46 protein-coding genes (2 of these 46 running past the window's edge) are annotated in these 57671 nt (G+C 71.1%); 20 read left to right on the top strand and 26 right to left on the bottom strand.

Annotated features, from left to right (window positions below):
* The 6 genes from ACFZB3_RS31360 to ACFZB3_RS31335 all read left to right on the top strand — a co-directional run.
* On the top strand, positions 1-188 hold the 3' end of the coding sequence (locus tag ACFZB3_RS31360) for an alpha/beta fold hydrolase (RefSeq protein WP_391381190.1). The gene continues 619 nt to the left of window position 1, outside the view; the window shows 188 of its 807 coding nt (coding positions 620-807); its start codon lies beyond the left edge, outside the window; the stop codon is at positions 186-188.
* A 202-nt stretch (positions 189-390) separates the two neighbouring features.
* The gene (locus ACFZB3_RS31355) at positions 391-1314 is read left to right on the top strand and encodes an endonuclease/exonuclease/phosphatase family protein (RefSeq protein WP_391381455.1); all 924 of its coding nucleotides are present in this window, start codon (positions 391-393) and stop codon (positions 1312-1314) included.
* 10 nt (positions 1315-1324) lie between these two features.
* The gene (locus ACFZB3_RS31350) at positions 1325-3280 is read left to right on the top strand and encodes an FUSC family protein (RefSeq protein ID WP_391381187.1); all 1956 of its coding nucleotides are present in this window, start codon (positions 1325-1327) and stop codon (positions 3278-3280) included.
* Between the two features lie 270 nt (positions 3281-3550).
* Complete coding sequence (locus ACFZB3_RS31345) at positions 3551-5257, top strand: VWA domain-containing protein (RefSeq protein WP_391381185.1); 1707 nt, start codon at positions 3551-3553, stop codon at positions 5255-5257.
* A 159-nt stretch (positions 5258-5416) separates the two neighbouring features.
* Complete coding sequence (gene metG, locus ACFZB3_RS31340) at positions 5417-7135, top strand: methionine--tRNA ligase (protein ID WP_391381183.1); 1719 nt, start codon at positions 5417-5419, stop codon at positions 7133-7135.
* A 151-nt stretch (positions 7136-7286) separates the two neighbouring features.
* Positions 7287-8777, top strand: a complete 1491-nt coding sequence (locus ACFZB3_RS31335; protein WP_391381180.1) for a polysaccharide pyruvyl transferase family protein — start codon at positions 7287-7289, stop codon at positions 8775-8777.
* A gap of 170 nt (positions 8778-8947) precedes the next feature.
* Here the strand turns inward: ACFZB3_RS31335 and ACFZB3_RS31330 are convergent, their stop codons facing one another.
* Positions 8948-10300 carry a polysaccharide lyase family 1 protein gene (locus ACFZB3_RS31330; protein WP_391381178.1) on the bottom strand — a complete coding sequence of 451 codons (1353 nt, stop codon included), beginning with the start codon at positions 10298-10300 and terminating at the stop codon, positions 8948-8950.
* A 212-nt stretch (positions 10301-10512) separates the two neighbouring features.
* A complete protein-coding gene (locus ACFZB3_RS31325) occupies positions 10513-11667 on the bottom strand; it encodes an RNA-guided endonuclease TnpB family protein (RefSeq protein ID WP_391381176.1) in 1155 nt (384 codons plus the stop codon).
* A gap of 218 nt (positions 11668-11885) precedes the next feature.
* Between ACFZB3_RS31325 and ACFZB3_RS31320 the strand changes: the two genes are divergently transcribed.
* A complete protein-coding gene (locus tag ACFZB3_RS31320) occupies positions 11886-12362 on the top strand; it encodes a hypothetical protein (RefSeq protein WP_391381174.1) in 477 nt (158 codons plus the stop codon).
* A gap of 150 nt (positions 12363-12512) precedes the next feature.
* Here ACFZB3_RS31320 and ACFZB3_RS31315 read toward each other — a convergent pair whose 3' ends face one another.
* On the bottom strand, positions 12513-13445 hold the full coding sequence (locus ACFZB3_RS31315; protein WP_391381172.1) for an intradiol ring-cleavage dioxygenase: 933 nt from the start codon (positions 13443-13445) through the stop codon (positions 12513-12515).
* 165 nt (positions 13446-13610) lie between these two features.
* Positions 13611-15374 (bottom strand): aspartate--tRNA ligase, encoded by a 1764-nt coding sequence (aspS, locus tag ACFZB3_RS31310; RefSeq protein WP_391381170.1) that lies wholly within the window; start codon positions 15372-15374, stop codon positions 13611-13613.
* Between the two features lie 210 nt (positions 15375-15584).
* On the opposite strand from aspS, the gene ACFZB3_RS31305 reads away from it, so the two are divergent.
* Positions 15585-17696: a SpoIIE family protein phosphatase gene (locus tag ACFZB3_RS31305; protein ID WP_391381168.1), complete on the top strand. Its 2112-nt coding sequence runs from the start codon at positions 15585-15587 to the stop codon at positions 17694-17696.
* On the opposite strand, the gene ACFZB3_RS31300 is transcribed toward ACFZB3_RS31305, so the two are convergent.
* The 4 genes from ACFZB3_RS31300 to ACFZB3_RS31285 form a co-directional block, all read right to left on the bottom strand.
* Positions 17693-18751, bottom strand: coding sequence for an AI-2E family transporter (locus tag ACFZB3_RS31300; RefSeq protein WP_391381166.1), 1059 nt, complete (start codon positions 18749-18751; stop codon positions 17693-17695). The two genes, ACFZB3_RS31305 and ACFZB3_RS31300, sit on opposite strands and share 4 nt — an antisense overlap.
* A gap of 350 nt (positions 18752-19101) precedes the next feature.
* A complete protein-coding gene (locus ACFZB3_RS31295; protein ID WP_391381164.1) occupies positions 19102-20079 on the bottom strand; it encodes a pirin family protein in 978 nt (325 codons plus the stop codon).
* Between the two features lie 124 nt (positions 20080-20203).
* On the bottom strand, positions 20204-22159 hold the full coding sequence (locus tag ACFZB3_RS31290) for an Ig-like domain repeat protein (RefSeq protein WP_391381162.1): 1956 nt from the start codon (positions 22157-22159) through the stop codon (positions 20204-20206).
* Between the two features lie 215 nt (positions 22160-22374).
* Positions 22375-22857 (bottom strand): SseB family protein, encoded by a 483-nt coding sequence (locus ACFZB3_RS31285; protein ID WP_391381160.1) that lies wholly within the window; start codon positions 22855-22857, stop codon positions 22375-22377.
* A 175-nt stretch (positions 22858-23032) separates the two neighbouring features.
* On the opposite strand from ACFZB3_RS31285, the gene ACFZB3_RS31280 reads away from it, so the two are divergent.
* The 4 genes from ACFZB3_RS31280 to ACFZB3_RS31265 all read left to right on the top strand — a co-directional run bounded on the left by ACFZB3_RS31280 (position 23033) and on the right by ACFZB3_RS31265 (position 27749).
* Positions 23033-24859, top strand: a complete 1827-nt coding sequence (locus ACFZB3_RS31280) for an acyl-CoA dehydrogenase C-terminal domain-containing protein (RefSeq protein ID WP_391381158.1) — start codon at positions 23033-23035, stop codon at positions 24857-24859.
* A gap of 75 nt (positions 24860-24934) precedes the next feature.
* Positions 24935-26236, top strand: coding sequence for a M18 family aminopeptidase (locus ACFZB3_RS31275; protein ID WP_391381156.1), 1302 nt, complete (start codon positions 24935-24937; stop codon positions 26234-26236).
* A gap of 228 nt (positions 26237-26464) precedes the next feature.
* Positions 26465-27571: a glycosyltransferase gene (locus tag ACFZB3_RS31270; protein ID WP_391381154.1), complete on the top strand. Its 1107-nt coding sequence runs from the start codon at positions 26465-26467 to the stop codon at positions 27569-27571.
* Between the two features lie 19 nt (positions 27572-27590).
* Positions 27591-27749, top strand: a complete 159-nt coding sequence (locus ACFZB3_RS31265; RefSeq protein WP_294008171.1) for a hypothetical protein — start codon at positions 27591-27593, stop codon at positions 27747-27749.
* A gap of 62 nt (positions 27750-27811) precedes the next feature.
* Here ACFZB3_RS31265 and ACFZB3_RS31260 read toward each other — a convergent pair whose 3' ends face one another.
* Both ACFZB3_RS31260 and ACFZB3_RS31255 read right to left on the bottom strand, forming a co-directional pair.
* A complete protein-coding gene (locus tag ACFZB3_RS31260; protein WP_391381150.1) occupies positions 27812-29680 on the bottom strand; it encodes a thioredoxin-like domain-containing protein in 1869 nt (622 codons plus the stop codon).
* 64 nt (positions 29681-29744) lie between these two features.
* Positions 29745-30605, bottom strand: coding sequence for a calcium-binding protein (locus ACFZB3_RS31255; protein ID WP_391381148.1), 861 nt, complete (start codon positions 30603-30605; stop codon positions 29745-29747).
* Positions 30606-30856: 251 nt separating this feature from the next.
* On the opposite strand from ACFZB3_RS31255, the gene ACFZB3_RS31250 reads away from it, so the two are divergent.
* On the top strand, positions 30857-31351 hold the full coding sequence (locus ACFZB3_RS31250; RefSeq protein ID WP_391381146.1) for an LURP-one-related family protein: 495 nt from the start codon (positions 30857-30859) through the stop codon (positions 31349-31351).
* Here ACFZB3_RS31250 and ACFZB3_RS31245 read toward each other — a convergent pair.
* A complete protein-coding gene (locus tag ACFZB3_RS31245) occupies positions 31348-32157 on the bottom strand; it encodes a nitrilase-related carbon-nitrogen hydrolase (protein ID WP_391381144.1) in 810 nt (269 codons plus the stop codon). The genes ACFZB3_RS31250 and ACFZB3_RS31245 overlap by 4 nt on opposite strands.
* Positions 32158-32339: 182 nt before the next feature.
* Here ACFZB3_RS31245 and ACFZB3_RS31240 point away from each other — a divergent pair, with 182 nt between their 5' ends.
* Complete coding sequence (locus ACFZB3_RS31240; protein ID WP_391381142.1) at positions 32340-33164, top strand: maleylpyruvate isomerase family mycothiol-dependent enzyme; 825 nt, start codon at positions 32340-32342, stop codon at positions 33162-33164.
* 89 nt (positions 33165-33253) lie between these two features.
* Positions 33254-34030: a methyltransferase gene (locus tag ACFZB3_RS31235; RefSeq protein ID WP_391381140.1), complete on the top strand. Its 777-nt coding sequence runs from the start codon at positions 33254-33256 to the stop codon at positions 34028-34030.
* Between the two features lie 370 nt (positions 34031-34400).
* Here ACFZB3_RS31235 and ACFZB3_RS31230 read toward each other — a convergent pair whose 3' ends face one another.
* Both ACFZB3_RS31230 and ACFZB3_RS31225 read right to left on the bottom strand, forming a co-directional pair.
* Complete coding sequence (locus ACFZB3_RS31230) at positions 34401-35702, bottom strand: MFS transporter (RefSeq protein ID WP_391381138.1); 1302 nt, start codon at positions 35700-35702, stop codon at positions 34401-34403.
* Positions 35699-36349 carry an FCD domain-containing protein gene (locus ACFZB3_RS31225; RefSeq protein ID WP_391381135.1) on the bottom strand — a complete coding sequence of 217 codons (651 nt, stop codon included), beginning with the start codon at positions 36347-36349 and terminating at the stop codon, positions 35699-35701. Before ACFZB3_RS31225 ends, ACFZB3_RS31230 begins: the two co-directional genes overlap by 4 nt.
* 197 nt (positions 36350-36546) lie before the next feature.
* Here ACFZB3_RS31225 and ACFZB3_RS31220 point away from each other — a divergent pair, with 197 nt between their 5' ends.
* A complete protein-coding gene (locus ACFZB3_RS31220; protein ID WP_391381133.1) occupies positions 36547-37446 on the top strand; it encodes a D-alanyl-D-alanine carboxypeptidase family protein in 900 nt (299 codons plus the stop codon).
* A gap of 227 nt (positions 37447-37673) precedes the next feature.
* Here ACFZB3_RS31220 and ACFZB3_RS31215 read toward each other — a convergent pair whose 3' ends face one another.
* From ACFZB3_RS31215 to pdhA (ACFZB3_RS31205), 3 genes are read right to left on the bottom strand one after another with little or no spacing between them, the layout of a single operon-like run.
* Positions 37674-39131: a 2-oxo acid dehydrogenase subunit E2 gene (locus ACFZB3_RS31215; RefSeq protein ID WP_391381131.1), complete on the bottom strand. Its 1458-nt coding sequence runs from the start codon at positions 39129-39131 to the stop codon at positions 37674-37676.
* A gap of 10 nt (positions 39132-39141) precedes the next feature.
* Complete coding sequence (locus ACFZB3_RS31210; protein WP_391381128.1) at positions 39142-40122, bottom strand: transketolase C-terminal domain-containing protein; 981 nt, start codon at positions 40120-40122, stop codon at positions 39142-39144.
* Between the two features lie 2 nt (positions 40123-40124).
* Positions 40125-41381 (bottom strand): pyruvate dehydrogenase (acetyl-transferring) E1 component subunit alpha, encoded by a 1257-nt coding sequence (gene pdhA, locus ACFZB3_RS31205; RefSeq protein WP_391381126.1) that lies wholly within the window; start codon positions 41379-41381, stop codon positions 40125-40127.
* Between the two features lie 556 nt (positions 41382-41937).
* Here pdhA (ACFZB3_RS31205) and ACFZB3_RS31200 point away from each other — a divergent pair.
* Complete coding sequence (locus ACFZB3_RS31200) at positions 41938-42954, top strand: phosphotransferase (RefSeq protein ID WP_391381123.1); 1017 nt, start codon at positions 41938-41940, stop codon at positions 42952-42954.
* Between the two features lie 104 nt (positions 42955-43058).
* On the opposite strand, the gene ACFZB3_RS31195 is transcribed toward ACFZB3_RS31200, so the two are convergent.
* Positions 43059-44645, bottom strand: a complete 1587-nt coding sequence (locus tag ACFZB3_RS31195) for a protein kinase (protein WP_391381121.1) — start codon at positions 44643-44645, stop codon at positions 43059-43061.
* Between the two features lie 330 nt (positions 44646-44975).
* Here ACFZB3_RS31195 and ACFZB3_RS31190 point away from each other — a divergent pair, with 330 nt between their 5' ends.
* On the top strand, positions 44976-46661 hold the full coding sequence (locus ACFZB3_RS31190) for a protein kinase (RefSeq protein ID WP_391381118.1): 1686 nt from the start codon (positions 44976-44978) through the stop codon (positions 46659-46661).
* Positions 46662-46822: 161 nt separating this feature from the next.
* On the opposite strand, the gene ACFZB3_RS31185 is transcribed toward ACFZB3_RS31190, so the two are convergent.
* A complete protein-coding gene (locus ACFZB3_RS31185; RefSeq protein WP_391381115.1) occupies positions 46823-47362 on the bottom strand; it encodes a proteasome activator in 540 nt (179 codons plus the stop codon).
* A 188-nt stretch (positions 47363-47550) separates the two neighbouring features.
* On the opposite strand from ACFZB3_RS31185, the gene ACFZB3_RS31180 reads away from it, so the two are divergent.
* Entirely contained in the window at positions 47551-48150 is a 600-nt protein-coding gene (locus ACFZB3_RS31180; protein ID WP_391381113.1) for a hypothetical protein, read from the top strand.
* Between the two features lie 60 nt (positions 48151-48210).
* On the opposite strand, the gene ACFZB3_RS31175 is transcribed toward ACFZB3_RS31180, so the two are convergent.
* The 7 genes from ACFZB3_RS31175 to pdhA (ACFZB3_RS31145) form a co-directional block, all read right to left on the bottom strand.
* Complete coding sequence (locus ACFZB3_RS31175; protein WP_391381111.1) at positions 48211-49191, bottom strand: zinc-binding dehydrogenase; 981 nt, start codon at positions 49189-49191, stop codon at positions 48211-48213.
* Positions 49192-49254: 63 nt separating this feature from the next.
* Positions 49255-50352, bottom strand: a complete 1098-nt coding sequence (locus ACFZB3_RS31170) for an NAD-binding protein (protein ID WP_391381110.1) — start codon at positions 50350-50352, stop codon at positions 49255-49257.
* Positions 50349-51737: a molybdopterin-binding protein gene (locus tag ACFZB3_RS31165; RefSeq protein ID WP_391381108.1), complete on the bottom strand. Its 1389-nt coding sequence runs from the start codon at positions 51735-51737 to the stop codon at positions 50349-50351. Before ACFZB3_RS31165 ends, ACFZB3_RS31170 begins: the two co-directional genes overlap by 4 nt.
* On the bottom strand, positions 51734-52693 hold the full coding sequence (locus ACFZB3_RS31160; RefSeq protein WP_391381106.1) for an NTP transferase domain-containing protein: 960 nt from the start codon (positions 52691-52693) through the stop codon (positions 51734-51736). The genes ACFZB3_RS31165 and ACFZB3_RS31160 overlap by 4 nt, the downstream gene beginning before the upstream one ends.
* A 198-nt stretch (positions 52694-52891) precedes the next feature.
* Positions 52892-54244, bottom strand: coding sequence for a 2-oxo acid dehydrogenase subunit E2 (locus ACFZB3_RS31155; protein WP_391381103.1), 1353 nt, complete (start codon positions 54242-54244; stop codon positions 52892-52894).
* Positions 54244-55248 carry a transketolase C-terminal domain-containing protein gene (locus tag ACFZB3_RS31150; protein ID WP_391381101.1) on the bottom strand — a complete coding sequence of 335 codons (1005 nt, stop codon included), beginning with the start codon at positions 55246-55248 and terminating at the stop codon, positions 54244-54246. The genes ACFZB3_RS31155 and ACFZB3_RS31150 overlap by 1 nt, the downstream gene beginning before the upstream one ends.
* On the bottom strand, positions 55245-56393 hold the full coding sequence (gene pdhA, locus ACFZB3_RS31145; RefSeq protein ID WP_391381099.1) for a pyruvate dehydrogenase (acetyl-transferring) E1 component subunit alpha: 1149 nt from the start codon (positions 56391-56393) through the stop codon (positions 55245-55247). The genes ACFZB3_RS31150 and pdhA (ACFZB3_RS31145) overlap by 4 nt, the downstream gene beginning before the upstream one ends.
* A gap of 175 nt (positions 56394-56568) precedes the next feature.
* Between pdhA (ACFZB3_RS31145) and ACFZB3_RS31140 the strand changes: the two genes are divergently transcribed.
* Positions 56569-57072, top strand: a complete 504-nt coding sequence (locus tag ACFZB3_RS31140; protein ID WP_390045569.1) for an Lrp/AsnC family transcriptional regulator — start codon at positions 56569-56571, stop codon at positions 57070-57072.
* A 22-nt stretch (positions 57073-57094) separates the two neighbouring features.
* Here the strand turns inward: ACFZB3_RS31140 and ACFZB3_RS31135 are convergent, their stop codons facing one another.
* A protein-coding gene (locus ACFZB3_RS31135) for a TetR family transcriptional regulator (RefSeq protein WP_391381095.1) crosses the window boundary here: on the bottom strand, positions 57095-57671 show its 3' portion. It continues 11 nt past the right edge of the window; 577 of the gene's 588 nt are visible here — the last part of the coding sequence; the start codon falls outside the window, past its right edge — the gene reads right to left on this strand; its stop codon occupies positions 57095-57097.

Below are 57671 nucleotides of genomic sequence, written 5' to 3'. Positions count from 1 at the left end.
CCCTGGTCGTGGTCGGCGCGGACGACGAGTACACCCCCGTCTCCGACGCCGAGGCGATGCACGCCCTCCTCCCCGACTCCACGCTCCGGATCATCGACGCGGCGGCCCACATGCCGAACCTGGAACGCCCGGAGGAGTTCAACCGGGCGTTGGGGGAGTTCCTGGCACGGGTGGACGAAGACTCGTAATCTCGGGCAAGTGACACACCCGCAGGCCGGCCGGCAACCGTCCCAGCCCGCCCCGAACCCGGACCCGGCTCCGAACCCGAGCCCCAAGGCCGGACAGCAACCGCGTCAGCCCGTCCGGCGATCGAGGACGAGGCCGTTCAGGCCGAAGCGGGAGGCCGGGGGCGGCAGCCCCCGAGACGGTGCCCGCGGCCTCGCCGCCACCGTGGCGGCCCTGCTCCTCCTCGCGGCAACCACCATCGTCGGCTGCCGGATCGCCGACACCGACGCCGTCACCCCGGTTCCCCAACTCCTCGCCTTCCTCCCCTGGCTGCTGGTCCCCACCTCCCTCGCCCTGCTCCTCACCCTCCTCGCCCGCTGGTGGCCCGGCCTCTTCTGGGGCACCGCCGTGCTCGCGGCGCTCACCTGGTTCGTGGCGCCGCAGGGCGACGGTGGCGGCGCACCGACCGGCACCCCGCTCGCCGGCCTCCGCGTCCTGACCTCGAACGTCGAGTTCGGCAACGGCACCCCCGCCCTCGTCCGGCAGCTCCGCCGCTGGAAACCGGACATCGTGTTCGTGGCGGAGTGCGAGTACACCTGCCAGGCCAGACTGCGGAGGGACACCGACTACCCCTACCGGACAGCCGTCGTCGCCGGAGGCTCCACCGGCTCGCTCCTGCTCTCCCGCTTCCCGCTGCGCGCCACCGACGGCGTCCCCGGCACGATGGGCATGCCCGGCGCCGTCGCCGACGTCGACGGGCATCCCGTACGGCTGCAACTCGCCCACCCCATGCCCCCGCTGCCCGGCCAGGTCGCCCTCTGGCGCCGGGAACTGGGCCGGCTCCGCGACTTCGCCGCCGCCGACACCCGCACCCCGACGATCCTCGCCGGCGACTTCAACGCCTCCCAGGACCACGCGGCCTTCCGCCGCATCCTGGCCGCGGGACACCTCGACGACGGCGCCCGGCTCAGCGGGGCCGCCCGCACCGCCAGCTGGCCGGCGGCCACCGCCGCCGTCTTCGGGACGCAGATCGACCACGTCCTGGTCTCCCGGGACTTCTCGGCGACCGGCGCCCGTTTCCTGCACCTGGCCGACACCGACCACCGGGCCCTGGTCGTCGACATCACGCTCCACCAGCACCGACCCTGATAATGGGCGCATGTCCCGCGAGTTCCCCATCGGCCTCACCCCTCCCGACTGGCTGGTAAGGAACCTCCGGCCCCAGCAGGCCGCCCCCCTCAACTGGGCCGCCCTCGCCCGCGCCGCACTCGCCATGAGCCTCCCGCTCGTCGCCGGGCTCGCGGCCGGACAGCCCACGTACGGGGCGCTCGCCTCGATGGGCGCCCTGTCCGGGGTCATCGGCGACACCGCCGACGCCTACCGGATGCGGATCCTCAACATCGCGGTCCCGCAGCTCTTCGGCGCGGTCGGCGTCACCGCCGGCTCGCTGGTCTACGGCCAGGGCTGGGTCACCGTCGCCGTCATCACCGGCATCGCACTGCTCTCCGGGATGATCTCGACGATCGGCGCGGTGTCCTCCGTCTCCGGCCTGCTGCTCCTGCTCAACTCCGTGATCGGCGCGGGCCTGCCGCTGCCCGGCGCCTGGTGGCTCACCCCGGTGCTGATGACCGGCGGCGGCCTGCTCGTCCTGCTCCTCGCCCTGCTGGCCTGGCCGCTGCGCTCGGGCGTACCGGAACGCGCGGCGGTCGCCGCCACCTACCGCACGGTCGCCGACCTGCTCGCCGTGAGCGACGGCGACGACGGCGAGGCCTACGACCGGGCCCGGCACACCGTCACCCAGTCACTGAACGAGGCCTACGACCTGATCCTGGCCCGGCGCGCCCGGTACCACGGCCGCAACAGCGAACTCACCCGCATGCTCGCCCAGTTGAACGCGATCACCCCGGTGGTCGAGGCCGCCCCCGCCGTCCGGCTCGCCCGCCTCGCCGGAAAGCCGCTGCCGCCCGAGGTCCCGGCGGCGGTCCTGCACATCGCCGACGCCGTCGAGACCGGCTACACCGGCCCGATAGCGCTGGACCTGCCCGCGCCGGTCAACGAGACCGGCCGGGCCGTCGACCACGCCCTGCGGCACGTCGCCGAGGTCGCCACCACCCCCGATGTCGACCCCCGAGGCATCGACGACCGCCTGGGCCGCCCCGCCGCCCTCGGCATCCGCACCGCACGGGCCACCCGCAACGTCGTCCTCTCCGCCAACTCCTGGCGCTACGGCATCCGCCTCGCCCTGTGCATCGGCATCGCGCAGGCCCTGGTCTCCCTGGTCCCGGTCCCGCGCTCCTACTGGGTCGCCCTCACCATCACCTTCGTCCTCAAGCCCGACTTCGGCTCGGTGTTCTCCCGGGCGCTGCTGCGCGCGCTCGGCACGGTGGCGGGCCTGGTGGTGGCGGCGACGGTCCTCACCGTCGTACCGCGCGGCTGGTGGGACGTGCCGGTGATGATGGTCCTGGCCCCGCTGGTCCCCGCCCTGACCCCCCGCGGCTACGGCTTCCAGACCGCCGCCATCACCCCGGTCATCCTGCTTCTCTCCGACAACCTGAACCACCAGGGCACCGCCCTGCTCCTGCCCCGCCTCCTCGACTCCCTGATGGGCTGCGCGATCGCGCTGATCGCCGGGTACTTGCTGTGGCCGGAGAGCTGGCGCACCCGGGTCGGCGACCGGCTGGCCGACGCGGTGGCGGACACCGCGGCCTATGTCGAGCTGGCCTTCGACGCGGGCGTGAACCCCGCCGCCCGCGCCCGGCTGCGCCGCCGCCTCTACCGCGACCTGTCCGTCGTCCGCACCGAGTTCCAGCGCGCCCTGACCGAGCCGCCGCCCACCGGCCGCCGGGCGTCGGCCTGGTGGCCCCTGGTCGTCGCGGTGGAACGGATCGTCGACGCGACGACGGCCGCCCGGGTCCGGGTCCGGCACGGGGCACCGCCCCCGGACCGGGCCGAGGTCGATCAGGTGACCCTGCAACTGCGCGAGCTGGCGGAGGGCGTCCGCCGGTCGGAGACCCTCGTCGCGGTCCGCACGGACCTCACGGGCCCACCGGACAGCGTCCTGGAACCGCTGCGCCAGGAGGTGGCGGCGGCCAGGGCGATCGCCTCCCCGCACTGACCGGCTTTGCCTCTCCGTCACATATCCTTGACACAAGCGTGACATCGGGACCGCGATGGCCCACCCGCCCAACCGCCGCCCAACCGCCGACCGAACGGAAGACGAACTGAGCGCAGCTGAGGGGCGCTTGGGAACAGGCCGGGACTCGACCGCCGCACGTCCGACAGGAGTCATCGACCCTCCCCAAGATCGCAACCTGGGGCCGCTAACCTTACGTGTCCGTCCTGGCCAGCGATTGACGGGTATCAACTCACGCGAAGGGTTGCGCACATGGGCATTCTCACTCTCCTGCGGAACGCATTCGGCAGGTCGCGAAAGCCGCGCCCTGCCGAGGCAGAGGGTGCGGACCAGCTCCCCTCGCAGTCGAAGCAGCAGGCACCGGCGCCGGAACCGGAAGCATCGGCGGCAGTCCCGGAGCCCCGCCCGGCAACGACCGACGAACACGATCTGGTCTCCGCGGCCTTCGACAACGTCACGGTTCCGAAGCAGGCGACCCGCCTGATCGAACCGGAGGTGGAAATCAAGCCGGAGGCGAGCCCGGAGACGGCCACGTCGACCGCGGCCACCCCCGAGCCGACACCGACGGCCGAGGCCGCCCCGGAGGCAACCGAGAAGCCGACCACAGAAGCGCCGGCCACGCCCGAGCCCGCGGCGGAGGCAGCGCCCGAGCCCGAGCCCACGACCGAGGCACCCGAGCCGACACCGGTGATCAAGGTCGAGGCCGAGCTGACGGTCGAGCCGGAGGCGTCGACGGAGCCGGAGGCAGAAACCGAGGTCGAAGCCGAGGCAGAGGCCGAGGTCGAAGCCGAGGCAGAAACCGAGGTCGACGCCGAGGCAGAGGCCGAGGCCAAGGTCGGACCCGAGCCCGAGCCCGAAGCGGCGGCCGAGCCGGAGCAAACGCCGGAGCCAGCCGAAGAGCCGGCCACGGAGCCGACAGCCGCGGCCGAGCCGGAGCCCGAACCGGCGACCGAGCCGGAGCCGGCAGCCGAGACGACCGTCGAACCGCAGGCCGAAGCGGCCGCAACGCCCGAGCCCGAGCGTGAGCCCGAGCCGGCAGCCGAAACCACCCCCGAACCGGTCGAGGCGACAGCCGAGACCACCACCCCGGAACCCGCCGCGACCGCCGACGGCGAATCGGCCCCACAGGGGCCACCCGCACCCGACCACGAAACCGTCACGGGTGGTGCGGGTGGGAACACGACGGCCGAAGGCGAAGCCGAGGCCACGGCCCCCACCGACACCGCGGCCGCCGACGGCGAATCCGCCCCACAGGCGTCACCCGCACCCGACGACGAAACCGTCACGGGTGGTGCGGGCGGGAGCACGACGGCCGAAGGCGAAGCCGAGGCCGCGGCCCCCGCTGCCGCCGCCCTCGCCAAGGCCGGCCTCACCGGCACCCAAGCCGTCACCTACCTCGTCCTCGACCGCTCCGCGAGCATGCGCGCGTACTACAAGGACGGGTCCGCCGCGGCCCTCGCCGACCAGACCCTCGCCCTCGCCACCCGCCTCACCCCGGCCGGCGAGACCCCCTCCGTGCACGTCGTCTTCTTCTCCACCGAGGTCGACGGCACCACCGACCTCACCGCCGACTCCCCCGAGAACGCGATCGACGAGGCGCACGCCGGCCTCGGCCGCATGGGCCGTACCAGCTACCACGCCGCCGTAGAGGCCGTACTCGCGCACTACGACAAGAACGTCGGCGCCACGGCCCCCGGCACCCCCGCCCTGGTCGTCTTCCAGACCGACGGCGCCCCGGACGCGAAGACCCCCGCGACCCAGTCCCTCACGGACGCCGCGAAGTCCCACCCCTCGCTCTTCTTCTCCTTCGTCGCCTTCGGCGAGCACGAGAACAAGGCCTTCGACTACCTCCGCAAGCTGAAGACCGACAACGCGGCCTTCTTCCACGCGGGCCCGACCCCCCTGGAGCTCACGGACGCCGAGCTCTACGACGGCATCCTGATCGACTGGCGCCCGTAGCCCCCACGGCACAGCCCCACCGAGGCAGCCCCACCCCCATGCCGCCCGCTTCTCACCCAATAAAACGGGAAGCGGGCGGCATACACATGTCGGCTACGATTTCAAGGTTCACACCTGTAGGAACCAGCTACAGCAACCGCGACCTGGGAGCAGCCCCCGATGGCTCGACACCTCATCACCAGCGCCCTTCCGTACATCAACGGGATCAAGCACCTGGGCAACATGGTGGGGTCCATGCTCCCGGCGGACGTGTACTCCCGGTACCTCCGCCAGCGCGGCCACGACGTCCTCTACATCTGCGCGACGGACGAGCACGGCACCCCCGCCGAGCTGGCGGCGAAGGAGCAGGGCCTCCCGGTCGACGAGTTCTGCGCCCAGGCGCACGACGCGCAGAAGGCGGTCTACGACGGCTTCGCGCTCGCGTTCGACTACTTCGGCCGTAGCTCCTCCCCCGAGAACCGCGAGATCACCCAGCACTTCGCCCGCCGCCTGAACGAGAACGGCTTCATCGAGGAGCGGTCGATCCGCCAGGTGTACTCCCCGGTCGACGGCCGTTTCCTCCCGGACCGCTACGTCGAGGGCACCTGCCCGCACTGCGGCTACGACAAGGCCCGCGGCGACCAGTGCGAGAACTGCACCCGCGTCCTGGACCCGACCGACCTGATCAACCCGCGCTCGGCGATCTCCGGCTCCACCGACCTGGAGATCCGCGAGACCAAGCACCTCTTCCTGCTCCAGTCCAAGCTGGAGAACGAGGTCCGCGAGTGGGTCTCGAAGCACGACAAGGACTGGCCGCAGCTGGCCTCCTCGATCGCCCACAAGTGGCTGACCGAGGGCCTGCACGACCGTGCGATCACTCGTGACCTGGACTGGGGCGTGCCCGTCCCGGCCGACACCTGGCCGGAGCTGGCGGCCGAGGGCAAGGTCTTCTACGTGTGGTTCGACGCCCCGATCGAGTACATCGGCGCGACAAAGGAGTGGGCGGACCAGGACCCGTCGACCCGCGACTGGAAGTCGTGGTGGTACGACGTGGACAACACCGTCCGCTACACGGAGTTCATGGCGAAGGACAACGTCCCCTTCCACACGGTGATGTTCCCGGCCACCGAGCTCGGTGTCCGGGAGCCGTGGAAGAAGGTCGACTTCGTCAAGGCCTTCAACTGGCTGACGTACTACGGCGGCAAGTTCTCCACCTCGCAGAAGCGCGGCGTCTTCACCGACCAGGCCCTCGACATCCTGCCCGCCGACTACTGGCGCTACTTCCTCATCGCCAACGCCCCCGAGTCGGACGACTCGTCCTTCACCTGGGAGCACTTCACGGCGACGGTGAACAAGGACCTGGCCGACACCCTCGGCAACTTCGTCAACCGCGTCCTGTCCTTCTCGAAGAAGCGCTTCGGCGAGGAGGTCCCGGCCGGCGGCGAGCCCGGTGAGGCGGAGGCGAAGCTCGGCACGGAGATCGCCGCGCTCCTCGCCGAGTACGAGTCCCACATGGAGTCCCTCCAGTTCCGCAAGGCCGCCGCGGCCCTGCGCGCCCTGTGGTCGGCCGGCAACTCCTACCTGGAGGAGAAGGCCCCCTGGCTGGAGATCAAGACCGACAAGGACGGCGCGGCCCTGACCCTGCGCACGGCGATGAACCTGATCCACCTGTACGCGGTGGTCTCGGAGCCCTTCATCCCGGCGACGGCGAAGACGATGCGCGAGGCGTTCGCCCTCGCCGACGACACCGCGGCCTGGGTCACCGCCGACGAGGCGAAGGCACTGGCCGCCGTCCCGGCCGGCACCCCCTTCACCGTGCCCCCGGTCCTGTTCGCGAAGCTCACGGACGAGGACCTGGAGACGTACAAGACCCGCTTCGGCGGCGAGACCGCCGCGTAAGCCACCCACCCGACACCCGCCCCGAAGGGCCGGCCGGAGGACCCCCTCCCGCCGGCCCTTCGGCGTGCGTGAGGTAAATCCCAGGCAAGAGACCGACCAGTCTCTTACTTCACCTTCACTCTGCATTTACCTCCGGGATAGGGTGCCGTTCGTGAAACGAATCCTGATCCGTTCCGGGAAGAGCCCGTTCCGTGTCGCCACTCCGGCGGAGTTCATCCACCAGGACCTGATCGGGACCAACACCGGGAACCTGATCTTCAGCGACTCGGCGCACAAGATGCTGACCACCCCGGACACCGAGGTGACCTCCAACGGCATCCGCACCGACCCCTCGGCCCGTCGCGCCGCGGAGATCAACGAGCAGTACGACGTCTTCGTCGTCCCGCTCGCCAACGCCTTCCGCCCGACCTTCCAGGCCTCCCTGGACCGGCTGACGACCCTCATCGAGCAGCTCACCATCCCGGTCGTGGTGTTCGGCGTCGGCGCCCAGGCCCCCGCGGACTACGACACCACGTGGCTGAACCCGATGGCCGACTCGGTCCGCCGCTTCGCCCGCGCGGTCCTGGACCGCTCCGCCTCCATCGGCGTACGCGGCGAGCTGACCTCGGACTACCTCAGGAGCCTCGGCTTCCACGACGTCGACATCATCGGCTGCCCGTCGATGTTCCTGTACGGCGACACCTTCCCGGAGATCCGGGCCACGGAGCTGACCGCCGCCTCACGCATCGCCCTCAACCTCTCCCCGGACGCGATACCCGTCGGCGACATATCGGGCATCGCCCGGCACGCCTGGGAGCGCTACCCGCACCTCACGTACTACGCGCAGAACACCGTCGACGCGGAACTGCTGCTGTGGGGCGACACCTCACCGGAGTCCGGGCACACCGACCCCTTCCCGCTCCAGCTCAGCCACGCCCTGCTCCAGGAGAACAAGGTCCGCATGCCGCTGGACCCGGCCACCTGGATCGACGAACTGCGCGGCTACGACTTCGCGTACGGCACCCGTATCCACGGCAATGTCGCCGCCCTGCTGGCCGGCACCCCGAGCGTCGTCCTCACCCACGACTCGCGCACCCTCGAACTGTGCCGCTACTTCGACATCCCGCACCGCTCGCTCACCGAGCTGGACGCCGGCACCGACCCGCGCGACCTGTACGAGGACGCCGACTTCTCGGCCATGGTCAAGGGCCACGGCGAGCGCTTCGAGCGCATGATCGCCTTCCTCGACCGCAACGACCTCCAGAACACCTACTCCCACGGCGACGGCGGCGCCGCCTTCGACGCCCGGCTGGCCGCCCTCGACCTGCCCGCGTCGATGCCGGTCTGGGACGGCGGCGACGACGGCCAGATGCGGTACCGGATCAGCCGGCTCCGCGAGCGGATCACCGCGGCCGACGCGAAGGCCGCGCAGCACGCCAAGGAGAACAGGGAGCTGCGCTCCCGGCTGACCACGGCCGAGAAGCGCGCCACCGAGACCACCCGCCAGCTGGACGCCCTCCGCAAGGAACTGAAGGCCGCCACCAAGCAGCTGTCCGCCGTGGAGCGCCGCGTCACCGGCATCGACAAACGCCTCCTGGTCCGCCTGGGCCCGGCTCTGCGCCGCCGCGTCCGCCGCTCGAAGGCCGCGACCCCGCAGAACTGAGCCCCGGCGAACCGTCAGCTCACGAGCCCCAGCACCAGCGCCCCGGCCGCCCCAGCGGCGTCCACCAGGCCGGCGGCACCAGGCTCCCCTCGCCACAAGGTGCACAAGGTGTCGGACACCTCTCTGACGCGTACGTCACCGCATGTGTGACAGCCGGCGCGGAGAATCTCTCAGCTCGCGGTCAGCACCCCGGCCCCCGCCGTCTTCGCCAGCTCCGCCGGCAGGTTCTTCGCGCTGGTCTCCAGGCCCGCCGTCAGGGTCGGCGTCCAGTTCACGGTCGTCTTGATCTTCTTGGAGTTCGCGGCGTTGTAGGCGGCGACGAGGTCGGTGGTCGTGCCGTTGACGAGGTTGCCGCTGCCCGCGACCGAGCCGGTGCCGTCGCCGCTGAGCAGCTTGGAGACCTTGATGGAGCTGGGCACGGTCCAGTAGTTGTTCTGGGCCACGACCTGGGCCTTGGCGCGTGAGTTGATGCTGTACTGCAGCGCGTAGCCGTTGAGGGGCGTGACGTCGTAGACGTTGTTGTAGAGGTGCACCTGGCCGACGCGGGTGAGCGGGGCGCGCTGGACGATGCCCTTCCAGACGTTGTGGTGGAGGGTGACGCGCAGCTTGCCGCCCGGTTCGCTGTCGCTGCTGCCGATCAGCATCGTCTTGTCGTGGCTGGTGAACTGGTTGTGCTCGACGGTCACCAGGTCCGAGCTCTTGGTGATGTCGAGTTCGCCGTCGTGGACCTGGTACTCACGGCCGTAGTACTTCGGGTTGAGGCTGTCGAAGTGCCCGGCGTCGGTGAACGTGTTGTGGTCGGCCCACACGTGCGTCGCCCCGCGCAGCGTCACCGCGTCGTACTCGGAGTTCCAGTTGCCGTCGTCGCCGTCGGTCGGGTCCCACTGCGGGAAGCAGTCCTCGGTGTCGGAGAACGTCAGGTTGCGGACGATGACGTTGTCGACCTTCTGGATCTGGAGCATGCCGCCGGTGATGCCGGCCTTGGTGCCGGGGACGCCGACGATCGTGGTGTTGGCGGGGACCTTGAAGACGATGTTCGCGGCCTGCTTCTTCTGCGCGGCGACGCGGGCCGACTCCTGGGTGCCGGAGGGCAGCTTGGCGCGGCCGTACGCCGACGGGTCGAACGCCTTCAGGTAGGCGCTCAGCGAGTACCCGGTGCCCGCCGCGTAGTCCGCGCAGGTCACCTTCTTCCCGCTGCCGTCGGTGTTGGCGTCGATGGTGCCCTTGACCTTGATGATGCGCGGGGTGGTGTCGCTCGCCGAACCCAGCGCCTTCACCAGCTGGGCGCGGGTGGAGACGGTGAAGGTGTGCGCGGAGTCGGCCTTCGCGCCGCCGGTCGTACCGGAACCGGACGACGCCCAGCCGTCCTTGGCGGCGAGCGTCTGGTGGTACAGGTCCACGGCCGACGTGGCGTTCGCGCTCAGCACGAGCGCACCGGCACCGACCCCGGCCGCCATCACGGCAGCGGAGACGACGAGAGCACGGCGCTTGCGAAGGGACCGACGGTGAGAGGCAGAGGCCACGGGGGAGTCCTTACATACTTCCGAAGTACGGGAACGGGCCTGCTCGGGCAGGCCTCACTCCTCCTGTGGTCACGGAGATCGAAAAGGTTGCCGTCACCTTCTCAGCCGTGCACGACCGATTCTGTGGCCTCGATGGTGCACACTTCGTCGCGCTCCCGACTGCCCCCTACGACAGGACGGTCACGGGTCGCATCCACCCAACCCCCTTTGATTCAAGGGGAGGGTGCGGGTGCGGTGACAAACACCCACGCCGAGCGCGCGCGATCACGCACGTTGACCCCGGCGACGACGTCAGCGGGGCCAGCGAGCCCGCACCGACGACAGTGAAAGTGGTCCCGGTCAGACCTGTTGGCCCGCTCGGTATGACCACAGCGCGGACAGCGCTGCGAGGTATAGGCAGCGTCCACCTCAAGGAACGGCACCCCGCCTCGCCTGGCCTTGTAGGCGAGGAACCGCCCGAGCTGGTGAAAAGGCCAGGAGGAGAGAGTGCCTCGCTGGTCGCGTCGTAGCCGTACCCGCTCGCGGATCCCGCCGAGTCCCTCAACGGCAATCCCACGACCGGTGCGTTGCGCGAAAGACACAATCTCCCTGCTGATGCGATGGTTCACCTGCGCGGCATGACGCTTCTCCTTCCCTGACCGACGGGCAACACGGCGGATGGCCGATCGGGTCTTCTTCCGCTGGAGTTCGGCGCGTTTACGGGCCTGCCAGCGCCGGTAGCGTCCCAGCCGACGCCCCTGGTAGTTGCTGCCGTCCGATGTGGTTGCCAGGTTCACCATGCCGCGGTCCACACCGATCCAGTCGGACGGCGCGTACGGTTCGGGCTCCGGGATGTCACAGGTGGCGACCAGAAACCACTTGCCGCGCCGCTGCACCAAGTCGCTCTCGCCCTTGCGGTACTGCACAAGTGTCTTGAGTTGGTGCGGGGAGCAGGCGAACCGGATCCCCTTCATCCGCCCGTCCACAGTCCAGATCGACACCGTGCGCGCGTCGTACCGCCACGACAGGCAACGATCGTCGAAGGGTTGCGCCGCCTCCGTTCGAAAGACGACCGGGGAGCTGATGGCTTTGCGGTGCGGCACGGAGTTCGGTGCCCCCAGCCTCCCCGCCCGCAAGGCGGCCTCCAGCGCGGCGTAAGCGTCAACAACCTTCTTCACCACCCGGACCACCGGTTGCGCCGACAGCCCGAAGGCCGCCTTCAGATCCGTATACACCTCCCTTTGCAGACTGTTGCGGTCCTTGAGGCCTTTCGCGAAAGCCACCGCTGACGCGTGGGCGGCAGCCTGGTTACACGCACGCAGAGTCGCCTCAAGGGCCGACGCCTGCCAGGACGTCGGCAGCAGCTTCACACTGACCACCAGTTTCACAATCTCGGACCGTAGTACGAGGCCCGTACGTACGATCGCAATTCATTCGGAAGTGGCCCTAAAGGGCGATGGGTCGAACAACCGGTCGCCATAAGCAGATCGGGGTCACTGCTACCCGATGGCAGACACCGTGGCATTTTCGGCAGAATCGGGTGAACATATCGACGGGGTTGCACCCACGTTCCCGCATGTCCACTACACATCCGTATGGTTTCGCCATGGCAATACCCGAGCTCATCCCGATCGCCTACGAGCCCCACGGCCGTACCGAGGCCATCGGTCACTACACCGGCGGACAGTTCCTGGCGTCGGTCACGTACGCGTTCCCCGAGGGGTTCCGGCTCGACGAGGGCTGGGAGGAGCAGAAGCGGCTGTACGCGGTGCTGCATCTCTTCGACTCCGAGGGCAACTACCGCGACTCGCAGATCTGGTGCGCGGGCAGCTGGGCCGAGCAGCAGCTCGATCCGGAGGGCGCCGGTTCCGTGCTGGCACGGGCCCGCGCGCACCTGGCGGGCATGCTGCGCAGTCTGCCGAGGCGGACGTACACGGACATCGCGATACGCCCGTTCCAGCTGACCGTGGACGGTGTGTTCTTCGGGCTGGTGGCGAAGGAGGACGAGGACGGGGGATGGGCCGAGCTCTACCCGGACCACCTGGGCTTCGGCGAGCCCTGGGACGGCCGGTACGACACCTGACCTGCAGGGAAACACCCAAGTACGGCACCATGCCGGGCGGCGACGGACTGACGGCGTTCTGAGGGCGCCGGAGACGCCCGGGGTCCTCCTCGGGAGTCCCCGGGCGCCCGTGTCACGCGGGTCCCGCGAGTCCCACGGGTCCCACGGCCGTCAGCCGTTGCTCGTCTCGTCCGGTTCGACGCCCAGGGTCAGATGGCCGCGGACGCCGCGGGCGATGTGGTGGCGGTCGTACCTGAGGTAGAGCAGGCCGCCCGCGTGCCCGTTGTCCGGGTAGATGCTGTCCCCGTCGAGGGTGGTGCGGGTGGTGGTGTTGCTCGCGTACGGCTCCACCTCGGCCGACAGCAGTACCGACTTCTCGTCGAAGAACAGCTGGCCCGTGTGGCAGGTGTGGCCGCCCTCGTAACCGGCGTCCGTCCATTCGCCGTCCACGTGCACCTTGACGTGGATGTGGACGCACCGGCCCTGGTACCAGCCGGGGAAGACGGTCTTGAAGGTGACCTGTCCGTGCCGGTCCGTGTGCCAGGTGCCGCGCAGGTAACGGGTGTCGTCGGTCGGCTCCTGGTGGCCGCCGCCACCGCCGGGCGGGGGCCCGGTGGGGGTGCCGGTCGGTGCGTCGGTGGGCGGTGTGCCGGTCGGCGGGGTGCCGCCACCGCCGCCGCTGCCCACCGCCTCGTACCCGGAGTAGACGCCGGACGCGTTGCAGTGCCAGATGTCCACGGCCGCGTTCCTCAGCGGCCTGCAGGTCTCCGCGTCGATCACCTTGAGGGTGAGGTGCAGGGGGATGCCCTCCTGGTCCTCGGTGACGTCCTGGCGGAGCTTGTCGGCGTCGATGTAGTACGGGCCCTCGACCAGTTCGGACGTGAGCGTGTAGCAGGCGCCCTCCGAGGCCGAGGCCGAGGACGAGGGCGAGGCCTCGGCTCGTGCGCCGGCCGCCGGGACGGTGGCGCCGTCGGTCGCCGCGAAGGCGCTGCCGACGCCCACCGCGGTCACGGCGACGCTGCTCGCCGCCAGGACCGTACGACGGGCCAACTTCCTTCTTTCCTCGGGGGATTGAGCATCTGTGGGGGTGTGGGTGTCTGTCATGGTCAGGGACCGTAGACAAGGCCGGGCCGGTGCGAACATCGGAGAGAGCTGTGAATGCGCGGTGCGCAAGCGAAAGGCTCGAAACCGACGCCGGTTTCGAGCCTTTCCTTCAGCTGTGCTGGTCCTGCGTGCTTGTGTGCCAGCGTGCCGGTGTGCCGGTGTGCCTTACTTCGGCTGCGGCTTCCGGATGGAGATGTTCAGCTCGCGCAGGCGGGTCTCCTCCAGCTCGGTCGGGGCGCCCATCATCAGGTCCTGGGCGTTGCCGTTGAGCGGGAAGGCGATGGTCTCGCGGATGTTGGGCTCGTCGGCGAGGAGCATCACGATGCGGTCGACGCCGGGGGCGATGCCGCCGTGCGGAGGGGCGCCGAAGCGGAACGCGCGGAGCATGCCGGCGAACTCGCGCTCGACGGTCTCCTCGTCGTAGCCCGCGATGCCGAAGGCCTTGAGCATGATGTCGGGCTCGTGGTTCCGGATGGCGCCGGAGGACAGCTCGACGCCGTTGCAGACGATGTCGTACTGCCAGGCGAGGATGTCCAGCGGGTCCTGGTTCTCCAGGGCCTCCATGCCGCCCTGGGGCATGGAGAACGGGTTGTGCGAGAAGTCGATCTTCCCGGTGTCCTCGTCCTTCTCGAACATCGGGAAGTCCACGATCCAGCAGAACCGGAAGACGTTCTCCTCGAAGTGCCCGGCGCGCTTGGCGGCCTCGACCCGGACCGCGCCCATGATCTTGGAGACCTCGTCGAACTCGCCCGCGCCGAAGAACACGGCGTGCCCGGCGGCCAGCTGGAGCCGCTTGGTGAGCTCGGCGACGTTGTCCTCGGTGAGGAACTTGGCGATCGGGCCGGAGAGGGAGCCGTCCTCGGCGACGCGGACCCAGGCCAGGCCCTTGGCGCCCTGCGAGACGGCGTAGTCGCCGAGCTGGTCGAAGAACTTGCGGGGCTGGTCCTGGACCGCCGGGACCGGCAGCGCGCGCACGTGCTTGCCGGCGAAGGCCTTGAACTCCGAGCCCTCGAAGATGTCGGTGATGTCGACGAGCTCCAGCTGGGCCCGGAGGTCCGGCTTGTCGGAGCCGTACTTCAGCATCGCCTCGCGGAACGGGATCCGCGGGAAGGGGGACGTGACGTGGCGGCCGTTGCCGAACTCCTCGAACAGCTCGGTCATCAGCTGCTCGATCGGGCGGAAGACGTCCTCCTGCTCGACGAAGCTCATCTCGACGTCGAGCTGGTAGAACTCGCCAGGCGAGCGGTCGGCGCGGGCGTCCTCGTCGCGGAAGCAGGGCGCGATCTGGAAGTAGCGGTCGAAGCCGGAGATCATCAGCAGCTGCTTGAACTGCTGCGGGGCCTGCGGCAGGGCGTAGAACTTGCCCGGGTTCAGGCGGGAGGGGACCACGAAGTCACGCGCGCCCTCGGGGGAGGTGGCGGTGAGGATCGGCGTCGCCATCTCGTTGAAGCCGAGGGCGACCATCTTGTGGCGGATGGCGGAGATGACCGCCGTGCGCAGCATGATGTTGCGGTGCATGCGCTCGCGGCGCAGGTCCAGGAAGCGGTACTCCAGGCGCCGCTCCTCGTTGACCCCGTCCTCGGTGTTGATCGTGAACGGCAGCGGGGCAGCCGCGCCGAGCAGCTCGACCTCGCTCACCTCGACCTCGACCTCGCCGGTGGGCAGGTCGGCGTTGATGTTCTCGGTTCCACGTGAAACAACGCGGCCGTCGACGCGGACCGTGGACTCCTTGGAGAGCTTGTCCAGGGCCTCGTACGCCGGGGTGCCGGGGCGGGCGACGAGCTGCGTGATGCCGTAGTGGTCGCGCAGATCGATGAAGAGGATGCCGCCCAGGTCGCGCCGATTGTGCAGCCAGCCGCTGAGCCGGACGTCGGTGCCGACGTCAGAGGCGCGGAGCTGGCCGCAGGTGTGGGACCTGTACCGATGCATCGTCGTTCATCGTCCTTCGAGAGAGGTGGTGACTGCCGGGTCTGCCGTCCCGGCGAGAACGGGCACGGGGCCCGGACCCGTCAAGGGTACCGGGCAGGCAAAGATCGGCTCCCCACCATTTATCCCCCGCCATTTGTCCCGCACCATTTATCCCTCGGGAAACTGTGGAAACAGTGGCAGTCTTCGATCTCATCTTCTTAAAGTGGGGCAATGCGAACTGGCGAGCCCCTGCCCGCCGTGGAGGACGTCCTCGCCGCCCTCGCGACCGGGCTGTGGCACTGGGACACCGCCACCGGGCTGGTCACCGCGGACGCGGAGGCGGCCCGGCTGATCGGGCTGCCGGCCGAGCCGTCCGTCCTGTCGGAGGCCCTGGTCCGGTCCCGTTTCCATCCCGTGGACTGGAACGAGAACACCAGCATCACCCGGCTGGCCGCGGTCGAGGGCACCCTCGGGGAGGTGCGGCTGCGGGTCATGGACGAGCGGGGCCGGCTGATCCGTACCGTGCGCAGCCGTTTCAGGCCGGTGTACGACTCCGAGGAGCGCGTGTACCGGGTGACGGGCACCATCCAGGAGGTCTCCGAGCCGTCCCCCGGCACCGCCGTGCAGCATCCGGTCACCGGGGACTGGCGGCGTTCCCGGGAGGCGTTCCTGCTGGACGCGGGCCGGGCGCTGGCCGAGGCGCGGTCCACGGAGGAGGTGCTGCGGGTCGCCGCGGGCCTGTCGATGCCGGGGTTCTCGCCGGACGGGCTGGTCGTCTTCGGGGTCAAGGGCGACCGGCTGATGATGATCGGCCACCACGGCCAGCAGATCGACGAGGACAGCCCCTTCAGCAGCATGCCGCTGGACACCGACTACCCGGCGGCCGAGGTGGCCCGGACCGGCCGGGCCGTCTACCTCTCCTCCGCCGAGCAGTACAGGTCGCGCTACCCGGTGACCTGGCCGCTCGCCGAGCGCTTCGGCCGGCAGTCCTGGGCCTTCCTGCCGCTGACGGTGGCCGGGCGGACCATGGGCGCCTGGATGGCGGGCTTCACCTACCAGGTGTCGTTCACCCCCGACGAGCGGTCCGTGCTCACCACGGTGGCCCGGATGCTGGCGCAGGCCCTGTCCCGGGCCGGGATCGCCGACTCGGAGCGGGAGCTGACGGACGGCCTGCAGCGGTCCATGCTGCCGACGCTGGGCCCCGACATACCCGGCATGGACACGGCCGCCCGCTACATACCGACCGGCGGCGGACTCCAGGTGGGCGGCGACTGGTACGACATGATCCCGCTGCCGTCCGGCCGGCACGCCCTGGTCATCGGCGACGTCCAGGGCCATGACGTACGGGCCGCGGGCCTGATGGGCCAGCTGCGGATCGCGCTGCGCGCCTACGCCTCCGAGGGCCACCGCCCGGACGCGGTGCTCTCCCGGGCCTCCCGTTTCCTGCACGGGATCACCTATGCCGAGGACGACGCCGACCTGCGCTTCGCGACCTGCCTGTACGTCGAGGCGGATCCGGCGACCGGGGTGCTGGAGATCGCCCGTGCGGGCCATCTCGACCCGACGATCCGGATGGCCGACGGCACGGTGCTGCGGCGGCCGACGGCGGGCGGGCTGCCGCTCGGCATCGACCCGGACGCCGACTACCCGACGACGCGGTTCGCCCTCGAACCCGGCGAGACCATGATGATCTGCACCGACGGCCTGATCGAGACCGGCGGCCACGACATCGAGAGCGGCTGGCAGCGGATCCGGGCGATCATGGAGGAGCACGGCGACGGCGACCTGGAGAAGCTGGCCGACGGCCTGGTCCAGGCCGTGCACGGGCCCTCCTCGCACCACACCACCGGGCCGCTGGCCGACCGCCGCGAGGACGACATAGCGGTCCTGCTGCTGTCCCGGCCGGGCGGTGACCGCGGCGACGAGCCGCTGGCCGTACGGCCGCGGATCCGCCGCACCCTGCTGTCGGTGGCCCAGGACGAGCCGGAGCGGGTCGCCGAGGCCCGCCAGCACGTGCGCGAGCTGCTGCACGACTGGGGCTCGCCCGACCAGGTCGACTCGGCGGTGCTGCTGGTCTCCGAGATGCTCACGAACGTCCTCGTGCACACCGACGCGGACGCGCTGCTGCTCGCCGAGGTCTCCGGCCGGGCCCCCGAACGGCGGCTGCGGGTCGAGGTCACGGACGCCGGCGACGACCTCCCGCACAAGCGCCGGCCCGGCGAACTGGCCTCCTCCGGCCGCGGCCTGGTCCTGACCGAGATCCTGGCGGACGCCTGGGGCGTCGACCCGCGCGGGCAGGGCAAGAGCATCTGGTTCGAACTGTACGAGGCCGGCAGGTCCTAGCCGGTGGCGTCGGCCGGTGGCGTCCCACCGGTGGCGTAACGGGCGCGCAGTTCGTGTACGACCCCGAAGGCGGCCGCGGTGAGCGGTACGGCCAGCAGCATGCCGAGGATCCCGGCGACGGAGGCGCCGGCCGTGATGGTCAGCATCACCACGGCCGGATGCATCTGCACGGTCCGGCTCTGGATCATGGGCTGCAGCACGTGTCCTTCCAGCACCTGTACGGCGAGTACGACGCCCAGCGCCCACAGCGCGATGACGAAGCCGCGGTCGGCGAGGGCGACCAGGACGGCGACGGCACCGGAGATGAAGGCGCCGAGGTAGGGGATGTAGGCGCCGACGAGGACGAGCGCGCCGAGTCCGACGGCCCCCGGTACGCGGAGGACCAGCAGGCCGACGGTGATGCAGACGGCGTCGATGAACGCGATGACGGTGGTGCCGCGCATGAAGCCCTCGATGCCCTCGAAGGCCCTGCGGGCCATGGCCTCGACGACGTCGGCGCTGGAGCCGGGCGCGACGGCCCTGAGGGTGCCGACGACCCGGTCCGAGTCGCGCAGGAAGAAGAAGACGAGCAGCAGCGCGAGGACGGCCATGGCGAGGCCCTCGCCCACCACGCTCACCCCGCTGATGACGTTGGAGGCGGCGGTCCCGCCGAACTTGGCGAGCAGCTCCTTCGCGCTGCCGGCCAGGTCGCCGACCGAGGTCCCGGCGGCGCCGAAGTGCCGGGCGAGGGACTTCGCGGCCTGCTTGAGGGAGGCGACGATCTGGTCGCCGGTGTCGACCAGGGCGGCGACGACGATGTAGACGGCACCGCCGGCGACGGCGACGACCGCGACGCAGGTGAGTCCGGCGGCGAGGGAGCGGTGCACGCCGACCTGCACGAGCCGTCGGTACAGCGGGCCGAGCAGGGCGGTGCCGAGCAGGGCGAGGAGCACCGGGGTCACCGCGGTGCGGAACTCCGAGCAGAGCCGGATGCCGACGTACCCCACTCCGGCGGCCAGCAGCAGCACCGCACACCACGCGGCGAAACGGCGCACGGGCTCGGGCAACAGCTGCACAGGTCCTAGCGGACCATGCGAGGCCGACAGATGCCCCGCCGTACACCTCCCCCCGGGTGAACCCGCCTCCACGCACCGCACCAGGGTGCTCCGCCCCCTGGACCCCCTGGACCTTCGCCCACCCACCACCCGACTCGGTCGATGGAGAGGCGAGGTCGAAACGGCAGGTGGGACGACTCGGGCGATGAAGGAGCGAGGTCCCGAAGGCGCGGCGGACCACTCGGGCGGGGACGAAGCGAGGCCGAGGAGGCGCGGTGGACCACTCGGGCGTGTGGAGGCGAGATCAGCGAGGTGCTGAAAGGCGGGAGGCCCGGCGTGGGATGCGCCGGGCCTCTCGGGGGGATCGTCGGTTACGCCTGCGGGCCGGATTCCGTCATGCCGTGCACCGCCGGGATCGTGCCCAGGCGGCCCTTCTGGAAGTCCTCGAAGGCCTGCATGAGCTCGTCCTTGGTGTTCATGACGAACGGGCCGTAGTGGGCCATCGGCTCACGGATCGGCTCTCCGCCGAGCAGCACGACCTCCAGGTCCGGCGTGTGCGAGTCCTGCTTCTCGTCCGCGCGGACGGTGAGGGACGAACCCGCGCCGAAGACGGCGGTCTGGCCGAGGTGGATCGGGCGGCGCTCGGCGCCCACCGAGCCCTTGCCCGCCAGCACGTAGGCGAGGCCGTTGAAGTCCTCGCGCCAGGGCAGCGTGACCTCGGCGCCCGGGGCGACGGTCGCGTGGATCATCGTGATCGGGGTGTGGGTGATGCCGGGGCCGGCGTGGCCGTCCAGCTCGCCCGCGATGACGCGCAGCAGCGCACCGCCGTCGGGGGTCGTCAGCAGCTGCACCTGGCCGCCGCGGATGTCCTGGTACCTCGGCGCCATCATCTTGTCCTTGGCGGGGAGGTTCACCCACAGCTGGAGGCCGTGGAAGAGACCGCCGGACACGACCAGGGACTCCGGCGGAGCCTCGATGTGGAGGAGACCGGAGCCGGCCGTCATCCACTGGGTGTCACCGTTGGTGATGGTGCCACCGCCGCCCTGGCTGTCCTGGTGGTCGAAGATCCCGTCGATGATGTAGGTGACGGTCTCGAAACCGCGGTGCGGGTGCCAGGGGGTGCCCTTGGGCTCGCCCGGCGCGTACTCCACCTCACCCATCTGGTCCATCATGATGAACGGGTCGAGGTGGCGGTAGTTGATTCCCGCGAACGCCCGGCGCACCGGGAAACCCTCGCCCTCGAAACCGCTCGGCGCGGTCGTGACGGCGAGCACGGGACGGGCCACGGCGTCGGCCGGTGCGGCCACCCGAGGCAGGGTGAGCGGGTTCTCGACAGTCACTGCAGGCATGTTGGCTCCTCCTTGTGCGCCCAGTTTAGTTGAGCGTTGAACTTTCTGCTACCCCCAACGGAGAAGGCCCGGAGGACATTCCCTCCGGGCCCGGTCATCCCCCGATCGGCGGATCAGCCGTGGATCAGTTGCTGAAGTAGAGGTAGTTCCACGCGCCGTACGTCGTGGAGTTCACGGTGTCGCCGGACGAGCCGTTGACGTACACCGAACGCATCCGCGCCCGGATGCCGGACTCGCCGGGGGCGCTGAACTGCACGGACGTCTTGCCGTTCGTGCCGAGCCTGAAGTACTCGGAGTCCGTCTCGTACCACTGCCCCTGGTAGTAGACCTCCAGGTCCAGGCGGTGCTCGCGGCCCGGGTAGTAGGTCATGGTCGTGTTGAACACCGGGCTGGTGTTCTTGTGGAACCAGCGGTACGACGTCGAACCGATCTTCGCCGTCTTGTAGTACTTCGAGAGCGAGGTGGAGATCTTGACCCGCGCGTAGGCCGTGACCTTCACGGTCTTGGGCGCGTAGCGGGCGTCCCCGTCGAAGACCGCGGAGACGGCCGTGTCCCGGGTCATGTCCACCCAGGCGGCGATGTTCCCGTGGGAGTCCACCTTGCCGGTCTTGATCAGCTTCTTGCCCTTGTCACCGCCGAAGGGGTCCGCGTAGATCTTGACCGAGCGGTTCTTGTACGTCGTCCCCAGGTGCGCGGTGAACTTCACGTCGGCGCCGTAGTTGTACAGCTTGCCGTTGTTGTTCAGGCTCAGGCTGGTACCCGCGCGCGAGACCGCGACCTTGTCGGAGGCGGTGGCCGCGGCGTGGTCGGCGTCGCCCGCGTAGCTGACCTTGTAGGTGACCGTGCCGCCGGCCGGCGGGGTGTCGGTGAACGAGTACGTGCCGTCCGCCTTGACGGTGACGGCGGCGAGCGCCTTGCCGCTGGGGCTCTCGACGTCGGTGCGGGTGACCGAGAGCTTGACACCGGCGGGCAGCGCGACGGTCGCCGAGAGCTTGCCGGTGACGGTGAGCTTCTTGGCGCGGGGCGCCGAGCTCGGGGCGTTGACCGTGAGCGTCGGCACGTTGAGCGTCGGCTGGCTCAGGACCTTGAGCGTGAAGGAGCCGCCGTTCGACGCCAGCGCGAAGATCCGCGAGGAGTCCGGCGCCCAGCGCAGGTTGCCCGTGACGTAGTCGGTCGAGGTGCCGAGGCTGTAGGTGCGCAGCGGCGTGGTGGTGTCGGTCCGGTAGACCGCGACCTTGCCCGAATTGAACTGGGCGACCAGCCCGTTCGGCGCGATGTCGGCACCCTGCGCGCCGGGGTAGGAGCCGGCCTTGCTGAACTTGCCGTCCGCCCACGCGTCCCGGTCGGTGCCGTTGACCAGCACCTGGTCGGCGCCGGGGACGAGGTCGATGTCCCCGATGCCCTGGTTCAGGGTGTAGTCGCCGAAGTACCAGGCGGTGGCCTTGGGGGCGCCGTCCGAGACGTCCAGGACGGCCATGGAGTCGGTGGAGATGCCGGTCTGGCCGACGGCCAGCACGCCCGGCCGGTTCGGGTCGGTGTCCAGCAGCGCCTGGCCCCAGAGGCCGACCGAGGTGCCCTCGGTGGGGAACTGCGCCATCGCGACCGGGTCGGTCCCGCCCGCCGGGTCCACCGACGGGTCGATGGAGCCGATGTCGCCGTCCCACTGGTCGCCGTACGAGAACCAGGCCTTGCCGCCGGTGAAGGCCAGGTGGCGGGGGCCGGTGTCGGTCGGGATGCTGTACGTCGTCTTCACGTCCAGCGTGGCCGGGTCGAGGGCGAGGATCTGGTGGGTGTTGGGCAGGGCCGCGTACAGGGTGCTGCCGTCGTCCGACAGGACCAGGTCGCTGACGCTGCCGAGGCCGGTGTCCGAGTCGACGAGGGCGCCGCTGTAGTCGGAGGCGAGGATCCGGCCGTTCGCCGCGTCGCCGACGAACACCCGCTGGTGGGCGCCGTCCACGACGAACCCGCCGATGTTGGTGACTGTGGTGGCGGCTGCCGAGGCGGTCCCCGCCGCCACGACGCTCAGCGCCGCCGAGCTGAAGACGACCGCGAGCGCTGTCGCGACCGAAGTGCTGCGCATGCGCACAGTGATGAAACCCCCAGTGAGAACCCGGGTTCGCCGGGTGGATGAGAGCGCCGCGCGGCATCCGTGCACGACCGCGGAAGAGCGGTTGCGTACGGGGCGCGGCTGCCTGGAGGCAGCCTATGGCATGGCTGTGACAATGAGGGGGTGGGTTTTCGGAGGGCGGTATCCGGAGGGCGATGCTCCGGAGGATGCTCCCCGGAGTCCGGCGGCTACCCGTACATCCGCCGCATCGCGAAGTCCACCATCTGCTCGACGGCCTTCGCGTCGAAGACCATCCGGTGCTCGCCCTCCATGTCGAGGACGAAGCCGTAGCCGGTCGGGAGGAGGTCGATGACCTCCGCGCCGGTGATCACGAAGTACTTGGACTCCTTGCCGGCGTACCGGCGCAGCTCCTTCAGCGAGGTGAACATCGGGATCACCGGCTGCTGGGTGTTGTGCAGGGCCAGGAACCCGGGGTTGTCGCCGCGCGGGCAGTACACCTTGGACGTGGCGAAGACCTGCTGGAAGTCCTCGGCGGTCACCTGGCCCGTGGTGAAGGCGCGCACCGCGTCCGCGAGCGAGGGCGGGGACGGCTCGGGGTAGAGCGGCGGCTGCTGGCCGTACCCGCCGAGCCCGCCGGCCATCTGCTGCTGCGACGAGGCGTACTGCTGCTGAGCGGCCCCACCGTCCATGGACTGGCCGTATCCATACATGCGCGCAAGCCTACCGAGACACGCGGGGTCTGCGGGAAGGTAGACCCTTCTCACACTTCACCCGATGGGGGTTGCGTCTTATTACCGACGGGTAGCATCATCGGAGCTACTCGTTGGTATGTGAAAGCTTGCGCGAGGATTCAGTGCCTCGCCGATCCGGATACGGAGCGTCACCATGGGGCACTACAAGTCCAACCTCCGCGACATCGAATTCAACCTGTTCGAAGTGCTCGGGCGCGACAAGCTGTACGGCACCGGCCCGTTCGCCGAGATGGACACCGACACCGCGAAGAGCGTCCTGGAGGAGCTGACCCGGCTCGCCGAGAACGAGCTGGCGGAGTCCTTCACCGACGCCGACCGCAACCCGCCGGTCTTCGACCCGGAGACCAACACCGCCCCGGTCCCGGCGTCCTTCAAGAAGAGCTACAAGGCCTTCATGGACTCCGAGTACTGGCGCCTGGGCCTGCCCGAGGAGATCGGCGGCACCACCGCCCCGCCGTCGCTGATCTGGTCGTACGCGGAGCTGGTCCTCGGCGCCAACCCGGCCGTGTGGATGTACTCCTCCGGCCCGGCGTTCGCCCGCATCCTCTTCGAGGAGGGCACCGAGGAGCAGAAGAAGTGGGCGCAGCTCGCCGTGGACCGGACCTGGGGTTCGACCATGGTGCTCACCGAGCCCGACGCGGGTTCGGACGTCGGCGCCGGCCGCACCAGGGCGGTCCGGCAGGAGGACGGCTCCTGGCACATCGAGGGCGTGAAGCGCTTCATCACCTCCGGTGAGCACGACATGGAGGAGAACATCCTCCACTACGTGCTGGCGCGGCCGGAGGGTGCCGGTCCCGGCACCAAGGGCCTCTCCCTCTTCCTCGTGCCCAAGTACCTGTTCGACGGCGAGTCCGGCGAGCTGGGCGAGCGCAACGGCGTCTACGCGACGAACGTCGAGCACAAGATGGGCCTCAAGGCCTCCAACACCTGCGAGATGACCTTCGGCGACCGCCACCCGGCCAAGGGCTGGCTGATCGGCGACAAGCACGAGGGCATCCGCCAGATGTTCCGCATCATCGAGTTCGCCCGGATGATGGTCGGCACGAAGGCGATCTCCACGCTGTCCACGGGTTACCTGAACGCCCTGGAGTACGCCAAGGAGCGCGTCCAGGGTCCGGACCTGGCGAACTTCCTGGACAAGACCGCGCCCAAGGTCACCATCACCCACCACCCCGACGTCCGCCGCTCGCTGATCACGCAGAAGGCGTACGCCGAGGGCATGCGCGCCCTCGTCCTCTACACCGCCTCGGTCCAGGACGCGATCGCGGTCAAGGAGGCGAACGGCGAGGACCCGAAGGCCGAGCACGCGCTCAACGACCTGCTCCTGCCGATCGTCAAGGGCTACGGCTCCGAGAAGGGCTACGAGCAGCTCGCCCAGTCGCTGCAGACCTTCGGCGGCTCCGGCTTCCTGCAGGAGTACCCGATCGAGCAGTACATCCGCGACGCCAAGATCGACACCCTGTACGAGGGCACCACCGCCATCCAGGGCCAGGACTTCTTCTTCCGGAAGATCGTCCGCAACCAGGGCGCGGCGCTGAACTCCCTCGCCGAGGACATCAAGAAGTTCCTGGCGCTGGGCACCGGCGGCGAGGAGCTGGCGGGCGCCCGCGAGCACCTCGCGAAGGCGGCCGTCGAGCTGGAGGCGATCGTCGGCCTGATGCTGACCGACCTCGCGGCCACCGAGCAGGACGTCAAGAACATCTACAAGGTGGGCCTGAACACCACCCGCCTGCTGCTCGCCTCCGGCGACGTGATCGTCGGCTACCTGCTGCTCAAGGGCGCCGCGATCGCCGCCGAGAAGCTGGAGACGGCCTCGAACAAGGACAAGGCGTTCTACACCGGCAAGATCGCGGCGGCGAAGTTCTTCGCGGCCAACGTGCTGCCGGGCGTCACCCTGGCCCGCAAGGTCGCGGCCGACGTCGACCTCGACCTGATGGAGCTGGACGAGGCCGCTTTCTGACCGGCCCCGGTTCCGCCACGGTGGCCCGCTCCCTCTCCGGGGAGCGGGCCACCGTACGTCGTTAAGGTGAAGGACATGAGCGAACCCTCCCGCTTCGATCGCGGCCACACCGACGACCTGATGTCCTTCCTCGCGGCCGGCCCCACGCCGTACCACGCCGTGGCGAACGCCGGCGAGCGGCTGGAGAAGGCCGGTTTCCGGCAGGTCATGGAGACGGATGCCTGGGACGGCACTTCCGGCGGCAAGTACGTGCTGCGCGGCGGCGCGATCATCGCCTGGTACGTCCCGGAGGGCGCCGCGCCCCACACGCCGTTCCGGATCGTCGGCGCCCACACCGACTCCCCCAACCTGCGGGTGAAGCCGCGCCCCGACACCGGGGCGCACGGCTTCCGCCAGGTCGCCGTGGAGATCTACGGCGGACCGCTCATGAACTCCTGGCTCGACCGGGACCTGGGCCTGGCCGGCCGGCTCAGCCTGCGCGACGGCTCCACCCGCCTCGTCGACGTGAGCCGGCCGCTGCTGCGGGTGCCGCAGCTCGCCATCCACCTGGACCGCTCGGTCAGCAGCGAGGGCCTCAAGCTCGACAAGCAGCGCCACCTCCAGCCGGTCTGGGGCCTCGGCGACGACGTCCGCGACGGCGACCTGATCGCCTTCCTGGAGCAGGAGTCGGGCCTGCCGGCCGGCTCGGTCACCGGCTGGGACCTGATGACCTACCCCGTCGAACCGCCCGCCTACCTGGGCCGCGACCAGGAGCTGATGGCCGGTCCCCGGATGGACAACCTGCTCTCCGTGCACGCCGGTACGGCGGCGCTGGCGGCCGTGGCGACGGGCGGCGGCCCGGAGCTGCCCTGTATCCCCGTCCTCGCCGCCTTCGACCACGAGGAGACCGGCTCCCAGTCCGACACCGGCGCGGACGGTCCGCTGCTCGGCAGCGTGCTGGAGCGCTCGGTGCTGGCGCGCGGCGGGTCGTACGAGGACCGGGCGCGAGCCTTCGCGGGGACCGTCTGCCTCTCCTCCGACATGGGCCACGCCGTCCACCCCAACTACGCCGAGCGCCACGACCCGACGCACCACCCCCGCGCCAACGGCGGCCCGATCCTCAAGGTCAACGTCAACAACCGCTACGCCACGGACGGTTCGGGCCGCGCGGTCTTCGCCGCCGCCTGCGAGAAGGCCGGGGTGCCGTTCCAGACCTTCGTCTCCAACAACTCGATGCCGTGCGGCACCACGATCGGCCCGATCACCGCGGCCCGCCACGGCATCCGGACCGTCGACATCGGCACGGCCATCCTCTCCATGCACAGCGCCCGCGAACTGTGCGGCGCCGACGACCCGTTCCTGCTGGCGAACGCGCTGGTGGCGTTCCTGGAAGGCTAGTCGGGGGGGAGTTGGAGGGTGGCCGGGGGCAGGTGCCCATGACGGTGGGTACGGCGCGTAACGGACACAGCACCACCCACAGGGTCATCACAGGCAACCGTGAGCAATCCGTTACAGCGTTCAACTACCGGAGTTGTAGGGATTTCGTGAAGACTGTCGATCACCGACGGGTCCGGAACATCGGCTTCCGGACCCACCGAGGTCTTCACGACAGGGGGGTACCGAGCCGTGCGCCGTCACGCCACGCGCCGTGCCCACGCCGCGCCCGAGGAACCGGGCGACAGACCCAGACTCGCCGTCCTGATCCCGGCCCATAACGAGCAGGAACGTATCTCCGCCGCGATCGACGGCCTCTGGGAACAGACCCGGCGCCCCGACCTGATCGTCGTCGTCACCGACAACTGCACCGACGACACGGCCGCCGTCGCCGCCGCCCACGGCGCCCACGTCTTCCCCACCCAGGGCAACACCCACAAGAAGGCCGGTGCCCTCAACCAGGCCATCGCCTGGGTACTGCCGCACCTGGACGACCGCGACCTGCTCCTCGTCCAGGACGCCGACACCGTCCTCAACCCCTGGTTCGCCGAGACCGCGCTCGCCACCTTCAACCGCAAGGTCGGCGCGGTCGGCGGCGTCTTCTACGGCGAGGACGGCGGCGGCTTCCTCGGCCTGCTGCAGCGCATGGAGTTCCACCGCTACGCGTGGGAACTGGAGCGCACCGGCGGCAGGGCGCAGGTCCTCACCGGCACCGGCACGATGTTCCGCGCCCGGGTGCTGCGCGAGGTCCGCGCGGCCCGCCGCGCCGGCGAACTCGGCGGCGGCACCGGCTACTACAGCCTCGCCTCGCTCACCGAGGACGACGAGATGACCAAGGCGGTCAAGACCCTCGGCTACCGGGCCATGTCCCCGGCGGGCTGCGCGGTCACCACCGAGGTCATGCCGACGCTCCCCAAACTCTGGCACCAGCGGCTCCGCTGGCAGCGCGGCGCGCTGGAGAACCTCCGCGACTACGGCTGGACCCGGGTCACCGCCCGCTACTTCATGCAGCAGTTCCTGATGGGCTTCGGCGCGCTCTCGTTCCTGGTCTACCTGACCTACATGGCCGCGTACACCTCGCTGTACGGCTGGCCGGGCCTGTCGCCGTTCTGGACGGCGATCGGGCTCATCTTCATCGTCGAGAAGACCGTCTCCGTACGGCGCGCGGGACCGAAAGCCGTCCTGGTCGCCGCCGTGATGATCCCGGAGATGCTCTACGACCTCTTCCAGCACGCCGTCTACTTCACCTCGCTGTGGGGGCTGGTGCGCCGCAGCGAGGAGAAGTGGGTCGCTACCTAACCCTCATGGGAGAAACGACATGTACGGACGAGTGATCGGCGCGGGCACGGCGGGCGCGGGCGGTGCGACCCTGGCCGCCACCGGGCTGTGGATCAACAGCATGGCGATGGTGGTGGCGGCCACGACGCTGGTGGCGGCCGGGGTCGCGGTGTTCAAGCTGGTTCCGCGACGGCGGTAGCCGGTTGTGTTTCGGCTGCGGGTGCGTGGGGGCTGAGCGCGCAGTTCCTCCCCCAGCGCCCCTTAGGCGGGCTGCTGCTCGTCCATTCCTGCAAGTACCAGGGGCAGCCGGTCGGCACCGCCCTCCGTGATCCGCACCGGCACCCCCCAGTCCTGCTGGTGCACATGGCAGGCCGGGTATTCTCCCCCAGTCTTCGACCGGGAGGTGCCCCCAGCCTCGTCGTCGTCGCAGGACGCGGCCATCGCCGAGACGTGCAGGACGCCCTCCGTCACCGCCGGGTTCAGGTCCAGCTCTCTCGACAGGTCGGTGTCGGCGCCCTCGCCCTTGAGCAGCAGCTCCGGCGGGGTCGACGACACGAGCAGGCGCGTCGACGGGCCGTAGCGCGTGTCGAGCTTCTGGCCCGTCGGGGCCTGGAAGACCACGTCCAGCCGGAGCCTGCCCGGGGCGACCTCGGTCGCCGCGCGCCGGGTGCGGTGGGCGACCGACTCCACCCGGACCGCCTCCTCGGGCAGCCGCAGCCGGGTCAGCCGGTGGCGGGCCGACTCGACGACCACGATCTCGTCGCCGGCCAGCACCGCGTCGCTCGGCTCCCGCAGGTCCGTCGCCAGCGTGGTGACCTCGCCGGTCGCCGGGTCGTAGCGGCGCAGCGCGTGGTTGTAGGTGTCGGACACCGCGACCGAGCCGTCGGGCAGCGCCGTGACGCCCAGCGGGTGCTGGAGGAGGGCCTGGTCGGCGGCGCCGTCCCGGTGGCCGAAGTCGAAGAGGCCGGTGCCGACGGCCGTGTGGACGTGCCCGTCCGGGTCGACCCAGCGCAGGGCGCTCGTCTCGGAGTCGGCGAGCCAGAGGCGGTCGGCGGTGGCCGCGAGACCGGACGGCTGCGCGAACCAGGCCTCGGCCGCCGGTCCGTCCACCAGCCCCTCGTTGGTGGTGCCGGCGGCGACGGCGACCGTCCCGGTCTCCGGATCGTACGTCCACAGCTGGTGCACGCCCGCCATGGCGATCCACACCTTGCCGCCGAAGACGGCCACGTCCCAGGGGGAGGAGAGATCGATCTCGCGGGCCGGACCGGAGGTCGGGGAGCCCTGCCACCACTGGCGGCCGGTGCCGGCGAGGGTGCTGACCTCGCCGGTGGCCGGGTCGAGGCGGCGCAGGGCGTGGTTGACGGTGTCGGCGACGGCCACCGAGCCGTCGTCGAGCAGCGCGAGGCCCTGCGGCTCGCTGAAGGAGGCGGTGTCCGCCGTGCCGTCGGTGAAACCGCGGGTGCCGGAGCCGAGCCGCCGTACGACCGTCTCCGCGTCCTCGGCCAGCTCCACCAGCTGGTGCCGGGTGGTGTCGCTGACCAGGAAGTTCCCCGAGGGCAGCAGCAGGGCCTTGCCGGGGAAGCGCAGGGCGGTCGGCTCCGGCTCCGGCGCCACGTACGGGCCGTCCCCGCGCCGCAGGGTGCCCTTCGCCGCGTGCTCCGCCTCCAGCTCCTCGACCAGCCGCGCGATCGCGTGCGCGTGGCCCTCGCCGGCGTGCTGGGCGACGACGTACCCCTCGGGGTCGATCACGACCAGCGTCGGCCAGGCCCGGACCGCGTACTGCTTCCAGGTGGCGAGCTCCGGGTCGTCGAGCACCGGGTGCTCCACGCCGTAGCGCTCCACGGCGTCGACGACCGCCTGGTGCTCGGCCTCGTGCACGAACTTCGGCGAGTGCACCCCGATGATCACCACGGTGTCCCGGTGCCGCTCCTCCAGCTCACGCAGCTCGTCGAGGACGTGCAGGCAGTTGATGCAGCAGAACGTCCAGAAGTCCAGGATGACGATCCGCCCGCGCAGGTCCGCGAGGGTGTACTGCTTGTCGCCGGTGTTCAGCCAGCCGCCCTTGCCGATCAGCTCGGGGGCACGGACGCGGGCACGGCGCGGGGTGGGCGCCGGGGATGCGTGGTTCATGAATCAAGAGTGCCATCCCCGGCTGACAATCCCCGCGGCGCTCCCGCGCTCGTCGCCCCGGCCGTCAGTCCTGGCGGGTCACATCGGTCCCGGGGCCGCCGGAGAGCGTGTCCCGGCCGGGACCGCCGTACAGCCTGTCGTTGCCGCTGTTCCCGTACAGCTTGTCGTTCCCGCTGTTGCCGTACAGGACGTCGTTGCCCTTGCCGCCGTAGAGAGTGTCGGCGCCGGTGCCGCCGGTGATGGTGTCCCTGCCGTCGTCGCCGGACAGGTACTGGGCTCCGGCTCCGCCGCGCAGCACGTCGTCGCCCTTGCCGCCCTGCACGATGTTGTCCCCGCCGCTCGCGTTGACCGTGTCGTTGCCGTCGCCGCCCCAGGCGAAACCCTCCTTGCCCACGGTGATGGTGTCGTTGCCCGTGCCGCCGGAGACGTAGGCGCCGTCGAGGCGGCCGTAGTCGGCCGCCCGGTCGTTGCCGGAGCCCAGGGATATCTCGGCGTAGTAGTAGATCTGATCGGTGGAGTTCTTGTACGCGACCATGTCGTTGCCGTCGCCGAGGTTGACGACGAGGGCGGCGTACGGGTCCTGGCTGTCGACGTTGGTGACCGTGCAGGAGACCGTCGTGTGGTCCGAACTGTCGGGGTACACGCAGTCGTGGCCCGCGCTGATGGGCACGGCGTCCTCGATCACGTAGGTGATGCCCGTGCGGTCCGCGGTGAGCGACGCGGTGACGACGGCTTTGTTGGTCTGCCCGGCGGCTGCCTGGTAGGTGAGCTGCCAGTCGTACTGGTTGACCGAGGCGGTGGCCGGCGCCGTGGCGGCGCCCGCGGTGCCGGCCAGGGTGAGCGGCAGGGCCAGGGCCGTGCCGAGGGCCAGCGCCGCCGCCGAGGCGGTGCGGATCACCCGGCTGCGGGTGGGGCGAGAGAGCATGGGCGAAACCTCCGAAAGGGACGTTCAGAGCTGGGCGCCTTACGCAACGTCCGACTCGCGACCCGCCCGAAGGGTTGGGCAACTTGTCCGCAGACGGGGGTAGTTCATGTGCCGGACACCTTTTGGCCCGATGAATTCCAGCCCCCGGCCGGCCGGGGATGCGGCGCGCACGGGACCGGCCCGGTGGCGGCGGTGGCCCTCGTTCGCCGCGGTCCAGTGATGATCACGCCGGACCGGGGAACGGTAACCGCATGAGATTCCTGGTACGCGACCGGCTCCTCGGCTTCGGGGAGGACTACTGGATCGAGGACGAGCACGGCGACAAGGTCTTCCTCGTCGACGGCAAGGCCATGCGGGTGCGCGACACGTTCGAGCTGAAGGACCGGCACGGGCGCGTGCTCGTCGACTTCCACCAGAAGATGTTCGCCCTGCGCGACACGATGGTGATCGAACGCGAGGGCGAGCCCCTGGCGACCATCAGGCGCAAGCGGCTGTCGCTGCTGCGCAACCACTACCGGGTGCGCCTGGTCGACGGCACCGAGCTCGACGTCAGCGGCAAGATCCTCGACCGGGAGTTCGCCGTCGAGTACGACGGTGAGCTGCTGGCCGTGGTCTCCCGGCGCTGGCTGCACGTGCGGGAGACCTACGGCGTCGACGTGGTGCGGGACGACGCGGACCCGGCGCTGCTGATCGCGGTGGCGGTGTGCGTGATCCACCTCTCCGACAAGGAGCGGGAGGAGGACTAGGGCCGGGGTCCCCGGCGCCGGGGAGGTTCGAGGCCCAGCAGGCGGTCCTTGAGGGCCGGGAACTGCTCCCGGGTCGCGGCGACCTTGGCCGGGTCGAGGTCGACGGTGAGGATCTCCTCGCCGGCGCCCGCCTCGGCCAGCACCTCGCCCCACGGATCGACCACGATCGAGTGACCGGCCTGGGGAACCCCGGCGTGCGTCCCGGCCGTTCCACACGCGAGCACGAACGCCTGGTTCTCGACCGCCCGCGCCTGGGCCAGCAGCGTCCAGTGCGCGCGTCGCCGCTCGGGCCAGCCCGCCGAGAGCACCAGCGTCTCGGCGCCGGCGTCGACGAGTCCGCGGAAGAGTTCGGGGAAACGGAGGTCGTAGCAGGTGGCCACGCCCAGCGTGGTCCCGGGCAGCCGGACGGTCACCAGTTCGTGTCCCGCGCCCATCAGCACCGCCTCGCCCTTGTCGAAGCCGAAGCGGTGGATCTTGCGGTAGGCCGCGGCCAGCTCACCGGAGGGGGAGAAGACGAGAGCCGTGTTGTAGAGAGGGCCTTCCGGGTCGCGCTCGGGGATCGAGCCGGCGTGCAGCCAGACGCCCGCGTCGCTCGCCGCCTTCGCCATCGCCTCGTACGTCGGCCCTTCGAGCGGCTCGGCCTCGGCGGCGAACTGCTCGTAGGCGAACGCGCCCGTCGTCCACAGCTCGGGCAGTACGACGAGATCGGCATCCCCCTGCTCGCGCACCAGTGCGGTCACGCGCTGCCGACGGGATTCGACGGATTCGCCCTCGTTTACGTCGATCTGGATGAGCGAGGCGCGCACACTACCACCGTCCTGGCATTCGAGTCGTCCACACGGGCCTACGATCGTCACACGAAAGCACTGCCGGGGTGCCTCACAGCAGCGTAACTTAGCGTCTCAAGACACCCGCCGACAGCAGCCATCTCCCACTGGCAGCGCCGCCACCACCTGCCCGAGTACCGACCGCCGAGGGGTCCCGTTCCGTGAGTCTGCATCCCACCCTCCAGCCCTACGCCGACGCGTGGACCCACTCCATCGAAGCGATATCCGAGCTGGTGACGCCGCTTGTCGAGGGCGAGTGGAACCGGCGGACACCGTGCCCGGGGTGGTCGGTGCGGGACGTGGTGTCCCATGTCATCGGCCTGGACAACGAGATGCTCGGCGACCCGCGCCCCATCCACACCCTGCCGCGCGACCTCTACCACGTCACCAACGAGCACCAGCGCTACACGGAGATGCAGGTCGACGTGCGCCGCCACCACACGGCGCCGGAGATGACCTCGGAGCTGGAGTACACGGTCATCCGCCGCAACCGCCAGCTGCGCAACGAGTCGCGGGCGCCGGGGCACCTCGTGCGGGGGCCGATGAGCAAGGAGATCACCCTCGAAGAGGCCATGCGCAACCACGCGTTCAACGTGTGGGTGCACGAGCAGGACCTGCGGGCGGCGCTGGGCCGGCCGGGCAACCTGGACTCGCCGGGCGCACTGGTCGCCCGGGACGTGCTGCTCGGCGAGCTGCCCCGGGTGGTCGCCAACGACTCCGACGCGCCGCGCAGTTCGGCGGTCATCTTCGACGTGCACGGGCCGGTCGAGTTCCTGCGCACGATCCGCATCGACATCCAGGGCCGCGGCAGCCTGGAGACCACGCCGGCGCTCGGCCCCGCCGCCGTCTTCACCCTCGACTGGGAGACCTACGTCCGCCTGGCCTGCGGCCGCACCACCCCGGACGCGGTCGCGGACCGGGTGAAGGCGGAGGGCGACCCGGAGCTGACGACGGCGATCCTGCGCAACTTCACGGTCACGCAGTAAAAGACCGGAAAAAAGCGGGAAAAGAGTACGCGGGGGTGCGCCGGTAATTCGGTGCCCCTCGGTGGCCGTCACGACCTATCTTTCCCGGCATGACCACTGCCACCGCACCGCAGCACGACCTGCCGGACGACCTGCCGCCCCGCCTCACCCGGCTCACCTTCCACGGCCCGCTCTCCGAGGCCCGCGCGACCGCGATGGTCCGGCGCCTCGCGGGGGTGCAGCCCGGCAGCGTGCTGGACATCGGCTGCGGCTGGGGCGAGCTGATGCTCCGGCTGCTGGCGGCCGTACCGCGGGCGCACGGGGTCGGCGTGGACGTGAACGCGGCGGACCTGGAGCGGGGGCGGCGGGCCGCCGGAGCGCGGGGGCTGGCCGGCCGGGTGGAGTTCGCCGAGGAGTCGGCGATGGGCACCGGCCGGGGCCCGGCCGACGTGGTGCTGTGCCTCGGGGCGAGCCAGGCACTGGGCGACGATCTCGGGCCGGCCCTGCGGGAGCTGCGGCGGCTGGTGGCCGACGGCGGGCGCGTCCTGCTCGGCGAGGGCTTCTGGCAGCGCACCCCGACCGAGGCGGAGCTCGCCGGAATGTGGCCGGGCGCGTCACCCTCCGACCACCACGACCTGGCCACTCTCGTCGACCTCGCGGTGGCCGCCGGCTTCCGCCCCGAGTGGATCGAGACGGCGAGCCTGGACGAGTGGGAGGAGTTCGAGTCGGCGTACCAGGCAGACACGGAGGTATGGCTCGCGACCAACCCCGCCCACCCCCTGGCAACAGAAACCCGAGCCCGCCTGGACACCCACCGAGCAGCCTGGCTGACGTACCGGGGCGTACTGGGCCTGGCCTACCTGACCCTCGTACCGACGAAGGCCTGACTCCGGGGCGGGAAGCCGCGCGGGGAAACCGCACAGGAAAGCCACGCGGGGAGGCTGCGCGGGAGAGCCGCGCGGAGAACCCACGCGGAGAACCCCGCAGGAAAGCCACGCGGAGAACCCACGCGGAGAACCCCGCAGGAAAGCCACGCGGGGAAACCCCGCAGGAAAGCCGCGCGGGGAAACCCCGCGGGAGAGCGGCGCGGGGAAACTGCGCGGGAAGGCGGCGCGGGGAAACCCCGCGAGAAAGCCGGGCAGGCAGCGCCGCAGGCGGAAGGCGTCGTGCGGAAAGCCGCCGGCGATGGTCGCCCCCGCGGGTCGCCCGGCCTCTCTGCCGACGGTGAACGGGTGGTGCGTGGGTGGGAGAAAAAACTCACGCCGGCACGTGCACCGTCTCCACCCGGCTCGCCACCAGCCGCTCCCGCTCCCGCCGAACCGCCCGCCCCCGCAACCGCAGGATCTGACTCACCCCCAGCGCCTGCAGCACGAACACGCACGAGAAGGCCACCGAGTAGTTGTCGCCGGTGGCATCCAGCAGCACACCCACCGCGAACAACGTCGTCATCGAGGCCGTGAAACCACCCATGTTGGTGATCCCGGACGCGGTCCCCTGCCGCTCCGGCGGATTCGCGGGCCGCGCGAAGTCGAAGCCGATCATCGACGCCGGCCCGCACGCGCCCAGCACCGCGCACAGCACCACCAGCAGCCACATCGGCGCACGGTCGGCCGGATACACCAGCGTCGCCGCCCACACCACGGCCGTCGCCCCGACCGTGCCCAGCGCCAGCGGCAGCCGCGCCGTGTGGTGCCGGGCGACGATCTGGCCGTAGACGAGCCCGACCACCATGTTGCAGAGGACGACCAGGGTCAGCAGTTCCCCGGCCGTGGCGCGGGACAGGCCCTGCGCCTGGACCAGGAACGGCAGCCCCCACAGCAGCAGGAACACCATCGCCGGGAACTGGGTGGTGAAGTGCACCCACAGGCCCAGCCGGGTCCCCGGCTCCCGCCAGGACGCGGCGATCTGCTTCCGTACGTACGCCGCCCCCTGGTGCGGGAAGGGCTCCGGCTCGTACCCCTCGGGGTGGTCCTTCAGGAACAGGAAGACGAGGACCAGGACGACCACACCGGCCAGCGCGCTGCCCGCGAACGCCGGGGTCCAGCCGATGCCGTGCAGCAGCCGGGCGAGGACCAGCGTGGAGACGAGGTTGCCCGCCATGCCGGCCAGACCGGCGAGCTGGGCGACGAGCGGCCCGCGCCGGGCCGGGAACCAGCGGGTGCCGAGCCGCAGCACGCTGATGAACGTCATCGCGTCACCGCAGCCGAGCAGCGCGCGCGAGGCGAGCGCGGTGCCGTACGACGGGGAGAAGGCGAAGCCCAGCTGCCCGGCGGTGAACAGCACGGCGCCGATGGTCAGCATCTTCTTCGTGCCGAGGCGGTCGACCAGCAGGCCGACGGGTATCTGCATGCCGGCGTACACCAGCAGCTGGAGGATCGAGAACGTGGACAGGGCCGACGCGCCCACGTGGAAACGGTCCGCCGCGTCGAGGCCGGCGACCCCGAGGGACGTGCGGAAGATGACGGCGACGAAGTAGACCGAGACGCCTATGCACCAGACGGCGACGGCCCGGCGGCCGCCCGGAGGGTCGCCGGGCAGCGACGCGCTGCCGCGGCTCATCGGACCTCACCCCGCGCCAGGTGCGCGAACCAGTCGACGTGCCGGTGCACGAGCTCGACCGCGCGCTCCGCGTCCCCGGCGCGCAGCGCGTCCAGGATCTCCTCGTGCTCGGTCAGCGACTTGGCGATGCGGTCGGGGTGCGCGTGCATGATCGCGACACCCATCCGCAGCTGGCGGTCGCGCAGCTGGTCGTAGAGGCGGGAGAGGATCCCGTTGCCGCCGTCGCGGACGATCTCGGCGTGGAAGCAGCGGTCGGTGACGGCCGCGGCGGCCAGGTCACCGGCGGCGGCCTCGGCCTTCTGCCGGTCGAGCAGTTCCTGGAGCCGGGTCAACAGCGCGGCCGACGCGGGTACGGCCTTGCGCATCGCGTGTTCCTCGACCAGCATCCGGGTCTCCACCACGTCGGCGATCTCCTGCGCGGAGACGGGCAGCACCATGGCGCCCTTCTTCGGGTAGAGCTTGATCAGTCCCTCGGCCTCCAGGCGCAGCAGCGCCTCGCGGACGGGGGTGCGGGAGACCCCGACGGCCTCGGCCAGCTCGCCCTCGGTGAGGAGCGCGCCGCCTTCGTAGTGGCGGTCCAGGACGCCTTGCTTGACATGGGAGTAGACACGGTCGGCGGCGGGGGGCTGCTTGACGGCCAGGCTCATGCCTACAGCTTAGATACAACACGTACGCAAGTAGCCTGTTCGTCCACCATCCGGACGTGATGTAGATCGCCCTCAGCAACCGCACAACCATCTGTGCTACTTACGTGTCACACACGTGCGGCCCCATTCGCTTCGGCACCCCCAACTCGGCCGCACGCCAGGGGCATTACGACTCGACTCGACTCGGGGTATTTCAGTTGATTACCGGTATTAAGGGCACTCGCCTCCGCAAGGCCGCCGCCGTTGCCGTCACGTCCGGCGCGCTGCTGGCGACCGGGGCCCTCACCGCGGCGCCCGCGCAGGCTGTCACCAAGCCCACGATCGTGGCCAAGGGCGGCTACGTCATGAACAACGCGAACGCGAAGACGCTGTACACGAAGGCGGCGGACACCAAGCTGTCCACCGGTTCGACCACGAAGATCATGACCGCCAAGGTCGTGCTCGCGCAGTCGAACCTGAACCTCGACAAGAAGGTCACGATCCAGAAGGCGTACAGCGACTACGTCGTCGCCAACAACGCCTCCCAGGCGCACCTGATCGTCGGCGACAAGGTCACCGTCCGCCAGCTGCTGTACGGGCTGATGCTGCCCTCCGGCTGCGACGCCGCCTACGCGCTCGCGGACACGTACGGCTCGGGCACCACCCGCGCCAAGCGCGTCGCCAGCTTCATCTCCAAGATGAACACCGCCGCGAAGAGCCTGGGTCTGACCAACACCCACTTCGACTCCTTCGACGGCATCGGCAACGGCAACAACTACTCGACGCCGCGCGACCTGACGAAAATCGCCAGCAGCGCGATGAAGAACTCCACGTTCCGCACGGTCGTCAAGACGAAGAGCTACACGGCGAAGACGATCACCAAGACCGGTTCCACCCGCACCATGGGTGCCTGGACCAACACCAACACGCTGCTCAGCAGCTACAGCGGCGCCATCGGCATCAAGACCGGCTCCGGCCCCGAGGCCAAGTACTGCCTGGTCTTCGCCGCGACCCGCAACGGCAAGACGGTCATCGGCACCGTCCTCGCCTCCTCCTCGATCACCCAGCGCGCGACGGACGCCACGAAGCTCCTGAACTACGGCTTCGCGACGATCTGACGCAGCTCGGACCGACCCGACAAAGGCCCGCCGCGCCTCGTGCGGCGGGCCTTCGCCATTCGTCGGCGGGCCTTCGCCTTTCGTCGGCGGGCCTTCGCCATTCGTCGTGGGGCGATGGCCACGGGCCGGGTCCCGGCGCGCGCCCCTTCCTCTTCCTCGCGCATGCGGGAGGGGCGAGAAAGTGACCGGAGGTCACACTCTCGCCCCTCTGCCGGTGCTCTGCGGGGTCACCCCCAGGTGATCAACCGCTTCGGCTGCTCCAGGATCGCCGCGATGTCCGCCAGCACCTTCGAGCCCAGCTCGCCGTCGACCAGCCGGTGGTCGAAGGACAGGGCCAGGGTGGTGACCTGACGCGGCTTCACCTTGCCCTTGTGCACCCACGGCTGGAGCTTGATCGCGCCGACGGCGAGGATGGCGGCCTCGCCCGGGTTGAGGATCGGCGTGCCCGTGTCGATGCCGAAGACGCCGACGTTGGTGATGGTCACCGTGCCGCCCTGCATCGCGGCGGGTGACGTCTTGCCGTCCCTGGCCGTGGTGACCAGCTCGCCGAGCGCCTCCGCCAGTTGCGGGAGGGTCTTCGCGTGGGCGTCCTTGATGTTCGGCACGATGAGGCCGCGTGGGGTGGCCGCGGCGATGCCCAGGTTGACGTAGTGCTTGAGCACGATCTCCTGGTTCGCCTCGTCCCAGGACGCGTTGATGTCCGGGTTGCGCCTGATGGCGACCAGCAGGGCCTTGGCGATGAGCAGGAGGGGGTTGACCCGCAGGCCCTGCAGGTCCTTGTCCTGCTTCAGCTCCTCCACCAGCTTCATCGTGCGGGTCACGTCCACCGTCACGAACTCCGTGACGTGCGGCGCCGTGAACGCCGACCCCACCATCGCCGCCGCCGTCGCCTTGCGGACCCCCTTGACAGGGATGCGCGTCTCGCGGGCGGTGTCGTGCGGGGCGACTGCGGGGCCGGCGGCGGTTTCGGGGACCGCCGGCTGCGGCGCGGTCGCCGGTACGGGCACCACCGCCGTCCCCGTCGTCACCGCCGTCACGGCCGTCACCGCCGCGTGCACGTCGTCGCGCGTGATGACGCCGTCCGGGCCGGACGGGATCACCGTGGCCAGGTCGACGCCCAGGTCCTTCGCCAGCTTGCGCACCGGCGGCTTCGCCAGCGGGCGGGGGCGCTCCTCCGCCGGGGCAGGGACCGGTGAGGCGACCGGAGCGGGGCCGTGGCCGTTCAGCTCCTGCTGGACCGCTGCCTTGACCGCCGCCTCGGCGGGCGTGGTCTCCGGGCCCTTGCGCGGGCGGCGCTTGGTGGAGGAGGCCGCCACGCCGTAGCCGACGAGGACCGGCTGGCGGCCCTCCGGCTTCTTCTCCGGTTCCGGCGCCGAGGCGGGAGCCGGGGCCGGGGCCGCGGGGGGTTCCACGGCCGGTGCTCCGCCCGTCACGTCCACCGAGATGATCGCCGTGCCCACGTCCACCGTGGTGCCCTCGGCGAAGCGCAGCTCGCGGACCACGCCGTCGTAGGGGATGGGAAGCTCGACGGCCGCCTTCGCGGTCTCGACCTCGCACACCACCTGGCCGTCGGTGACCGTGTCGCCGGGCTGGACGTACCACTTGAGGATCTCGGCCTCGGTGAGCCCCTCGCCCACGTCCGGCATCTTGAACTCGCGTACGGACGCTTCCGTCATCGTCGTCACGACCCTCTCCTCAGTACGCCAGGGCACGGTCGACGGCGTCGAGCACCCGGTCCAGGCCCGGCAGGTACTCCTCCTCCAGGCGGGCCGGCGGGTACGGGGCGTGGTAACCGCCGACCCTGAGGACCGGGGCCTCCAGATGGTAGAAGCAGCGCTCGGTGATGCGGGCGGCGATCTCCGCGCCCGAACCGAAGAACACCGGCGCCTCGTGGACCACGACCAGGCGGCGGGTCTTCTCGACCGAGGCCTGGATCGAGTCGAAGTCCATCGGGGAGACGGACCGCAGGTCCAGGACCTCCAGGGACTTGCCCTCCTCGGCGGCCGCGTCGGCGGCCTCCTGGCAGAGCTTCACCATCGGGCCGTAGGCGGCGAGGGTCAGGTCCGTGCCCTCGCGGACCACGCGGGCCTTGTGCAGCGGGCCGGGGATGGCCTCGGTGTTGACCTCGCCCTTGTCCCAGTAGCGCCGCTTGGGCTCGAAGAAGATCACCGGGTCGTCGCTCTGGATGGCCTGCTGCATCATCCAGTACGCGTCGGCGGGGTTGGAGGGGCTGACGATCTTCAGGCCCGCCACGTGCGCGAAGAGCGCCTCGGGGGACTCGGAGTGGTGCTCGACCGCACCGATGCCGCCGCCGTAGGGGATGCGGACGACGACCGGCATCTTGACCTTGCCCAGCGAGCGGGCGTGCATCTTCGCCAGCTGGGTGACGATCTGGTCGTACGCCGGGAAGACGAAGCCGTCGAACTGGATCTCCACCACCGGGCGGTAGCCGCGCAGGGCGAGGCCGATCGCGGTGCCGACGATGCCGGACTCCGCGAGCGGGGTGTCGATGACGCGGCTCTCGCCGAAGTCCTTCTGCAGGCCGTCGGTGACCCGGAAGACACCGCCGAGCTTGCCGACGTCCTCGCCCATGACGAGGACCTTGGGGTCCGACTCCAGGGCGCGGCGCAGCGACTCGTTGATCGCCTTGGCCAGAGCCATCTTCTCCGCTGCCATGGTCAGGCCCCCTCTACGTCCGCGAACGACGCCTGGTAGGCGGCGAACTGGGCTCGCTCCTCGTCGACGAGCGCATGCCCGTCCGCGTACACGTTCTCGAAGACGGCGAAGTTGTCCGGGTCCGGCATGGCCCGTACCGCTTCGCGCACTCGCCTGCCCAACGCCTCGGACTCGGTTTCGAGTTCCGCGAAAAATCCCTCGTCCGCGTGGTTTGCGGCCTCCAGGTACCGGCGCAGGCGCAGGATCGGGTCCTTCGCCTCCCAGGCCTCGCGCTCCTCGTCGGCCCGGTACTTGGTCGGGTCGTCGGAGGTGGTGTGGGCGCCCATCCGGTAGGTGTACGCCTCGACCAGCGTCGGGCCCTCGCCGCTGCGGGCCCGCTCCAGCGCCCACTTGGTGACCGCGAGGCAGGCCAGCACGTCGTTGCCGTCGACCCGGACGCCGGGGAAGCCGAAGCCCTGGGCGCGCTGGTAGAGCGGGACGCGGGTCTGCTTCTCGGTCGGCTCGGAGATCGCCCACTGGTTGTTCTGGCAGAAGAACACCACCGGGGCGTTGTAGACCGCGGCGAAGGTGAACGATTCGGCGACGTCGCCCTGGCTGGAGGCGCCGTCGCCGAAGTAGGCGATGACCGCCGAGTCCGCGCCGTCCTTGGCGACGCCCATCGCGTAGCCGGTGGCGTGCAGCGTCTGGGAGCCGATGACGATCGTGTAGAGGTGGAAGTTGTTGCTGTTGGGGTCCCAGCCGCCGTGGTTGACGCCGCGGAACATGCCCAGCAGGTTGGTCGGGTCGACCCCGCGGCACCAGGCGACGCCGTGCTCGCGGTAGGTCGGGAAGACGTAGTCGTCCTCGCGGGTGGCCCGCCCGGAGCCGATCTGGGCGGCCTCCTGGCCGAGCAGGGACGCCCACAGGCCGAGCTCGCCCTGGCGCTGCAGGGCGGTGGCCTCGGCGTCGAAGCGACGGGTGAGCACCATGTCGCGGTACAGGCCGCGCAGGTCGTCGGGGGTGATCCCGGCGACGTAGGCGTCGTACTCGGCGTTCTTGACGCGCTTGCCCTCGGGGGTCAGCAGCTGGACGAGCTCGGGATCGGTGCTCTTCTTCGCGCTGCTGCGGGTGGTGGTGCGAGAGGCGGTGCTGGTGGTGGTGCTGGTGGTGCGAGAGGCGGTGCGAGTGGTGCGCTTGGTGCCGGCCTTGCTGCCGGTGGTACCGGCCTTGCCTGCGGCGCTGCGTCGCGGTTCGCTCGCGGCACTGCTGTCCACGGTCACGTGTGCTCCTCCGTCGGTCCGGCCCCCGGGGTTGCCGGGTGAACCAGTGCGGCTCACCTGTTTCCGACACCCGTGGCACGGGGTGGGTGCCACTCGGCCGGGAACAGGCGTGACAGGTGCCCCGGCGAGCGCCCTGCAACATGCACGTTACCCAGTGCCCCACATTTCTGTGAAACCCCTCCTGACCTGCGTTTTTGCTTGGAAATCCAAGTACTTTTTGCTTGGGTTTCCTAGTAAATCGACGCGGGCCGGAAGGTTGCTGGTCAGAGCCTTGCAGGAGGCCGGAGCAACGGCACGTTATCCCGCCGCCCGGGGCCACGGGAAGACATCGAGGTGTCCGGTCTGGTCGGGGCGGACCGGGCGCGCGCCGAGTACGGCACCGCGAACCTACGCCCCGCGGCATGTTCCCGGGGCACATTTTTCGCACTTGCATTCGCCACGGCCCATCGCATGACCGAAAGCGACCATCAGCGACTGCCTGTGACAACGCCCAGCTCACAGCGCTGGCGCTTGCCCTAGCATCTGGCGCGTGCCGCGCTCATGTGTACCACCTCTCATGCCCCACGCGCCCCCTCTGGGCGCCCTGCTCCGGCGGTACGCCGCCGGTTCCGCGCTCGCCTGCGAGCCGGTCGAACAGGGCCTGCTCAACCGCGGCTACCGGCTCTGCACCACCAGCGGCCACTACTTCCTGAAGCACCACTTCGACCCCGACACCGCCGACCCGGCCGCCATCGAACGGCGTCATCTGGCCACCCTGCGGCTGGCCGCCCTCGGCGTCCCGGTCGCCCCGCCCCTCGCCGACCGCGACGGCCGTACGGTCGCCGTCGTCGGCGGCCACGCGTACGCGCTGCACCCCTGGATCGACGGCCGGCACCGGCACGGCGGACAGCTCACGCGCGGGGAGTGCGCACGTCTCGGCGCGCTCCTCGGCGCCGTGCACGCCTGTCTGGAGCGCGTGATGCCCCCCAAGGGGCGCACCCGCCCGGCCACGAGCCCCCATCCCGTGGAGAGCGCCGACCCCACCGACACCTTCGCGCTCATCGACGACCTGCTCGCCCACGTCAGCCGGCACCGCCCCGCGGACGCCTTCGACGAGCTCGCCCGCCACCGGCTGCTCGAACGCCGTGCGCTCCTGGAGCAGCACAGCGCCCGGCGCCCGCCGCGCGGCGCCTCGGTGGGCTGGGTGCACGGCGACTTCCACCCGTTCAACCTGCTCTACAAGGGCGACGCGCCCGCCGCGATCGTCGACTGGGACCGGCTCGGCGTGCAGCCCCGCGCGGAGGAGGCCGTACGCGCCGCCGCGATCTTCTTCGTGCGCCCGGCAGGGGCGCTCGACCTGCGGAAGGTGCGGGCGTACGCGCGCGCGTACCGGCGCGCGGCCGGCGCCACCCCCTCGGAACTCGCGGCGGCCGTGCACCGCGTGTGGTGGGAGCGGCTCAACGACTTCTGGATGCTGCGCTGGCACTACGAGCGCGGCGACACCCGCGCGGACCCCCAGTTCCCGGCCGCCTCGGCACTCGCCGTGTGGTGGACCAGGGAGTACGACGCGGTGTGCGACGCGTTCGTGCAGTAGCGGCAGCCAGCTGCAAAGCAGCAGGAACAGACCAGGAGCAAGAGGAGGAGCAGGAGCGGCAGATCGGCAGCAGCAGCCGGTCAGCCGAAGGGTGTCGGTGTCCTTCAACCGCCGCCGACACCGGTGCCGGCGATCGAGCCGGCGTCGGTCCCGCCGTCGTCGCCCGTGCCGGTCGTGTCCGAGGGCGGCGTGTCCGGCGAGCTCTCGGTGTCGGTGGGCTGCGAGGCGCTCGCCGTGTCGCTCGGCTCGTCGCTCGGCTCGCTGCTCTGCGTCTCGGACGGGGTGTACGACGGGGTCTGCGACGGCGTGTAGTTCGAGTTGTCGTCGCTGCCCGAGCCGCTGGTGTCGGTCGCCGTGTCCGTGGCCGTGTCGCTGGCCTCGTCGGACGGGCTCGCGCTGGCGGTCTCGTCCTTGGTGGTCTGCGAGGTGGTCGGCGACTGCGTCGTACCCGTGCCGCCGTCCCCGTTGCCACCGCCCTTGTTCAGCGCCAGGGCGACGCCCGCCGCGATGGCGATCACCGCGAGGACGGCCAGGATCCACAGCTTGCCGCGGCCGCTGCCCTTGTTGCCGTGCCCCTCGAAACCGCCGTCGTCGCCGCCTCCGTAGCCGCCCGGCAGGATCGGCTGCGGGATCTGGGTGGTCCCGGCGGCGGCCGCCGGGTGCGGCATCACGGTCGTACCGGCGAAACCGCCCGCCGGGGTCTGCCGGCCGTCGGGCACGGTGACCGGGCCGGTGTTCCAGGTGCCGGTGTGGCTGCCCTGGTCGTACAGCATCTGCAGGCCGTACTGGATCAGGCCGCGCATCTCCTCGGCGGTCTGGAAACGGTCGTCCGGTTCCTTGGCCAGCGAGCGCATCACCAGGCCGTCCAGCTCCGGCGGGGCGGCGCCCTCGGAGGTCTGGGAGGGCGGTACCGGGATGTCCTGGACGTGCTGGTAGACCACGGCCAGCGGGGTCTCGCCGATGAACGGGGGCCGCAGCGCGAGGAGTTCGTAGAGCAGGCAGCCGGTGGCGTACAGGTCGGAGCGGTGGTCGACGGCCTTGCCGAGCGCCTGCTCCGGGGAGAGGTACTGGGGCGTGCCCATGACCATGCCGGTCTGCGTCATCGTCGTGGACGCGCCGTGCAGGGCGCGGGCGATGCCGAAGTCCATCACCTTGACGGCGCCGTTGTTGGTGATGATCACGTTGGCCGGCTTGATGTCCCGGTGCACGATGCCGTGCTGGTGCGAGTAGGCCAGCGCCTCCAGCACCCCGGAGACGATGATCAGGGCCTGCTCGGGGCCCGGCGCCTCGGCGTTGATCAGCAGGTCGCGGATGGTGCGGCCCTCGACCAGCTCCATCACGATGTACGGCACGGACTGGCCGCCGACCACGTCCTCGCCGGAGTCGTACACCGCCACGATCGCGTGGTGGTTGAGCCCCGCGACCGACTGTGCCTCGCGCGTGAAGCGGGCCTTGGAGACCGGGTCCTCGGCGAGGTCGGCACGGAGCAGCTTCACGGCCACGGTGCGGCCGAGCCGTACGTCCTCGGCCGCGAACACCTCGGCCATACCGCCCCGCCCGAGCCGGTGGGTCAGCCGGTACCGGCCGTCGCCGACCAGGCCCTGGTTGCCCCACATCTCCGGCGCGTCTGACATGCCGCCGCCAGTCGCCTCGGGGTCGGACGGGCCCTGGGCGCTGTGCGTCTGTGCCATCGGTCCTCGCCGTCGTTTCTGCCCGCGGTGCGCGCGGTGTTGTCACGGTCTCCGTCGGCCACGCTACAGCCTCCGCGCAACCCGTCGGTCCGGGATCCGGCCCGTGGACGGACCGGCCATCAAACCCGTACCACGCACTGCCGTGCAAATTCTGTGTACCGGACGTACGGGCGCTGTAACGCTTCCGCGGCTGTTGTTTCGCGTACGGTCACGGAACGGGCATCGCGCTTGACGTGTCAGTGCCCTCCGGCAGACTTGGCCGGGAACTTGACCAGGAATGGGACATTCGATCAGCAGGGGTGCCCCAGCACCCGACGGGGGACGGGGAAAATGAGCCAGGACGGCGCACACGGCCGTTACGCGGGGCGGGCTCTGGCCGGTGGCCGCTACCAGCTGCGCGACCTGCTCGGCGAGGGCGGCATGGCGTCCGTGCACCTGGCGTACGACACGGTCCTGGACCGCCAGGTCGCGATCAAGACCCTGCACACCGAACTCGGCCGGGAACAGGCCTTCCGCGAGCGCTTCCGCCGCGAGGCCCAGGCAGTGGCCAAGCTCACGCACACCAACATCGTCTCCGTCTTCGACACCGGCGAGGACGAGTCGGACGGCTCGACCATGCCGTACATCGTCATGGAGTACGTCGAGGGCCGCCCGCTCGGCTCGGTGCTGGAAGAGGACGTACGGCAGTTCGGCGCGATGCCCGCCGACAAGGCGCTGAAGATCACCGCCGACGTGCTGGCCGCGCTGGAGATCAGCCACGAGATGGGGCTGGTCCACCGCGACATCAAGCCCGGCAACGTGATGACGACCAAGCGCGGGGTCGTCAAGGTGATGGACTTCGGCATCGCCCGCGCCATGCAGTCCGGGGTCACCTCCATGACCCAGACCGGCATGGTCGTCGGCACCCCGCAGTACCTCTCCCCGGAACAGGCGCTCGGCCGGGCCGTGGACGCGCGCTCCGACCTCTACTCGGTCGGCATCATGCTGTTCCAGCTGGTCACCGGGCGGCTGCCGTTCGACGCGGACTCGCCGCTGGCCATCGCCTACGCGCATGTCCAGGAGGAGCCGGTCGCTCCCTCCTCGGTCAACCGGGCCCTGCCCCCGGCCGTGGACGCGCTGGTCGCCCGCGCGCTGAAGAAGAACCCGAACGAGCGCTTCCCGACCGCCGAGTCCATGCGCGACGAGTGCCTGCGGGTCGCCGCCTCGCTGCACCCGGCCGCGCCCAGCATCGTCCCGGGCCTCCCGCCGACGCAGAGCGGCGCCGGGGTCGGTTCCGCGGTGTTCCCGCCGGTGGGCCAGGCGACGCCGACGCCTCCCGGTCCGGTGCAGACGCCGTACCAGCCGGCACCGGCACCGCATCCCTACGGGGCCGTGGGTCCCGCCCCCGCCTACGGCTATCCGCAGCAGGCGGGCTACCAGACCCCGGCCGGGTACGCCCAGCCGGCGCCGTCGACGCCGCCGCCGTACAACATCACGCCCCAGGCGCCGTCCGCCGGTGGCGGCGGTGTCGGTGGTGGCGGCGGTGGTGTCGGTGGCGGCGGGAAGAGCAACCGGCCGGTGGTCATCGGGTCGATCGCGGTGTCGCTGGTCGCGGTGATCGGCCTGGTCGTCGCGCTGGCGCTGAACACCGGCGGCGGTGGCGGTGACGACACCGGCGGCAGCGGGGGCAGCGGGGGCGGGGGCAGCACCGCGAGCACCGCGGCCTCGCACGCCTCGGGCTACCGCGGCCCGGACACCTCGAAGACCGTCGAGAAGACCGAGTGCACCGAACCCCAGGAGTCCTACGACGACCCGGACAAGATCCAGGTCCCGGACTTCAAGTTCAAGTACATCAAGTCGGTCAAGGAGTGCTTCCAGGCCGCGGGATGGCAGATGAAGATCGTCTCCGTGGACGAGAACACGTACGGCGACGGCACGGTCATGGAGCAGTTCCCGTCCTCCGGCACCGACGTCGCCCCGGAGGACATGCCGACCATCGAGCTCAAGGTGTCGACGGGCAACCCGGCGACCGGCTGACGCGGGCCGCGGCGGGAGACGACGCGGAAGCGGCAGGAGAGGACGTAGAAAGGGCCCGGCGGTCGTCCGCCGGGCCCTTCGCCGCTTCGGGAGTATCCGATCCGGGACTGTCCGGAAGCACCCGGGAGTGCCCGGGACCACCCGGGAGTACCCCGGCGTCCCTAGAGGTACGGCCCGCCGGAGCGGCCGGCCGGGCCGTGTTCCTCGCCCTCGTGGCCGACGCCCGGGGGCAGCGCGCGCCGCATCTGCTCCAGCTGGGCACGGGCGGCCATCTGCTGGGCGAACAGCGTGGTCTGGATCCCGTGGAACAGCCCCTCCAGCCAGCCCACCAGCTGGGCCTGCGCGATGCGCAGTTCGGCGTCGGAGGGAGTGGAGTTCTCGTTGAACGGCAGCGAGAGCCGCTCCAGCTCCTCCACCAGCTCCGGGGCCAGTCCGTCCTCCAGCTCCTTCACGGAGCTGGCGTGGATCTCCTTGAGCCGGACCCGGCTGGCCTCGTCCAGGGGAGCCGCGCGCACCTCCTCCAGGAGCTGCTTGATCATGCTGCCGATCCGCATGACCTTGGCGGGCTGTTCCACCATCTCCGTCACCGGGATCTCGCGGGAGTCCTCGTCCCCGTTGCCGCCTCCGAGCGCCATCCCGTCCTGGCCCACGACCAGGATCTGCGGATTCTCGGGCGACCGTTCGTTCCTCGGCATCTCCATGCCGCCATTCTCTCGCACCCGTACACCTCACCACCGTGGTGCCCCCCATGGGGGCTGATCCACCCCGGAGAACCACCTCGGACCGGCCGTAGCCCCTTCGGTCGAATCAGAAATGCCGTTTTTGCAGCCGAATGTGAGTCTGGTGCTCGTCGGCCCTGACGACGACTGTGCTCCAGGAGGTCACCGACGTGACTCCAAGGCTGCGGCTTCCCCTCACCGGCACCCGGCCGCCCGTACGTCTGCTGTCCGTACGTCTGCTGTCCGTCCGTCTGCTGTCCGTCCTCGCGGTGGTCCTGCTGCCGTGCGGCACGGCTGTCGGGTACGGCCCCGGGCCGGTGCCCTCGGACTCCGCCCGCGCCTCGGCCACCCCCGGGCCGTCGCTGGCCGGCACCGTGGCGGGCGAGGGCCGGATGCGACCGGGGCGGCCCCAGGGACCGGCGACGAAGATCGAGGACCAGGATCCCGACGACCCTGACGACCCCGGCCCCACGGATGCCTCGGACGACCCGGGCGGTCCCGGCGGAGGGACGGCGACGGAGCCCGCGGGGAGCGGCGCCGAGAGCCCGGTGGGCGCCTCCGCACAGCCGCCCCGGGAGGCCGTCCTCGCTCCCGCCTCGCCCCAGCCGCACCCGACGGGCCAGGCCGGTCAGGCCGGCCAGGCGATGGGCCCCGGCCAGGAGGACGACACCGAGCCGATGCTGCACATCCTTCCGCTCGGCAGCGGCCTGGTCCTGATCGGCCTCGGGCTCGGCCTCGCCTTCGTCGGCCTGCGGGTACGGCGGGGCTGAGGCACTACGGCCGAGCTGAGGCACTACGGCGGAGCTGAGGCACTACGGGGTGGCGAGGCGCTAACCGGTGACCAGCACGACCTTGCCGATGTGCTCGCTGGCCTCGACCACCCGATGGGCCTGCGCCGCGTCCGCCATCGGCAGCTCCCGGTCGACGACCGGGCGGACATGGCCCTGGACGATCAACGGCCACACGTGCTCCCGCACCGCCGCGCAGATGGCCGCCTTCTCGGCGAGTGGACGGGCGCGCAGCGAGGTCGCGCTGATCGCGGCCCGCTTGCCCAGCAGCGCGCCGATGTTCAGCTCGCCCTTGACGCCGCCCTGCATGCCGATGATCGCGAGCCGCCCGTTGACCGCGAGCGCCTGCACGTTCCGGTCCAGGTACTTGGCGCCCATGTTGTCCAGGATGACGTCGGCCCCCGCGCCGCCGGTGGCCTGCTTCACCTCGGCGACGAAGTCCTGCTCGCGGTAGTTGACCAGGATGTCCGCGCCGAGTTCGGCACAGAAGTCCAGCTTCTCCTTCGTGCCCGCGGTGACCGCGACCCTGGCGCCGACCGCCTTGCCCAGCTGGATCGCCATGGTGCCGATACCGCTGGAGCCGCCGTGCACGAGAAGGGTCTCGCCGGGGCGCAGGTGGGCGATCATGAAGACGTTCGACCAGACCGTGCAGGCCACCTCGGGCAGCGCCGCGGCCTGCTTCAGGTCCAGGCCCTCGGGCACCGGCAGCAGCTGCCCGGCCGGCACCGCGACCTTCTCGGCGTAGCCGCCGCCCGCGAGCAGCGCGCACACCTCGTCGCCGACCGACCAGCCGGAGACACCCGGGCCGAGCGCGACGATCCGCCCGGAGCACTCCAGACCGGGGTACGGGGAGGCGCCCGGCGGCGGGTCGTAGTAGCCCTGCCGCTGCATGATGTCGGCGCGGTTGACGGCGCCGGCCACCACCTCGACCAGCACCTCGCCGTCACCGGGCACGGGATCGGGAACCTCCTCCCACACCAGCGCCTCGGGTCCACCAGGTTCGGGAATCGTGATCGCATACATGCGGCCGACGCTACTCCCCGCCCGTCCGCACCCCGCCGGTGACGTCACCGGCGGCTCGCCCGGTCAGGCGCGGGGCAGCGGCCGTACGTCCGGTGCGACCCGGCTGCCCGGCGAGGCCCGCACGATCGTGATCAGCCGGTCCGCCGGCTCGATGGTGCCAACGGCCGGATCGTCGTACCCGAGCACCCGGTGTCCGCGTACGACGCTCACCACCAGGTCCGCCGTCTCGCGCGGCGTCTTGCCGACCTCGGCCTTGACCGCCGGGCGTTCCACCAGGTCAAGGCCGCTGCCCTGCTGGATGAGATCCTCTATGACCATGCCGGCGGCCGGGCTGAGCACCGACAGCCCGAGCAGCCGCCCGGCGGCGCTGGCGCTGGTGATGACGGCATCGGCGCCGGACTGCTTGAGCAGCGGCGCGTTCTCCTCCTCGCGGACCGCCGCCACGATCTTCGCGGTCTTGTTGAGCTGCCGGGCCGTCAGGGTCACCAGCACGGCCGTGTCGTCGCGCTGGGTCGCGATGATGATCTGCCGCGCCCGGTGCACCTCGGCCCGCTTCAGCACCTCGCTGCGGGTCGCGTCGCCCATGACCCCCGCGTATCCGTCGGCGGTGGCCGCCTCGATCACATTGGAGCTCGGGTCGACCACGACCACCTGCTCCTTCTTCAGCCCGGTCGCACAGACGGTCTGGATCGCCGACCGCCCCTTCGTCCCGAACCCGACGACGACGGTGTGATCCCGCAAAGCGGACCTCCAGCGGTTCAGGCGCCACTCCTCCCGGGTGCGTTCGGTGAGGACTTCGAGCGTGGTGCCGACCAGGATGATCAGGAACAGCACCCGCAGGGGCGTGATGACGAAGATGTTGGTGAGCCGCGCACTGTCGCTGACAGGGGTGATGTCGCCGTAGCCGGTGGTGGAGAGGGTGACGGTCGCGTAGTAGAAGGCGTCGAGCAGGTCGACCGAGCGGTCGGAGTTGTCGGTGTAGCCGTCCCGGTCGGCGTAGACGATCAACGCGGTGGCGACCAGCACCAGCAGGGCCATGGACAGCCGTTTGGCGACCTGGCGGATCGGGCGCTCCACCACTTTCGTCGGGAGTTTCACCCGATGGGTCACCAGGTGTTCGTCCGCCTGGCGGGCGATGGCGTCATGGCCCGGAAGTTTCACGTGAAACACACTCCGATGCCCGCGGCCGCCCAGGGCAGGTCAAGGAGTTCCGTCTCCTCGCCCTGCCGTGCTCCGCCCGGCGCCACGATCGCGAGCGCGTCGGCGGCGGCGATGCCCCGGAGCATCGCCGGGCCGTTGTAGTGCAGCGGGACCGCGGTGTCGCCGCGCAGCACGACCGGGATGAGCCGGGTGTCGTACGGGTGCCCGTGCGTCGCCTCCGCCAGGGGCAGGGTGTACGGCTCGGGGGCCGGGTGGGCAGCGAGGGTGCGCAGCAGGGGTTCGGCGAGGGTGAGCAGGCCGGAGACGGCGGCGAGGGGGTTGCCGGGGAGGCCGACGAGGTGCTGGTTCTCCTTGGTGCGGGCCAGCAGCATGGGGTGGCCGGGGCGCACCTTGACGCCGTCGACGAGGAGTTCGGCGCCGATGCGTTCCAGGGTGGGGTGGATGTGGTCGACCGGGCCGGCGGCGGTGCCGCCCGTGGTGACCACGAGTTCGGCCGTCGAGGAACTGAGCGCCTTGTACAGGGCCTTGGCGTCGTCGCCGAGCCGGCGTACGGCGGTGACCTCGGCACCGAGCGCGCGCAGCCAGGGCGGCAGCATCGGGCCGAGCGCGTCCCGGATGAGTCCGTCGTGCGGGAGTCCTTCGGTGAGCAACTCGTCGCCCAGGATCAGGACTTCGGCGCGGGGACGGGGGACGACGGTGACGGTGTCGTATCCGGCGGCCGCGGCGAGGCCGAGGACGGCCGGGGTGACCAGGGTGCCGACGGGCAGCAACTGGTCGCCGCTGCGGCACTCCTGGCCGCGCGGGCGGATGTCCTGGCCGTGGACCACCTCACGGGTGGGGTGCAGCCGGCCCTGGGCGTCGAGACGGCCGTGCTCGCTGCGCAGCACGGCGGTGGTGTCCGCCGGGATCCGGGCGCCGGTGGCGATACGGACCGCTTCGCCGTCGGTGAGCGGCTCGGGCTGCGCGTGTCCGGCCAGCACGCCTTTCTCGCGGACGTCCCAGGGTCCGGGGCCGGCGACCGCCCAGCCGTCCATCGCGGAGGTGTCGAAGGAGGGCAGGTCGGTGAGGGCGTCCAGCGGGGCGGCGAGGGTCAGGCCGAGAGCGTCGGCCAGCGGTACGGAGACGGGGGCGCGGCGGGTTCCGGACCGGGCGGCGGCTCGGGCGGCGCGGGCGGCGGTCTCGCGGGCCTGGGGCCAGGGGGTGGCGCGGTGGCGGTGGGCCGAGTGGCCGCCGTGGGCGTGCTCGCCGTGGGGGGTGGGCGCTGCGGTCGCGTCCTGCCGGGGCTCTCTGGGCTCTCTCACGAGGGCGAGCGCCTCCTCGACGTCGAGATCGTCGTCGGTGTCCGCGGCGGCGGGGGTGCCGGACCGGGTGCCGGGGGCGGTCACCGGCCGGGCCCGGGGGCGGGGCTGCCGGAGCCCGGGCCGTCGGTGACGGGGTTGCCGGTGGCGGGCTTGGCAATGCCCGGCTTGGCAGTGCCCGGCTTCTGGGTGGCGGCATCCGCCTCTTCCGCCCAGCGCTGGGCCAGTGCGGCGGCCTTGTGGGCCGCCTCGGCGACCGCCTCGGGGCCGCCCTTGCCCTGTGCGGCCGCGTAGCCGACGAGGAAGGTGGTCAGCGGGGCGGCCGGGCGGTCCACGCCGTGCGCGGCGTCCCTGGCCAGGTCGAGCAGAAGGCGGATGTCGACGTCCAGGTCGATGCCCAGTTCGTCCTTGACTGCGGAGATCCATTCGTCCAACACGTGCCCATGCTCCCTGATGCGTGCCCTGGCGTCGGCGATGTCGTCCCAGGTGTCGCAGTCGAAGGACGCGAGGGGGTCCGGGACGCGGGTGAGGTTCAGTGCGGCGGTCAGGCGCCGCAGGGGGAGGCCGGTGAGGCCGGTGCCACCGTCCCCGGCCAGGGCCGGGAGAGCGCGGCGGAGTGCGGCGGTGCGGTAGGCCGCGACCAGGGGCTGGTCCCGGCCGTCGGCGTCGGTGAGCAGGGCGCCGTCCGCGCCGGTGGTGTGCAGGGCCGACAACAGGCGGTCCACGGTTGCCTCTTCGAGGAACGGGAGGTCTGCGGAGAGTACGACCGTGCAGGCGGCGGTGGTGTGACGCAGGCCGGCGTCGAGGGCGGCGACCGGGCCGCCGCCCGGGGGGTCCTCGCGGGTCCAGTGGACCGGGCGGGAGGTGGGCCGGGGGGCCGCGACGACGACGGTGCGGCCTGCGCCGGCGCAGGCCGCGAGGACGCGGTCGAGGAGGGGGCGGCCGCCCACTCGGACGGAGGGCTTGTCGGTTCCGCCGAGGCGCCTTGCGGCGCCGCCGGCCAGCACGATCGCGTCGTAGGGCGAGGGGTCGGTGGCGGTCACCTTTCGAGTATGGGGGGCGTTCTGATCACGGGGAACCGATGGGAGGCGTGGGATCTGCAGGGTGTGGTTGCGGATGGGCGCCCGAGGGGCGGGGGCGGATCGTCCGTGCGCGACTGCGGGTCGTTCGTGGTTGATCGCGCAGTTCCGCCCCCGGCCTTCGGCCGGGGGTACCCCCAGCGCCCCTTCAGGTAGGGGTGCTCAAAGTGTCCTGAGAAGTACCGTCGGCTGTTCCACACAGTCGGCCACGTACCTCAGGAACCCTCCCGCTGTGCCGCCGTCGCAGACCCGGTGGTCGAAGGTCAGCGACAGCTGGACAACCTGGCGGACCGCCAACTCGCCTTCGTGGACCCAGGGCTTCGGGGTGATGCGGCCCACGCCGAGCATCGCCGCCTCGGGGTGGTTGATGATCGGGGTGGAGCCGTCGACGCCGAAGACCCCGTAGTTGTTGAGGGTGAAGGTGCCGCCGGTGAGGTCCGTGGGGGTGAGGGTGCCGGCGTGGGCCGACTCGGTCAGGCGGGCGAACTCCGCGGTCAGGGACACCGCGTCGCGGGTGTGGGCGTCGCGGACGACGGGGACGACCAGGCCCCGGTCGGTCTGGGCGGCGAAGCCCAGATGGACGTGGTCCAGCTGGACGATCTCGCGGGCCTCGACGTCGACGTAGGAGTTCAGCTCGGGGTGGCGGGCCAGGGCCGCGGTGCAGATCCGGGCGAGGAGCGCGAGGAGGGAGATCCTCGGGCCCGCCGCCGCGTTCATCGCGGTGCGGGCGCGCATCAGCTCGGTCGCGTCGGCGTCCACCCAGCAGGTCGCGTCGGGAATCTCCCGGCGGCTGCGGGAGAGCTTGTCGGCGACGGCGCCCCGGATGCCCTTGAGGGGTGTGCGGGTCCCGGCGGGGGCGTTCGGGGTGGTGGGCGCGGTCTTGGGGGCGGGGGCGGCGGCGCGGGCCGCGCTGACCCGCAGGGCGTCCTCGACGTCGGCGCGCAGGATCAGGCCGTCGGGACCGGAGCCGGAGAGCCGGCGCAGGTCCAGGTCGTTGTCCCGGGCGAGGCGGCGGACCAGCGGGGAGATCACCGGGACGGGGCCCTCGGTGAGCAGCGCGGGCGGTGCGGGCACGTGCGCATGCAGGGCCGGGGCCGCTTCCACGACGGCGGCGTGCGGCGGCGGTTGCGGGGCGGTGCCCCGGTCGGCCGTGCCGTTGGCCCGCTCCGGGGCGGCGTTGCGGACCCGGCGGCGGCGCGCCGGAGGCGTTCCCGTGCCGTATCCCACCAGGACGTTGCCGGAGCCCTCCGCCTCGGGGACGGTGGTGGCCTCGCCGACGGCGACCGTCAGGAGCGGGGCGCCGACGGGCAGTTCGGCGCCCTCCTCGCCGAAGCGGGCGGTGACCACACCGCCGTAGGGGCAGGGGACCTCGACCATCGCCTTGGCCGTCTCGACCTCGACGACCGGCTGGTCGATCGCGACGACCTCGCCGACCTGGACCAGCCAGGTGACGATCACCGCCTCGGTGAGCCCCTCCCCGAGGTCGGGCAGTTTGAACTCCAGCACCTGTGCCATCAGCCCTCGGCCTCCCACTGCAGACGCGCCACCGCGTCCAGGATGCGGTCGACGCCGGGCAGGTGGTGACGCTCCAGCATCGGCGGCGGGTAGGGAATGTCGAACCCGGCCACACGCAGCACCGGCGCCTCCAGGTGGTGGAAGCAGCGCTCGGTCACGCGTGCCGCGATCTCCCCTCCCGGTCCGCCGAACCCGCCCGACTCGTGTACGACGACCGCTCGCCCGGTGCGCCGCACGGAGGCGCAGACCGTCTCGTCGTCGAACGGCACCAGGGAGCGCAGGTCGACGACTTCCAGGTCCCAGCCCTCCGCCTGGGCGGCCTCGGCGGCTTCGAGGCAGACCGGTACGGACGGGCCGTAGGTGATGAGCGTGGCGCTGCGCCCGGTTCGGCGCACCACCGCGCGGCCGATGGGTTCAACGTCCGTCGGGTGCTCGGGGTTCCAGGTGTCCTTCGACCAGTAGAGGCGCTTGGGTTCGAGGAAGACGACCGGGTCGTCGGAGGCGATGGCCCGGCGCAGCAGGCCGTAGGCGTCAGCGACGGTGGCGGGGGTGACGACGTACAGGCCGGGGGTGGCCATGTAGTAGGCCTCGGAGGAGTCGCTGTGGTGCTCGACGCCGCCGATGCCGCCGCCGTAGGGGACGCGGACGGTGATCGGGAGGGGCATCCGGCCGCGGGTGCGGTTGCGCATCCGCGAGACATGGCTGATGAGTTGCTCGAAGGCGGGGTAGGCGAAGGCGTCGAACTGCATCTCCACGACCGGGCGCAGCCCGTACATGGCCATGCCGACGGCGGTGCCGAGGATGCCGGCCTCCGCGAGGGGGGTGTCGGTGCAGCGGGCCTCGCCGAACTCCTTGGCGAGGCCGTCGGTGACCCGGAAGACCCCGCCGAGGGTGCCGACGTCCTCGCCCATGACGTGCACGGCGGGGTCGGCGGCCATGGCGTCCCGCAGCGCGCGCGTGAGCGCCTGCGCCATGGTGGCGGGCTTGACGGCGACGGTCGTCATCGCGGCCCGCCTTCCTGGCCGTCCTGCTGCTCGGCCTCCAGCTCGGCGCGGAGCAGGGCGCGCTGTTCGCGCAGCTGTGTGGTGGTCTCGGCGTACACCTGGTCGAAGAGGTGCATGGGGTCGAGCTCGGGGTCGCGGTTCATGCGCTCGCGCAGGTCGGCGGCCATGGTCTCGGCGTCCTCGCGGGCGCGCCGGACGGTGTCCTCGTCGAGCAGGCCGCGGTCGGTCAGCTCGCGCTCCAGCAGGAGGATCGGGTCGTGGTCGCGCCAGGCGTCGACCTCGGTGTCGCCGCGGTAGCGGGTGGCGTCGTCGGCGTTGGTGTGGGCCTCGATCCGGTAGGTGACCGCCTCGACCAGGGTCGGGCCGCCGCCCTCGCGCGCGTGCCGCACGGCGTCGGCGAGGACCTCGTGCACGGCGGCCGCGTCGTTGCCGTCGACCAGGCGGCCCGGCATGCCGTATCCGACGGCCTTGTGGGCCAGGGAGGGCGCGGCGGTCTGCTTGGCGAGCGGGACGGAGATGGCGAAGCCGTTGTTCTGGACCAGGAAGACCACCGGGGCCTGCCAGACGGCGGCGAAGTTCAGCGCCTCGTGGAAGTCGCCCTCGCTGGTGCCGCCGTCGCCGACCATGGCGAGCGCGACCACGTCGTCGCCCTTGAGGCGGGCCGCGTGGGCGAGTCCGACGGCGTGCGGGAGCTGGGTGGCGAGGGGGGTGGAGAGCGGGGCCACCCGGTGCGCGTAGGGGTCGTAGCCGGTGTGCCAGTCGCCGCGCAGCAGGGTGAGCGCCTCGACGGGGTCCACGCCCCGGGCGATCACCGCGAGGGTGTCGCGGTAGCTGGGGAAGAGCCAGTCGCGCTCTTCGAGGGCGAGCGCGGCGGCGACCTCGCAGGCCTCCTGGCCGGTGCTGGAGGGATAGACGGCGAGGCGGCCCTGCTTGGTGAGGGCGGTCGCCTGTGCGTTGTACCTGCGGCCGCGCACGAGCTGGGTGTACAGCCGGCGCAGCAGCTCCGGGTCGGCCTTGGCGGCCGACTCCGTCCCGAGGACGCGGTACGGGCGCTCGTCGGGCAGCAGCGGCGCGGGGTCCGTCCGGGGCTGCCAGGCGGGCGGCGGCGACGGGCGGTATGCGCCGCGCTGCTCCATGACCGTCATGACGGCACCTCCTTGTGGGGGTGGCTACGGGAGACGGGTCGCCTGTGACCCGTCCCACCTACCGATTGTTCGGTCGTCGGCACATTTTGGCTACAGGCACCTCCAGGCTGTGGACAAACGGTTCTCCACAACCTGGAATGAACGCAGTACGTCCATGGTAGGGAGGCGGGGGGACATGGCACCTGAACAAATGGCCGAGGGCCCGCAGGACCGCGCCGCGCTGCCGCCCGCTCGCCCGCTGGACGCCATTGATCAGGACATCCTGCAGATCCTGCAGGCGGACGGCCGGGCGTCGATACGGTCGGTCGCCGAACGCGTCCATGTCTCGCGCGCCAACGCCTACGCGCGTATCAACCGGCTGGTCGAGGACGGGGTGATCCGCGGTTTCGGCGCGCGGGTGGACCATGAGCGGGCCGGCCAGGGCACCTCGGCGTACATCACGCTGAAGATCGTCCAGAACAGCTGGCGGACCGTGCGCGAGCAGCTGCGGCAGCTGCCCGGCGCCTCCCACATCGCCCTGGTGGGCGGGGACTTCGACGTCCTGCTCCTGGTGCACACGCCCGACAACCGGGCGCTGCGCGAGCTGGTGCTGACCCGGCTCCAGGCCATCCCCGAGGTGCTCAGCACCCGCACGCTGCTGGTGTTCGAGGAGGAGGACCTGGAGCCGGAGGACGGCTGAGGGCGGCTGAGGACAACTGGCGTCAGTGTGCGCGCAGGCCGGAGAAGACCAGCCGGACGACCGCGTCGCAGACCTCGCGCTCGCTCGCGCCGCGGCCGTCCGGGCGGTACCACTCCACGATCGAGTTGACCATGCCGAAGACCAGCCGGGTGGCGAGGCGCACCTCGACGTCACCGCGTATGTCGCCCTCGGCGGCGGCCGCCTTCAGCAGGTCGGCCACCCGGTGGTCGAAGTCCCGGCGCCGCTCCAGCGCCCACCGTTCGGTGCCGGTGTTGCCACGCACCCGCAGCAGCAGCGTCACGTACGGCAGTTCGGTGATCAGCACCTCGACCATGCGGCGTACGACGTGTTCCAGGCGGTCGGCGGCGGGGCCCACGCGCGCGTGCTCCTCGTCGAGGATCCCGAACAGGCCGTCCAGGGCCCGGCTGACCGCGCGGCGCAGCAGCTCCTCCTTGCCGGCGACGTGGTGGTAGATCGACGACTTGGAGATGCCGGCCGCCTTGGAGAGGTGCTCCATGGAGGTGCCGTCGTAGCCGCGCTCGTTGAAGACCTGGACGGCCACCGAGAGCAGGGTCTCGGGGGTGTAGGTGTCGCGCTTG

This window comes from Streptomyces sp. NPDC008092, assembly GCF_042957285.1.
Lineage (GTDB): Bacteria > Actinomycetota > Actinomycetes > Streptomycetales > Streptomycetaceae > Streptomyces.
This window is presented reverse-complemented; position numbering and strand designations above follow the sequence as displayed.

Coding starts and splice junctions, on each gene's coding strand:
- ACFZB3_RS31350 (WP_391381187.1), top strand. CDS start 1,325: ATGTCCCGCGAGTTCCCCATCGGCCTCACCCCTCCCGACTGGCTGGTA.
- ACFZB3_RS31345 (WP_391381185.1), top strand. CDS start 3,551: ATGGGCATTCTCACTCTCCTGCGGAACGCATTCGGCAGGTCGCGAAAG.
- metG (WP_391381183.1), top strand. CDS start 5,417: ATGGCTCGACACCTCATCACCAGCGCCCTTCCGTACATCAACGGGATC.
- ACFZB3_RS31320 (WP_391381174.1), top strand. CDS start 11,886: ATGGCAATACCCGAGCTCATCCCGATCGCCTACGAGCCCCACGGCCGT.
- ACFZB3_RS31315 (WP_391381172.1), bottom strand. CDS start 13,445: ATGACAGACACCCACACCCCCACAGATGCTCAATCCCCCGAGGAAAGA.
- aspS (WP_391381170.1), bottom strand. CDS start 15,374: ATGCATCGGTACAGGTCCCACACCTGCGGCCAGCTCCGCGCCTCTGAC.
- ACFZB3_RS31305 (WP_391381168.1), top strand. CDS start 15,585: ATGCGAACTGGCGAGCCCCTGCCCGCCGTGGAGGACGTCCTCGCCGCC.
- ACFZB3_RS31295 (WP_391381164.1), bottom strand. CDS start 20,079: ATGCCTGCAGTGACTGTCGAGAACCCGCTCACCCTGCCTCGGGTGGCC.
- ACFZB3_RS31290 (WP_391381162.1), bottom strand. CDS start 22,159: ATGCGCAGCACTTCGGTCGCGACAGCGCTCGCGGTCGTCTTCAGCTCG.
- ACFZB3_RS31285 (WP_391381160.1), bottom strand. CDS start 22,857: ATGTATGGATACGGCCAGTCCATGGACGGTGGGGCCGCTCAGCAGCAG.
- ACFZB3_RS31280 (WP_391381158.1), top strand. CDS start 23,033: ATGGGGCACTACAAGTCCAACCTCCGCGACATCGAATTCAACCTGTTC.
- ACFZB3_RS31275 (WP_391381156.1), top strand. CDS start 24,935: ATGAGCGAACCCTCCCGCTTCGATCGCGGCCACACCGACGACCTGATG.
- ACFZB3_RS31265 (WP_294008171.1), top strand. CDS start 27,591: ATGTACGGACGAGTGATCGGCGCGGGCACGGCGGGCGCGGGCGGTGCG.
- ACFZB3_RS31260 (WP_391381150.1), bottom strand. CDS start 29,680: ATGAACCACGCATCCCCGGCGCCCACCCCGCGCCGTGCCCGCGTCCGT.
- ACFZB3_RS31255 (WP_391381148.1), bottom strand. CDS start 30,605: ATGCTCTCTCGCCCCACCCGCAGCCGGGTGATCCGCACCGCCTCGGCG.
- ACFZB3_RS31250 (WP_391381146.1), top strand. CDS start 30,857: ATGAGATTCCTGGTACGCGACCGGCTCCTCGGCTTCGGGGAGGACTAC.
- ACFZB3_RS31235 (WP_391381140.1), top strand. CDS start 33,254: ATGACCACTGCCACCGCACCGCAGCACGACCTGCCGGACGACCTGCCG.
- ACFZB3_RS31230 (WP_391381138.1), bottom strand. CDS start 35,702: ATGAGCCGCGGCAGCGCGTCGCTGCCCGGCGACCCTCCGGGCGGCCGC.
- ACFZB3_RS31225 (WP_391381135.1), bottom strand. CDS start 36,349: ATGAGCCTGGCCGTCAAGCAGCCCCCCGCCGCCGACCGTGTCTACTCC.
- ACFZB3_RS31210 (WP_391381128.1), bottom strand. CDS start 40,122: ATGGCAGCGGAGAAGATGGCTCTGGCCAAGGCGATCAACGAGTCGCTG.
- ACFZB3_RS31200 (WP_391381123.1), top strand. CDS start 41,938: ATGCCCCACGCGCCCCCTCTGGGCGCCCTGCTCCGGCGGTACGCCGCC.
- ACFZB3_RS31195 (WP_391381121.1), bottom strand. CDS start 44,645: ATGGCACAGACGCACAGCGCCCAGGGCCCGTCCGACCCCGAGGCGACT.
- ACFZB3_RS31190 (WP_391381118.1), top strand. CDS start 44,976: ATGAGCCAGGACGGCGCACACGGCCGTTACGCGGGGCGGGCTCTGGCC.
- ACFZB3_RS31185 (WP_391381115.1), bottom strand. CDS start 47,362: ATGGAGATGCCGAGGAACGAACGGTCGCCCGAGAATCCGCAGATCCTG.
- ACFZB3_RS31175 (WP_391381111.1), bottom strand. CDS start 49,191: ATGTATGCGATCACGATTCCCGAACCTGGTGGACCCGAGGCGCTGGTG.
- ACFZB3_RS31155 (WP_391381103.1), bottom strand. CDS start 54,244: ATGGCACAGGTGCTGGAGTTCAAACTGCCCGACCTCGGGGAGGGGCTC.
- ACFZB3_RS31150 (WP_391381101.1), bottom strand. CDS start 55,248: ATGACGACCGTCGCCGTCAAGCCCGCCACCATGGCGCAGGCGCTCACG.
- pdhA (WP_391381099.1), bottom strand. CDS start 56,393: ATGACGGTCATGGAGCAGCGCGGCGCATACCGCCCGTCGCCGCCGCCC.
- ACFZB3_RS31140 (WP_390045569.1), top strand. CDS start 56,569: ATGGCACCTGAACAAATGGCCGAGGGCCCGCAGGACCGCGCCGCGCTG.